Source organism: Lysobacter sp. TAB13, from assembly GCF_052113885.1.
Taxonomy (GTDB): domain Bacteria; phylum Pseudomonadota; class Gammaproteobacteria; order Xanthomonadales; family Xanthomonadaceae; genus Lysobacter; species Lysobacter gummosus.
Genome location: NZ_JBFRDR010000008.1, coordinates 115,344 through 171,484, shown reverse-complemented (window position 1 = coordinate 171,484; position 56,141 = coordinate 115,344). Strand labels below are relative to the sequence as shown.

Sequence of the window (56,141 nt, the reverse complement as noted above, 5' to 3'; positions counted from 1 at the left end):
AGCCGGCCAGCGATGGCGCCAAGACCCTCGCCACCGTGCGCGTTCACGGCCGCTCCGAACCTTCGCGCGCGGTGGAAACGTTGCAGCAGGCGCGTACGCGTCTGGACCAACGCGCCGGCGCGACCGGACTGATCGATGCCGAGGCCTATCGCGACCGCCGCGTCGGCACGCTCACCGATGCGCTGGGTTATGCGGCCGGCGTGTTCGTGCAGCCGCGCTTCGGCGCGGAGGAAGCGCGATTGGCGATTCGCGGTTCCGGATTGCAACGCACCTTCCACGGCCGCGGCCTGGAGTTGCTGCAGGACGGCAGCCCGCTCAACCTCGCCGACGGCGGTTTCGATTTCCAGGCGGTCGAACCTTTGTCGGCGCGTTACATCGAGGTGTATCGCGGCGCCAATGCATTGGAATTCGGCGCGGCCACGCTCGGCGGCGCGATCAACTTCGTCTCGCCCACCGGTTACGACGCCGCGCCGCTGACCTTGCGCGCGGAAGCCGGCGACTTCGGCTACCGGCGCGGCCAGATCGCCGTGGCCGGCGTGTCCGGGCAGGCCGACGGCTACCTCAGTCTCAGCGGCTTGCGCCAGGACGGCTATCGCGATCACGCCGAGCAGGAGAACTATCGCCTGTTCGCCAACGCCGGCTATCGCTTCAGCGACAGCCTCGACGGGCGCGTCTATCTCACCCATGTCGATACGCGCTCGGCCCTGCCAGGCAATCTGACCCTGGCCGAATCGCGCCGCGATCCGCGCCTGGCGGCGCCGGGCAATATCGCCTTGAATCAGCGCCGCGATTACCGCCTCGATCGCGTCGCGGGCAAACTCGCCTGGTCGCCGTCGCCGGGCGACACGCTGACGCTGTCGGCGTATTACGCGGACAAGTCGCTGGATCACCCGATCTTTCAGGTGCTGCGCCAGGACAGCCGCGACTACGGCATCGACCTGCGCTGGCGCGGCGAATCGCAGTGGCTGGGCCTGCGCAATGTGCTGATCGTGGGCGCCGCGTTCGCCCAGGGCGATACCGACGACGATCGCTATTTCAATATCGCCGGCCGCGCCGGCGCGCCCAGCAACCGCTTCGATCAGCGCGCGCGCAACAGCAAGCTGTACGCCGAGAACCAGACTTGGCTGAACCCGCAGTGGGTCGTATCCGTGGGCGCGCAAGCGCTGCGCTCGCAACGGCGTTCGCGCGATCTGTTGATCGCCGGCGGCCGCGACGAAAGCTTCGATGCGGATTATTCCGGCATCAGCCCCAAGCTCGGTGTGCGCTATGTAATCGATGAGCACGCGCAGCTGTACGCCAACCTCAGCCGCAGCCTGGAACCGCCGAGCTTCGGCGAACTCAGCGGCGGGCCGGGCATCACTCCGGTGGACAAGCAGCGCGCCGACAGCGGCGAGATCGGTCTTCGCCTGAATGGCGATGCCTTGTCGCTGGATGTCGCCTTGTATCGCGCCCGGGTCAAGGGCGAGCTGCTTTCCCTCAGCGACGGCAACGGCAATCCGCTGGGCACCATCAACGCCGGGCGCACCTTGCATCAGGGCATCGAACTGGGGCTGGGCTGGAAATTCGTCGACGATTTCACTTTGTCCGCGAACTACCTGTACAACGATTTCCGCTTCGACGGCGACCGGGTCTATGGCGACAACGACCTGGCCGGCGTCCCGCCCCAGCAACTGCGCGCGGAGCTGCGCTGGCAGCCCGACCCGCGGTTGTATATCGCGCCCAGCGTGGAATGGACGCCGCAGGATTACTACATCGATCACGCCAACAGCTTCAAGGCGCCGGGCTACACCATCGCGGGGTTGCGCGTGGGCGGCAGGATCGCCTCGCAGTGGAGCTGGTTCGCCGATGCACGCAATCTCGCCGACAAGAAGTGGATCGCCAGCACCAATGTGATCGCCGATGCACGCGGGGTGGATGGGCGTAATTTTCTGCCGGGCGATGGGCGGGCTGTTTATTTTGGGGTGGAGTGGCGGAAGGATTGAGCCGCGGCGGCGCTGCCTGCATGGCCGGGCGAAGTTTGAGCGGTGCTTCCGGTTTGCGTCGCTTCTGAAAAGAGGGCATCGGGGCTGAAGCCCCTCCTACAAAAGACCTCGCGGCGATGAAATCTTTTGTGGGAGGGGCTTCAGCCCCGATGCTTTGCGTTCAGATCGCGACATCAAATCTCGAACCGATACGACAACTTCACCAGCAACTGCTCGCTGTCGCGCAGATCGAAGGCATCGCTGAATTGCCGTCCCACATTGTGTTCCTGCATGCCCTCCTCGAACATCTCGCCGCCGCGCACATAGGCGACATACAGATACGACAGCGGCGCCAGTTCATAACGATAACGAACCTGGAACCCGAGATTGCGCAGGCTGAAATCCGGAACCTCTTCCGCGACCGCCAGTGCGCGGCCGTCGCTGCCGACCCGATACGCCTGCCGCTTCCGCGCATCCACGCCGATGGTTTCCAGGCGCACGCGCAGCTCCTGCTTGTCGTCGATGAACCACTGCAGGCCGGCATTGAGACTGAGCAGATCGGAACGGAAGGTGGCGACGCGATTGTCGCCGCGCCACAGCAGCCAGTCGGGGTTGTGGCTGTACTCGATGCCGGCGAACAGCAGCAGGCGGTCGTTGTACTGATAATTCGGCTCCAGATACAGACGCAGCTTGCCTTCGTCGATGCCGCCCAGGCCATCGGCGCTGTAGCCGGCTTCGGTGGACAGCGACCACGGGCTCTCGTCTTTGCGCGGGCGCAGGCGCTCGTAGGTCAGGAACATCTTCTCCGGCACCCGCAGCACGCCGTGGCCGCGCGTGACCAGATCGTCGTGGCCGCGACTCCACACCGCCGCTTCGATGAACTCGCGGCCGCCGTCGCGGGTGTCGCTGCGGCGGTTGACCGCGAAGGCGTCGGCGATATGCACGCCGTCGTCGCTGTAGCGGCGCGATACCGCGTAATGCCAGTCGTGCCCGGCGTAGGCCGAATCGGCCGGCAGATCGGTGACGCGCCGGCCCAGGTCGTAGCGCAGGTAGTTGAAGTTGTTGCGTTCCAGATAGCCGAAGTCGTTGAGCATCAGATCGCGGCCCAGATGCAGGCCGTACAGTTGCTGACGCCAGCCGCGGCCCATGTCGTAGTCGACGCGGATCTGCCCGCCGCTGTCGCGGAAGCTGCGGCCGGCCTGCTGCACGTCGGAGGCGACCACGGCGCTGCGGATCGACCACTGCGCGTTCGGGGTCCAGCGTTGATCGAATTCGTATACGTTGGCGTCGCGGTCCAGCCATGGCCGCTCCACCCGCGTGACCATCGCACCCAGTCCCAGTTGCGCGAAGTCACGGGTCACCCGGGCGGCGTAGAAGTCGCGGCCGGCTTCGTCGCCCTCGCTCGCCGCGAACACGCCGTAGTTGAGTCCGCCGGCGCTGCCGTTGAGCTTGACCGCGGCGGTGACATCGCCCGAGCCGTCGCCGTCGTCGGCCGGTCCGCCGACGCGGCGGGTGTAGATCAACCGGCTGTAGTTGTTGTACGAGCCGAACTGCACGTCGAAAAAGCTTTGGTTCTCGGTGAAGAACGGCCGCTTGTCGCTGTTGAAGGTTTCCGTGGCGCTGAAGTTGACGGTGAGTTCGTCGCTTTCGACCTGACCGAAATCCGGATTCAAGGTCGCGCTGAGCTGGAACTTGCCGCTGGGCTTCCAGAACAGGTCCACGCCGCCGTCGAAGTCGCTGTCGTGACGCACCGCGTCCTGCACGCCGACCACGTAGGGCGTGATCGCCAGCAGCGATTGTTTGTAGGCCGGCACTTCGATGCGGTTGAACGCCGACAGATAGCGCGCTTCGGTGTAATGCACCGCCGGCCACGAGGTGCGCTCGCCGGTGGAGGCGATCACCCGGTCCAGCTGGATGCCGAGCGTGCGCATGCCTTCGCGCTGGCGCATCGGCGCGATATGCCAGGGAATCAACATCTCGGCCGACCAGCCTTCGTCGTCTTCGCTGGTGGCGTGGCGCCAGTCGCCGTCCCAATCGTTGCCGAACAGGTTTTCGCTGGTGATGGTGGCGTCGGTAATGCTGTTGGCCAGGGTCACGGTGAAGTTGTAGCCGGCGCGGCCGTCGCCGTCGAAGTCGACGTACAGATTGACCCGGTCCACGGTGCCGTCGCCGTCGCGCTGGGTGTGCTGGCGCAGGCGCGGCACGCCGGCGGGCTGGTGATTGCGGAACGCGACCGCCAGGCCTTGCGGCGTGGCCATCAGCCAGGCTTCGGTCGGCTGCGAGGCCGGCTCGCGCGACAGCGGCTGGGTCAGGCGGAACTCCTGGATGTGCTGGGCCTGGCTCCATTCCTGCGGATCGATGCGGCCGTCGATGTCCAGCGCATGCGCGCAAGGCGCGGCGAACGCGGCGCAAACCGCGGACATACAAATGATCAGATTGCTGCGCATGGTGCGGCCCCGTGCTGCGGATGAGTCGCACCGGCGGCGCATCCCCTGCGCGGCCGGTCACGAGTCGCGGCATACGGCACCGCGACGACGCGCAGACTAGCGGCGTGACGGTCGTTGGCTAAATGGCGTTAGTCATGGCAACCCTTGGCGGCCGGCGCGCATCGCAGCCTTAGGGACCGAGGGTTCAGGCCGCCGCATGGTTGCGGGATGACAAAGGTCAGCTGAATTGCTGAGCGCAGGCGCTGTCGGCGCTGCTTGGCGAAAAGCGTCGGGGCTGAAGCCCCTCCCACAAAAGACCTCGTGGTTTTGAAGTCTCTTGTGGGAGGGGCTTCAGCCCCGATGCTGTCCGATCAAATCGCCGAGAAACCGCTCAAGGCGCGGTGGCATCGTGCGCAACGAACGCCGACTCGCCATGCGGCAACTGCAACCACTCCGGATGCGCCAAGGCCCGGGCGATGTCGCTCTGCCCCGACAGCCAATGCTCGCGCATCGCCACGCGCCCGAACTGGTAGTCCTTGAAGTGGCCGATCTTGGCGCGGTCGCGATAGATCAGATGGATCACGCTGTAACGCCGGTCGCAGGCCAGTTCGGCCGCGTGCTGGGCCCAGGGGTTGTGCTTGCGCACGTCTTCGGGGATTTCCTCCAGCAACTCGCGCAACAGCCGGCGGTAGTGCTGGAATACGCGCTGAGTATCGGTGATCAGACGGGTGCGGCTGGAATACTGGATTTCCTTTTGCCGCTCGGCGACGTCGAGCAGGTTCTGCGGCAACTCGCCGCGCGCGTTCCACAGATCGACCTGGAACACCAGGGTGTCGCGCCGCGGCGACGCGGTCAGCACTTGCGACAGCGGCGTGTTCGACACCAGGCCGCCGTCCCAGTAGAACTCGCCGTCGATCTCGATCGCCGGAAACGCCGGCGGCAACGCACCCGAGGCGAGGATGTGGCGCGCATCCAATCGCATCTGGGTGTTGTCGAAATATTCCAGGTTGCCGGTGCGCACGTTGACCGCGCCGACGCTGACGCGGATGCCGTCGTCGTTGAGGCGATCGAAATCGACCAGGCGCTCGAGCGTGGCGATCATCGGCGAGGTGTCGTAGAAACTCGCCGCGGCCGGGCCCGGCGGCGCGAACGGGTCCTGCCCCAGCCACATGCGCGGCTGATAAAACCCGCGCTGGCCTTCGACGATGGCGCGCCAGGCTTCCCAGGTATCGAGCCAGGCACGGGTGTCGGCGTCGAGGCCGGCGAAATGCGCTTCCTGGCCGAAGGTGGTGGCGGGAAACACGTTGGGTCGCGAGATCGTGTCCCAGAACTCGCGCAAGGCGTCCATGCGCTTTTCCGGCGGGTTGCCGGCGATGATCGCGGTGTTGAAGGCGCCGATGGAAATGCCGGCGATCCAGTTCGGAGCGACGCCGGCATCGAACAGCCCTTGGTAGACGCCGGCCTGATAGGCGCCGAGCGCGCCGCCGCCCTGCAACACCAGGGCGATGTTTTCCGGCAACACCGGCGCTGTGGCGCGGATGCGCGCGCCGGCGGTCTTCGCCGCTTGCGAGGCGGCTTGTTTGCTGGGAGCGCGTGATGCGGCGGTGGTCGAACCGGACGCGGATTTCTTCTTGCCGACAGTGGCCGGCGCGGCGGTCTCGGCAGCCGGATCGATGAATACGGCCGGCGCGCCCTTGCGCTTGACCGGCGAGGGCTTGGCAGCGGATTTAAGTGGCGCTGCCTTGACGGGCGCGGCTTTGGCCGGCGCTCGTTTGGCGGGCGCCGACGATGCCTTGGCGGGTTTTACGCTGCGCTTGCTATCGGCGGATCGGGTCTTGCTTCGTGTGTTCGCCATTGTTGCGCCTCACTACTGACCGGGCTCGTCGCGATTCGCTCTTGCTCGTCATCCCCGCGAAGGCGGGGATCCAGAGACTTCGCAGCTGTGTCGCGATAACGCCCTGGATCCCCGCCTTCGCGGGGATGACCAGCCCCAACGCCATGCGCGGCATGGCGCCGGCGACTTACTGCATATACCAACCATGGCTGACCACGAAACTCTGCCCGGTCAGCGCCGCGCTCGGGAACTCGGCCAAAAAGCGCACCGTCTGCGCCACGTCCTCGACCGTGGTGAACACGCCATCGACGGTGTTGCCGAGCATGACCTTCTTGATCACCTCGTCCTCGCTGATGCCCAGTTCCTTCGCCTGCTCGGGAATCTGCTTGTCCACCAGCGGCGTGCGCACGAATCCGGGGCAGACCACGTGGCTGCGCACGTTGTGCTTGGCGCCTTCCTTCGCGAGCACGCGCGACAGGCCCAGCAGGCCGTGCTTGGCGGTGACGTAGGCCGACTTCAGCGGCGAGGCTTCGTGCGAATGCACCGAACCCATGTAGATCACGGTGCCGCCCTTGTCGCCTTTGTACATGTGCGGCAGCGCGGCCTTGGTGGTCAGGAAGGCGCCGTCGAGATGGATCGCGAGCATCTTCTTCCAATCGGCGAAGGCGTAGTTCTCGATCGGGTTGACGATCTGGATGCCGGCGTTGGAAATCAGGATGTCGATGCCGCCCAGTTCGGCGACCACGCGCTCGATGCCGGCGTTGACCGCGGCCTCGTCGGTGACGTCCATCGCCACGCCGATGGCGCGGCCGCCGAGGCCGACGATTTCGTCCGCCACCGCCTGCGCGCCGGCCTGATTGAGGTCGGCGATGGCGATCGCGGCGCCGGCGCGGGCCAGTTCGTGCGCGATTTCCTTGCCGATGCCGCTGGCGGCTCCGGTGACGACGGCGACTTTGCCTTGGATCGAGCTCATGGACGACTGCTCCTGGATGCGAGGGGAGGAAATTTGCGCCGAAGTCGGCGAACCGGCGGCCATTGTCGCCGCGGCGTGTTATCGCGGCGTGGCGGCGGATGCATCGCAGTGTCCCGGTGAGGGAGCTTGGGGAGCTATCGGACTTTCGTCCGCGGGCAAAGGTTGACCGCTTGGCTTTAACCGCGTTGCCGCGCAGCGGGTGAGCGGACGGGGTTTGCGGGCCGTTGGCCCGCGCGTCCGCTATTGCCCAAACGCGACGCGTTTGGGCGGGAGTGAGGTTGAAGCGAGGGCTCCCGCCGATCGCGTGCCCTCATCCGGCCCTTCGGGCCACCTTCTCCCGCAAAGCGGGAGAAGGGAAGTAGAGCGGCCGGCTCGGCCTCCAGCGGCGTCCTCAAACGCCGGGAAACAGCCGGCCGAACCCTCAATCCTTCTTCTTGCCCTTCTTGTCCTTCTTCTTTTTCTTGTCCTTCTTCTTGTCTTTCTTCTTGGACTTCTTGTCTTTCTTGGGCTGCAGCATGGTGCCGGTGCAATCCGGCGAGCCGCAGCGGCATTCCCAGATCTGCTTCAGTTCCTTGGTGTGCTTCTCTTCCAAGGTGATGCCGTAGTTGTACGACAGCTCCTCGCCCGGGGCGATCTCGCGGATCGCCTCGATGAACACCTTGTCCTGGCGGCGGTCGTCGCCGTCGTCCTCTTCCAGCACCGCCTCGCAGTTGGGCGAGCAGCTGTGATTGATCCAGCGCGCGGTATTGCCTTCGTAGTTGGCGTCGATCACGTACTCGTCGTTGAGCGTGAACAGGAAGGTATGGCCCGAGTCGGCGTCGCCGGTATCGCCGGCGTCGGCTTCTTCGTGGCTGCGGCGGCGGCCTTTGTATTCGATGACGCGTTCGCCCTTGGCGATCGGGGCGACGGCGAATACACCGTTGCCGTGGATGGCTGAACGACGGGCGGCGATCTTGCGCGGCATGGCGATTCCCAAAATGACGAACGATCATTCTGACCTGAGCAGGGGTTGCGCCGCTATCGTCGGCGATCTCCTTTCCGTGACGCGCCGCCGCGGCCCCGGGGCTCGAACCCGGAATCGGCCCCGCCCCGCCCGGCAATCCGGGCCAGATCGGGCGCCGCCCGGGCTCCCCGCCGCGGCCCGATGAATCGTGCAAAACCGCCCGCTGGCCTCGGCCCGGATAAAACCGTACAATTTCGGTACGAATTACCCCCCGCCGTCTTCAGCGCCCCACGCCGATGCTCCGCGTCACCAAGCTCACCGATTACGCCACGGTCGTCCTGACCGTCCTGGCGGCCCAGCACGACCGCGTCCTCAGCGCGGCCGAGATGGCCGAGCGCGCCGGCCTGGAAGCGCCGACCGTCAGCAAGGTGCTCAAGCCGCTGGCCCAGGCCGGCCTGGTCGAGGGTTTCCGCGGCGCCAACGGCGGCTATCGGCTGGCGCGGGCGCCGGAGCAAATCGGCTTGATCGAGATCGTCGAAGCGATGGAAGGCCCGCTCGGCATGACCGAATGCAGCGTCCACGAAGGCAACTGCGGCCTGGAGCAACAGTGCGGCGTGCGCGCCAACTGGCGCCGGATCAACGACGTCGTGGTCGAAGCGCTCAGCAACGTCACCCTCGCGCAGATGCTCGCCCCCACCTTTTCACCCGAACCCGCCTCCGCCAAGCGCATCGACCTGCGCCTGGCCGGCGCTTAGACAGTAGGCAGCCAACATGGCCACCGACATCAGCAAGACGCCCGCCGCCGCGGGCGACATCGCCAATCGTGAGATCCACGAGCAGCTCGGCCGTCGCTACGAAGCCGGTTTCATCACCGACATCGAATCCGACAGCCTGCCGCCGGGACTGGACGAGGACGTCATCCGCGCGCTCTCGGCCAAGAAGAACGAGCCCGAGTGGATGACCGACTGGCGCCTTGAGGCCTATCGCCACTGGCTGACCATGCCGATGCCGCATTGGGCCAAGCTCAACATCGCGCCGATCGATTTCCAGGCGCTGAGCTACTACAGCGCCCCCAAGGCCAAGTACGCCTCGCTCGACGAAGTGCCGCAGGAGCTGCTGGACACCTACGACAAGCTCGGCGTGCCGCTGCACGAACGCGCGCGCCTGGCCGGCGTGGCGGTGGACGCGGTGTTCGACTCGGTCTCCGTCGGCACCACCTTCCGCAAGGAGCTGGCCGAGAAGGGCGTGATCTTCTGCTCGATGTCCGAGGCGATCCGCGAGCAGCCCGAGTTGGTCAAGAAATATCTGGGCAGCGTCGTGCCGACCGGCGACAACTTCTTCGCCGCGCTGAACTCGGCGGTGTTCTCCGACGGCAGCTTCGTCTTCATTCCCAAGGGCGTGCGTTGCCCGATGGAGCTGAGCACCTATTTCCGCATCAACGCCGGCCACACCGGCCAGTTCGAGCGCACCCTCATCATTTGCGAAGACAAGGCCTACGTCTCGTACCTGGAAGGCTGCACCGCGCCGATGCGCGACGAAAACCAGCTGCACGCGGCGGTGGTCGAGTTGGTCGCGCTGGAAGACGCCGAGATCAAGTACTCGACGGTGCAGAACTGGTACCCGGGCGACGAAAACGGCAAGGGCGGCATCTACAACTTCGTGACCAAGCGCGGCGAATGCCGTGGCGCGCGCAGCAAGATCAGCTGGACCCAGGTCGAGACCGGCTCGGCGATCACCTGGAAATACCCCAGCTGCGTGCTGCTGGGCGACGATTCCACCGGCGAGTTCTATTCCGTCGCGCTGACCCACCATCGTCAGCAGGCCGACACCGGCACCAAGATGATCCACGTCGGCAAGCGCACCAAGTCGAAGATCATCAGCAAGGGCATCAGCGCCGGCCGCGGCCAGAACACCTATCGCGGCCTGGTCAAGGTCGAGAAGAACGCCGCCGGCGCGCGCAACCACACCCAATGCGACAGCCTGCTGATCGGCAAGAAGTGCGGCGCGCACACGTTCCCGTACATCGAGGTCAAGCACCCCGACGCGACGGTCGAACACGAAGCGACCACCTCCAAGATCAGCGACGACCAGCTGTTCTACTGCCGCAGCCGCGGCATCGGCACCGAGGACGCGGTGTCGATGATCGTCGATGGCTTCTGCAAGAGCGTGTTCCGCGAATTGCCGATGGAGTTCGCGGTCGAGGCCAAGAAGCTGCTGGAAGTGAGTCTGGAAGGTTCGGTCGGATGACTACGCGCATCGCCCGTACCATGCGCTTCGTCGCGCCGGACGAACAAAACGCCCAGAGCGTGCGCTATTGGCGTTCGCGCCCACCGGAAGAACGTTTGCAGGAGACCTTGAACCTGCACCGGGAAGGAAATGAGTTGTTCAAGAACGGAAACCCGCCTTTCGCTTACGTGATCGAGTTGCGCGATGTCCCAGCTCCCTGACGACTGGCGCGACTTTCTCGCTGCGTTGGGCGCCCATCGCGTCGATTACATGCTGGTCGGCGGCATTGCGCTTGGCGTGCATGGACACGTGCGTTATACCCGGGACATGGACGTCTGGTTCCGTGGTACCGAAGAAAACGCGCAACGCCTGATCGCCGCATTACGCGATTTCGGTTTCACGGACATCAAGGCCAATCCCGCCGATTTCTGCAAACCGCGCGCGATGCTGGTGCTTGGCGCGGAACCGAACAAGATCGAACTCATCAACTTCGCCGATGGCGTTGACTTCGACCAGTGCTTCCCGAACCGGATCGTTGTTCCGCTCGCCGGAGCGGAGGTCTCGGTCATCGGTATCGACGACCTGCGCAAGAACAAGAAAGCCGTCGGCCGCCTGCAAGACCTGGCGGACCTTGAACGCCTCGAAGATTGAACTAACCAAGATGCCCACCATGCTCAAGATCGAAAACCTCCACGTCCAAGTCGCTGGCAAGGACATCCTCAAGGGCCTGAGCCTTGACCTGCAGCCGGGCCAGGTGCACGCCATCATGGGACCCAACGGCGCGGGCAAGTCCACGCTGGGCAACGTGCTCGCCGGTCGCGAAGGCTATGAAGTCACCCAGGGTTCGGTCGAATTCGAAGGCCGCGATCTGCTCGCGCTGGAGCCGGAAGAACGCGCCGCCGCCGGCGTGTTCCTGGCGTTCCAGTACCCGGTCGAAATCCCGGGCGTGAACAACACCTACTTCCTGCGCGCCGCGCTCAACGCCCAGCGCAAGGCGCGCGGCGAGGCGGAACTCGACTCCATGCAGTTCCTCAAGCTGGTGCGCGAGAAACTGGCCGTGCTGCACCTGAAGGACGAGCTGCTGCATCGCGGCGTCAACGAAGGCTTCAGCGGCGGCGAGAAGAAGCGCAACGAGATCTTCCAACTGGCGCTGCTGGAACCCAAGCTGGCGATCCTGGACGAAACCGACTCGGGCCTGGACATCGACGCGCTCAAGGCCGTCGCCCACGGCGTCAACACACTGCGCTCGGCCGATCGCGCCTTCCTGGTGATCACCCACTACCAGCGCCTGCTCGACTACATCAAGCCCGACGTGGTGCACGTGCTGGCCGACGGCCGCATCGTCGAAACCGGCGGGCCGGAACTGGCGCTGGAACTGGAAGCGCACGGCTACGAATGGCTCAAGGACCGCGTCGCTCCGGAGAACGCGGCGTGATCAACGCGAACCCAGCCACGGAGCGCGCCCGATGAGCGCCCTGCTCGACGCCTTCGCCGCGTCCTTCGAGGCCCTGCCCGCGCGCGAAGCCGCCGGCCTGGGCGCCACCCGCCGCGCCGCGCTCGACGCCGCGCTGCGCGACGGCCTGCCCGGCCCGCGCACCGAAGCCTGGAAATACACGCCGCTGCGCGCGCTGGAACGGCGCGCCTTCGCTTCGGCTGAGGCGGTGCCGGCCAGCTTCGACAGCGCGGCCATCGCCGGCATTCCGGCGCCGCGCATCGTCTTCCACAACGGCCGCTTCGACGCCGCGCGTTCGGACCTGTCCGGCCTGCCCGCGGGCGTGTCGCTGCTGCCGCTGTCGCAGGTGCTGGCCACCGACGACGCGCGCGAAGCCAACTTCCTCGCCCGCCGCTTCGAGCGCGCGGACGAAATCTTCGCCCGCCTCAACGCCGCGCTGGCCGACGAAGGCGCGGTGCTGCGCGTGGACGCCGGCGTGCAGGCGCCGGGCACGGTGCATCTGGTGTTCGTCGGCAGTCCCAACGCCGGCGATCTGGCCTGGCATCTGCGCCATCTGATCGAACTGCGCGAAGGCGCCTCGCTCAGCGTGGTCGAGCATCAGATCGCCACCGACATCCACAATCACCTGTCCAACAGCCTGACCCACGTCCACCTGGCGCCCAACGCCACGCTGTCGCATGCGCGGGTGCAGGACGAAGCGCTCGGCGCGACCGTGTTCGCGCGCACCGACGCGGTGCTGGCGCGCGGCGCGCGCTATCGCCGCATCGACCTGGAACTCGGCGCCGCGCTGGCGCGTCACGAACTCAACGCCGCGCTGCATGGCGAAGGCGCGCAGGTCCTGGCCAACGGCGTGCTGCTGGCGAGCGGCCGCCGCCATCTCGACACCCGCCTGGGCATCGATCACGTCGGCCGCGACACCCAGTGCGAACTGGTCTGGCGCGGTCTCGGCGCCGGCCGTTCGCGCGCCGCGTTCCACGGCGGCATCCTGATCCGCGAAGGCGCCGACGGCAGCAACGCGTCGCTGTCGAACAAGAATCTGCTGCTCAGCGAAGGCGCGGAAATCGACACCCAGCCGGTGCTGGAAATCCATGCCGACGAAGTCCAGGCCGCGCACGGCGCTACCGTCGGCCAGCTCGACGCCAACGCCCTGTTCTACCTGCGATCGCGCGGCTTGCCCGTGGAAACCGCGCGCGCGCTGCTGACCACCGCGTTCTGCCGCGAGACCCTGACGGTGATCGAGGACGACAGCGCGCGGGCGATGCTGGAAGTGCGCTTGAGCCTGGCCCTGGAACGGCTGCAGCTGGCTTGAAAGCAGGAGCAGGCGCGAAACAGTGAACAAAGCGTTCCCTCTGGGAACCGAAGTCTTTATTCACTGCTCCGCGCTCATCCCCCCGACCCCAGGCGACTACGAGGCCACCACTTGATGAACGCCGCCCACCCCGCTTCCGCCGCCATCGATTGGGCCGCCGTGCGCGCCGATTTCCCGGTGCTCACGCGCGAAGTCCACGGCAAGCCGCTGATCTATTTCGACTCGGCCAACACCGGGCAGAAACCCAACGCGGTGATCGATGCGGTGGACGATTTCTATCGCCACCACAACGCCAACGTCAGCCGCGCCGTGCATACGCTGGGCACCGAGGCGACCGAGACCTACGAAGGCGCGCGCAGCAAGCTCGCGCGTTTCCTCAACGTGCGCGTGGACGAGTTGGTGCTGTGCAGCGGCACGACCTTCGCCATCAACCTGGTCGCCTATTCGTGGGCGCTGCCGCGATTGAAGGCCGGCGATGCGATCGTGCTCACGCGCATGGAGCACCACGCCAACATCGTGCCCTGGCAACTGGTCGCGCAGCGCACGGGCGCTACGATCAAGGTCGCGGAGATCGACGAACGCGGCGCTTTGAATCTGGATCAGCTGTACTCGCTCCTCACTCCCGAAGTGAAGCTGCTGGCCTTGACCCACGTCTCGAACGTGCTCGGCACCGTCAACCCGGTGCGCGAGATCTGCCGCGAAACGCGCAAGCGCGGCATCGCCACGTTGATCGACGGCTCGCAGGCCGCGCCGCACCGGCCGCTGGACATCGCCGCGATCGGCTGCGATTTCTACGCGATCACCGGCCACAAGATGAGCGGCCCGACCGGTACCGGCGCGCTGTGGGCGCGACGCGAACACCTCGAAGCGATGCCGCCGTTCATCGGCGGCGGCGAGATGATCAAGGAAGTGCGGTTCGAAGGCACGGTGTTCGCCGACGGCCCGCGCCGGTTCGAGGCCGGCACACCGAACATCGCCGGTTTCGCCGGGCTCGGCGCGGCGGTGGATTATCTGTCGGCGCTGGGCATGGCCAATATCGACGCGCGCGAACAAGCTCTGCTGTCGCGTTTCACCCAGGCGCTGCGCGAGGTTCCCGGACTGCGCATTTTCGGCGAGGCACCGGAAAAGGCCGCGGTGGTCAGCTTTTTGATCGAAGGCGCGCATGCGCACGATCTGGCCACCCTGCTCGATCTGGAAGGCGTGGCGATCCGTTCCGGCCATCACTGCGCGCATCCGCTGATGCAACACTTCGGCGTGCCGGCGACCTGCCGCGCATCGCTGGCTTACTACAACACGTTCGAAGAAATCGACGCCTTCGTGGCGGCGCTGAACAAGGTCCGCAAGCTGCTCGCATGAACCAAGACGCCCTGACTTTCCGCGCCGCCGCCGCGGCCGATATCGATGCGATCGTCGCCCTGGCCGAGTCGGCCTACCGCGGCGACTCCGGCCGCCGCGGCTGGACCACCGAATCCGATCTGCTCGGCGGCCGCCGCACCGGGCCGGACGAAATCGAAGACTTCCTGAGCAAGCCGCGCAGCATGGTCCTGCTCGGCGAACTCGGCGATCCGCCCGCCTTGGCCGCCTGCGCCCACATCGCGGCGCACGACGAGGTCGGCTATCTCGGCCTGTTCACGGTCGATCCGACCCTGCAGGGCGCCGGCATCGGCAAGCGCGTATTGGAGGAGGCCGAACGCATCGTGCGCGACGACTGGCGCTTGTCCACCATCGAGATGACGGTGATCAACGTGCGCGAGGAACTGATCCAGTACTACCTGCGCCGCGGCTTCAGGCGCACCGGCAAGTTCCTGCCGTTCCCGTACGGCGATGCCCGCTTCGGCCTGCCCAAGCGCGACGATCTGAGCTTCGAAGTGCTGGAAAAGACCCTCTGAGCCGCTGACGCGGGCCGCCGCCGGGCCACTGCGGATTGCGCGACGCGACCGGCGCCGCTGTTACCGCCGCCGCCGAGCTTTTAAACTAGCGCCATCGCACCGCCAGCCACGGGAACAGCACGTCATGGGCGATTGGATTTTCGTCTGCGCCACCTCGCAATTGTTGCCGGGCGAGTCCACCGTCGCCTGGGACGGCGACACCGCGATCTTCGTCTGCAATTACGACGGCGATTACTACGCGCTGGAAGATCGCTGCTCGCACGAGGATTTCGAACTGTCCTCGGGCACCTTCGACGGCGAACAGGCCAGTATCGAATGCGTGCTGCACGGCGCGCGCTTCGATGTCCGCGACGGCCGGCCGCTGTGTCCGCCGGCGTATGAGCCGGTGGCGAAGTTTCCGGTCAAGGTCGAGGACGGCGGGGTGTGGACCCGCGACGATCGCGAGTAAGCGCGGCTGGCGGCACCAGTTCGAGGCTGCGCGAAGCTTCGGAATTTCTTGTAGGAGGGGCGTCAGCCCCGATGCTTTTTTCTCAGATCGCTGCATCGCTTCGATCTGCCTGGAAAGCACTCCCACCGCGCGGCGATCCGAGAGAAAGGCATCGGGGCTGAAGCCCCTCTACAAAAGACCTCTCTTTTCGTGGGCCTGCCCCTTCGCAGCCCAAAAACGCGACCGGCCGCCCACTCAGCGGCCCGTTTACGCACATCCATGCGACGAAAACGGTTACAGCCGGCGCTCCGCGTTCACTTTTCGTTGCAAATGAGAATTCATCTCATTAAGATCGCGGCCTGACGCCGCCTTGCGGCCGCCTATTCCCCGCACTCCCAGAGATTCTCATGCCGACCACGAAGTTCGTCGTGTCGCCGCTTGCCGGCGCGCTCGCTCTAGCCATCAGCCTGCCCGTGTTCGCCGCGCCCGCGCCCGAGCCGCAGGCCAAGGACGTCGAAGGCGTCGCCGTGCATGGCCATCGCGTGCAGAAGGCCAGCAGCGGCAAGTACACCGCGAACCTGCGCGACACGCCGCAGACGATCACCGTGATCGACCGCAACACCATCGACGGCCAGAACCTGCTGTCGCTGACCGACATCCTCAGCACCCTGCCCGGCATCACCTTCGGCGCCGGCGAAGGCGGCGGCGGTTTCGGCGACAAGATCAACCTGCGCGGCTTCAACGCCGACAGCGACATCACCGTCGACGGCGTGCGCGACAGCGGTCTGTACAGCCGCACCGATCCGTTCAACCTGGAATCGGTGGAAGTCATCAACGGCGCGAACTCGGTCTACTCCGGCGCCGGCTCGGTCGGCGGCACCATCAATCTGGTGACCAAGAGCGCCGGCCTCAACGAGTTCCACAAGGCCTCCATCGCCGCCGGCACCGACAGCTACGCGCGCATGACCACCGACAGCAACTTCGTGCTCGGCGAAAGCACCGCGCTGCGCCTGAACACGATGGCGCACCAGAACGACGTGCCGGGCCGCGATGTCGAAAGCAATGAGCGCTGGGGCGTGGCCGCCTCGCTGGCCTTCGGCCTGGGCGGCGACACCACCTGGACCTTGAACTACCTGCACCAGGAAGACGACAACACCCCGCAATACGGCCTGCCGTTCTTCAACGGCGACGGCCTGCCGGGCGTGGATCGCGGCAACTACTACGGCTACAGCAACATCGACAAGCAGGACATCGATCTGAACTCGCTGACCTCGACCATCGAGCATTCCTTCAACGATGGCTTCAAGGTCCGCAACCTGACGCGTTGGCAGCAGGTCGATCAGTTCTCGCTGGTCGATGCCGTGCAGGGCACCTGGTGCCTGGCCAACAACCTCACTCCGACCGGCACCACCTGCGGCACGACGCGCCCGGGTAACTACACCCCGAGCGGCCCGCGCGGTTACGGCCGCGACACGCGCAACACCACGATCTACAACCAGACCGATCTGACCGCCACCTTCAACACCGGCGCGATCGAACACAATCTGGTCGCGGGCTTCTCGATCCTGCACGAGAAGTTCGACCTCGACGTCACCAGCGATTTCCGCAATCCCAACGGCACCAACCCGTACATCAACGGGCTGCCGCAGACGAGCATCGCCAATCCGGACCACATCTATCGCGGCCCGCTCAACCGCACCCTCACCGGCCGCACCGAGGGCGAACTGGACAACCGCGCGCTGTACGTGTTCGACACGCTGAAGTTCAACGAGCAATGGCAGTTGAGCCTGGGCGCGCGCTACGAGCGCAACGAAGGCAAGACCAACAACGCCGTCGTCGTGCTGGCCCCGACCACGGTCGGCGGCGCGCTGCCGCCGCAGCCGATCGGCACCGTCACCGGTTATGGCGTGCCGTTCAAGAGCAACGACGACCTGTTCTCTTACCGCGCCGGTCTGGTGTTCAAGCCGGTCGAGAACGGCAGCATCTACATCGCCTACGGCAACTCGAAGACGCCGTCGAAGGCCTCGGTCAACGGCTCGTGCACCGCGCAGACCTGCTCGGTCGATCCGGAAACCGCGGTCAACTACGAAATCGGCACCAAGTGGGACTTCCTCGACGGCCGCCTGGCGCTGACCGGTTCGGTGTTCCGCAACGATCGCAAGAACTACAAGGTCGCCGACCTCGACAACCCGGCCAACCTGTCCGGCCTGCAGCAGCTCGACGGCCAGGCGCGCGTGGACGGCGTGATGCTGGGCTTGTCCGGCCTGATCACCGACCAGTGGGCGGTCTACGCCAATTACGCCTTCCTCGACAGCGAAGTGCTGCAGGGCGTGTCCGACCGTCAGGCCGGCCTGGGCCTGGACTACACCAAGGGCGATCGCCTGACCTCGGTGCCGGAGCATTCCTTCAGCCTGTGGACCACCTACGACCTCAGCCCGAAGTGGCAGATCGGTTATGGCGCGACCTACCAGGGCAAGATCTGGCTGACCCAGCACAGCGCGACCAACGTCAACGGCCCGCTGACCACCTACGGCAGCTACTGGACCCACCGCGCGATGGTCGCCTACAAGATCAACCGCTCGGCGCAGTTGCAGCTCAACGTCAACAACCTGACCGACGAGGATTATTTCACCCGTATCCGCAACAACGGTTGGGCGACGCCGGGCGACGGCCGCCAGGTGGTGCTGAGCGCCAATTTCGCGTTCTAAGCAGTGCCGGGCGCGACGGGCAGCTGGCACGCCGCGCCGACTTCACGTTCTAATCGGACTTCCATAGTCCGCGCGCGCCGCCCGGGTCCGTCCCGGGCGGCCGCATCGAGGAAACCCATGCTGCTGCACGTCCCCAAGGTACTCACCGCCGAACAGCTCGCCCATTGCCGGGCGCGTCTGGATCAGGCCGGCTGGGCCGATGGACGCATCACCGCCGGCCATCAGTCGGCCAAGGCCAAGGACAACGCGCAACTGCCGGAGAACGATCCGGTCGCGCGCGAGCTGGGCCCGCTGATTCTCGAGGCGCTGTCGAAGAATCCGACCTTCTTCTCCGCGGCGCTGCCGCAGCGCGTGTATCCGCCGCTGTTCAATCGCTACGCCGGCGGCCAGTCGTTCGGCTTTCACGTCGATAACGCGATCCGCTACGACCGCAGCCGCGGCGGCATGGACGCGGTGCGCACCGATCTGTCGGCGACCTTGTTCCTGAGCGCGCCGGAGGAATACGACGGCGGCGAACTGATCATCGAAGACACCTACGGCACCCACAGCGTCAAGCTCGCCGCCGGCGATCTGGTTCTGTATCCGGGCACCAGCCTGCACCGGGTCACGCCGGTCACCCGCGGCGCGCGCATCGCCTCGTTCTTCTGGATCCAGAGCCTGGTCAGCGAAGACGCGCAGCGCCGGCTGATGTTCGAACTGGATGTGTCGATCCGCCGCCTGACCGCCGACGTGCCCGATCATCCTTCGCTGGTGCAGCTCACCGGCGTCTATCACAACCTGCTGCGGCGCTGGAGCCAGCCGTGAATGCGGCCAGTGGCGATCGCGCGATCGACGCCGGCTCGGTTAAAGCCGGACCGGTTAAGGCCACTTCGGGGACGGTCGATGCTAATCGTCGTTCCTTTTGGCTCAAGACCCTGCACCGCTGGCACTGGATCAGCGCCGCGGTCAGCCTGATCGCGCTGCTGCTGTTCTCGATCACCGGCATCACCTTGAACCACGCCGCGCAGATCGAATCCGAGCCGCGCGTGGTCAACCTCAAGGAAACCCTGCCCGCCAGCCTGTTGCGCGGCCTCAAGGGCGAACACCCCGCCGACGCGCCGCTGCCGGGCGCTGTCAACGATTGGCTCAACGATGCGTTGGATGTACGCGCCGCCGGTCGCAAGGGCGAATGGTCCGACAGCGACGTCTACGTTTCGCTGCCGCGTCCGGGCGGCGACGCCTGGATCAGCATCGACCGCGAGAGCGGCGCGATCGAGTACGAACGCACCGACCGCGGCTGGATCGCCTGGCTCAACGATCTGCACAAGGGCCGCAATACCGGCGCGGCGTGGCGCTGGTTCATCGATCTGTTCGCCATCGCCTGCCTGCTGTTCGCCTTCACCGGCCTGTGGCTGCTGCAACTGCACGCGCGCCAGCGCGGCAAGACCTGGCCGCTGGTCGCGCTGGGCCTGGCGGTGCCGCTGCTGGTCATCATCGTCTTCATGCATTGAACAAACGTCTTTAGCCCTCCAGGAGCGATCCATGAAATTGTCGTCGTTCAAGGTTCTGATCCCCGCGCTGGCGCTGCCGCTGCCCGCGTTCGCGGCCGATCTGGAACTCAATATCGAGATTCCGCGGATCAACGCCGCCGAGTACCACCGCCCCTATGTCGCCGCGTGGATCGAAAAATCCGACAACACCGTCGCCAGCGATCTGGCGGTCTGGTACGACCTGGACAAGAAGAACGGCGAAGGCACCAAGTGGCTCAAGGACATGCGCCAGTGGTGGCGCCGCAGCGGCCGCACGTTGAGCATGCCGGTCGATGGCGTCAGCGGCGCGACCCGTCCGGTCGGCGCGCACGCCTTGTCGTTCAAGGGCAACAGCAAGCAGCTCAGCAGTCTGGCGCCGGGCAACTACACCTTGGTGGTGGAAGCCGCGCGCGAAGTCGGCGGCCGCGAGATGCTGACGATTCCGTTCGAGTGGTCCGGCAAGGCGCAGAACCTTTCCGCTCAGGGCAAGACCGAGCTGGGGAAGGTCAAGGTGGTGGTGAAGCCTTGAGGGCCGGGAATCGGGAATGGGGAATCGGGAATCGCAAAAAGCGATGTTTCCGATCTCATCCATTCACCGACGCCCACATGCCTTTGCTCTAACGATTCCCGATTCCCTATTCCCCATTCCCGGACCCATCGCCATGAATCTCAAACTTCTAGTCGCCGCAACAATCGCCACATTCGCTCTCGCCGGCACCGCGCAAGCGCACAAGGCCTGGCTGCAGCCGTCGCAGACCGTGTTCTCCGACAAGGGCTCGTGGATGACGGTCGATGCGGCCGTGTCCAACGACCTGTTCTACTTCAATCACGTGCCGCTGCCGCTGGAACGCCTGCAAGTCACCGCGCCCGACGGCAGCAAGGTCGAGCCGCAGAACGGCGCCACCGGCAAGCTGCGCACCGTGTTCGATCTGCAACTGCAGCAGGAAGGCACCTACAAGATCGCGATGAACAACGAAGGCATGTTCGCCAGCTACAAGCTCGGCGGCGAAGCCAAGCGCTGGCGCGGCAAGGTCAGCGAGTTCAAGACCGCGATTCCGGCCGGCGCCACCGAGATCAGCGCCTCGGAAAGCCTGGGCCGGGTGGAAACCTTCGCCACCGTCGGCAAGCCCAGCACCGGCGTGTTCAAGACCAGCGGCAAGGGCATCGAGCTGGTTCCGGTGACCCATCCCAACGATTTGTTCGCCGGTGAAGCGGCGACCTTCCAGTTGCTGCTCGACGGCAAGCCGGCTTCGGGCCTGAAGATCGAGATCGTGCCGGGCGCGACCCGCTACCGCGATCAGCAGAGCGAGATCCACGCCACCACCGGCGCCGACGGCAAGTTCGAAGTGAAGTGGCCGCAAGCCGGCATGTACTGGCTGGAAACCACCAGCGAAGACAACAAGACCAGCCTGCCGGACGCGAAGCAGCGCCGTCTGAGCTATGTCGCCGTGGTCGAAGTGCTGCCGCAGTAAGCGATGACCCAGCGCGTACCGCCAGCGATGGGGTCGTGGACGGGCGCGCCGAGCGCGCCCGCCGCCTGGTCGCGGCCGGACAGCATCGCTACGGCTGCACCGGACTTGCACACGCTGCGCGGCCTGACGATGGGCACCAGCTGGTCGGTCAAGCTGATCGCCGCCGCTTCGCAGCTGCAACGGCTCGAACGCGGTATCCAGGCGCGTCTGGATGAAGTCGTCGCGCAGATGAGTACCTGGCAGGCCGACTCCGACATCAGCCGTTACAACCGCGCGCCAGCCGGCAGCGTGCATGCGTTGCCGGTCGAATTCGCCGACGTGCTGGCCGCGGCGCTCGCGCTCGCGGCCGATACCGACGGCGCCTACGATCCGAGCATCGGGCCGTTGACCGATCTATGGGGCTTCGGCCCGGCTGGCGCTTGCGCGCACACGCCGGCGGCGCAAACGCAAACGCTTGCGCAGGCGCGCGAGCGGGTCGACTGGCGGCGCCTTCGCTTCGACGCCGCGCAGCGGACTTTGCTGCAACCCGGCGGCGCGTATCTCGACTTGTCCTCGATCGCGAAGGGCTACGGCGTCGATCGCGTCGCCGATTGGTTGCTGGCGCAGGATGTCGCCGATTGCCTGATCGAAGTCGGCGGCGAACTGCGCGCACACGGGCGCAAACCCGATGGCTCGCAGTGGCGGGTCGCGGTCGAGCAACCCGGTGGCGGCGATGACGAAGCCGCGGCGGTGATCGCGCTCGACGGCTTGGCGATCGCGACCTCGGGCGATTACCGCCGCTATTTCGACGCAGGCGAACGCCGCTATTCGCATACGCTCGACCCGCGCAGCGGCGCACCGATCGACAACGCCGTCGCGTCGGTGACGGTGTTGCACCGGCACTGCATGCAGGCCGACGCGCTGGCGACCGCGCTGACCGTGCTCGGCGCGCACGCCGGCATCGCCTACGCCAACCGCCACAACCTCGCCGCGCTGTTCGTGTTGCGCGAAGGCGACGGCTTCGTCACCCGCACCACGCCGGGCTTCGTCGCCTGTCAGCGCGCCGTATGAATTCACTGCCCACTTCCGAGCCGCCCGCACCGAAGGCGTCCGCATCCCGGTCGCGCGGTTTCGACTTGTCAGCGATCGGCCATGCCGTGATCCTCACCGCGCTGGCGGCGTTGGCGATCGCCCTGTCGCAGTGGCAGGCCGAGCCCTGGAACTGGATCGCACCCGGACGCGGGCGCCTGTGGGCCGCGGCGGCGCTGCTCGCCGCTTACGCCGGCTTCGTGATCAACGTGGCGGTGTCGCGTGCGCGCAGCGCGCGCACGCAGGCCTTGCCGCAACTCGCGCAGGATCAGCGCGGCGATTGGTTGGTCGCGTTCGCCAGCCAGACCGGTTTCGCGGAACAACTGGCGCGGCGCAGTTGCGACGCGCTGCGGGACGCCGGATTGCGCGCCGATCTGGCCGTGCTCGGCAATCTCGACGCGCGCCAGCTCGGCCACTACTCGCGCGTGCTGTTCGTGGTCAGCACCACCGGCGAGGGCGATGCGCCCGACAGCGCCGCGGCTTTCGTGCGCCGGGTGATGGGCAACGGCGCGTCGCTGACCGGGCTGGGCTACGGCGTGCTCGCGCTGGGCGATCGCGACTACAACGAATACTGCGCGTTCGGCCATCGCCTCGATCATTGGCTGCGCCACGCCGGCGCGCAGCCGCTGTTCGATCTGGTCGAAGTCGATAACGGCGAAGCCGGCGCGCTGCGCCATTGGCAACATCACCTGGGCCTGCTCGCCGGACGCACCGACCTGCCCGACTGGAGCGCGCCCGCGTACGCGCCGTGGCGTTTGCGCGAGCGGCGCGTGTCCAATCCGGGCAGCGCCGGCGCGCCGGCGTTCCATATCGAACTGGTGCCGGCCGATGCCGCGCTGTTGCAATGGGACGCGGGCGATATCGCCGAGATCGGGCCGCGCAATGGCGCCGATGATATTGCGCTGTGGCTGGCGGCCGCGGCGGTGGACGGCTCGACGCATGTGCGTCGCGACGACGTCGATCTCACTCTGGCCGAGCTGCTGTCGCGTTCGCACCTGCCCGATCCGGCTACGCTGCGCGGGCAAAGCGCGCAGGCGATCGCCGCCACGCTGGCGCCGTTGCCGCATCGCGAATATTCGATCGCCTCGATCGCCGCGGAAGGTTCGCTGCGGCTATTGGTCCGACAGATGCGCCGCGACGACGGCAGCCTGGGCGTGGGCAGCGGCTGGCTGAGCGAGTACGCGCCGCTGGATTCGTCGATCGACCTTCGCATCCGCAGCAATGCCTCCTTCCACGCGCCGGACGATGCGCGGCCGATGATCCTGATCGGCAACGGCACCGGCCTGGCGGGCCTGCGCGCCTTGCTCAAGACGCGCATCGCCGCGGGCCGTCATCGCAACTGGCTGTTGTTCGGCGAACGCAACGCCGCCTGCGATCTGCACTATCGCGATGAACTCGAAGCCTGGCTGGCGCAGGGTTCGATCGAGCGCGCCGACTATGCGTTCTCGCGCGACGGACGCTCGCGCGTCTATGTTCAACAGTTGCTGCGCGAGCAGGTCGATGAGGTGCGCGCGTGGATCGGCGCGGGTGCGTCGGTTTATGTCTGCGGCAGTCTGGAAGGGATGGCGCCGGGGGTGGAGGCGGCGCTGGTGGAGGCCGTGGGCGTGGACGCCTTGGAAACGATGGCGGCTGAGGGCCGTTATCGGCGCGATGTTTATTGAGGTTGGGGTGCGGGGTTGCGGCGAGCGGATCGGAAAGCATCGGGGCTGAAGCCCCTCCCACAAAAGACTTCGTAGGCTCGAAGCATGTTGTGGGAGGGGCTTCAGCCCCGATGCTTTCGGTTCAGTGCCGATGATCTTGCGGCACAAAGAACAAGACGCGATCCCAGCGCCTGGTTAACTCACTCGACAGCAGCCACGCGCACCAGCAGCACTTCGCCGCCGCCTTCGAGCACATGCCGCAGCCGCTCGCTGCCGGCGGCGAGGATCGCGGTGTCGCCGGCGTGCAGCGGCGGCAGACCCGAGTCGTCGGTAAATCGCGCCTGCCCGGCGAGCAGATGCACGGCCCAGCTGTGGCGCGGTTCGGCGAAGATCACCATCGGCCCCACCAACGGCCGGTGCCACAGTTCGGCGCGGACGCGGTCGCGGCGCCACATCAGGTTGAAGTCGTGGGTCGGGCCGTCGAGCAGTTCGCCGAGCACTTCGCGCTCGCCGGGAAAGCGCAGCTTGTCGTGCGGCGGCAGCAGTTCGTGGGCTTCGCCGTCGTTGAAGCGCAGGCGCAGGCCGTTGCCGCTGAGCAGCACCAGTTCGCGATCGATGCCGGGGAAGGCCGAAAACGGCGCGTCGCGCTCGATTTCGGCGATCGACAGGCGCCAGTCCCAATCCTCGCCTTCGGCCGGGCGATCGGCGCCGCCGGGCTGGCGGCGCATGCGCACGATCTCGCGGGTCCAACCGAACTGATTGCGCCAGCGTTCGCGGCGGTACTCGTTGGCGGGGATGGACCAGGACAGGCTGTCGGACATGGCGGTGGGAGGCTGCGGGCTAACGCGCAGTCTAGGGGCTGGATGGGGTCTGGCCCAGGTGGGGTTGGAGGAGCAAGAGCAAATCCCCCCCTGCCCCCCTTTTTCAAAGGGGGGAAACTTCGGGGTGGTTCTCGGAGGGATGGGGGGATTGCGGCTTCGGCCGCCGGGGCCGTCGATTCCCGATTCCCGATTCCCGAATCCCGAATCCCAAATCCCAAAAAAGGATGTGCCCCACCGCGGATCCTTCCGCGGCGGGGCGACGTACTTCCGTGTCCAGGGACCTCCCCCCGAATCCTTCGGGCATCCTTGCCCGATTAACTACCGACTCCGCATCCGTACGGTGCCGGCAGGTTGTTTCAGCGCTTGCTGGCGGCGCGCGGTGCTGCGATCGCGCCGGCGGTGTTGGTCGGCCGGCCTTGCGGCGCGCCACCCACCACGATTCGGTCCCGGTTCTTTTCGACCGTCTTCAGACCGATTCCCTTGACCAAGGCCAGCTGTTCGACGCTGCGGAAGGCTCCGTTGGCCTTGCGGTAAGCGACGATGGCTTCAGCCTTGGACGCTCCGACGTTAAGCAGCACGCGATCCAGCGTGGCAGCGTCGGCGCTGTTGATATTGACCTGCTCCGAGGCGTAGGCGCTGCCAGCCAGCAGCAACGACAGAACCAGCGACTTGGCGATGAGGGCAAACGATTTCATGACTTTAGCTCCTGAGATTGGATTCCTTTCCGATCCGGCGGACGTACATCCCTGAGTCCTTGTGTCCGCCGGTGGAGACAGTGTCCATGTCTCGATGGGCACAGGTTATCGCCAGGCAGGCCTGCGCGAAGTCGGGCGGAGCCGCAGCGCAGGGTAGGAAAAGTCCTACACGCTCCCGGAGGGGTAAACTGGCGTCTTTCCCAGCTTCGAAGGCCCCGATGATGGACGCCAGCAAGGTCGATCGTTACGTAAGCGACAAGTGGGACGACGAAATCGTCCCGCAATTGGTCGAATACATCCGCATTCCCAACAAGTCGCCGATGTTCGACGCCGACTGGGTCCAGCACGGCTACATGGACGATGCGGTCAAGCTGATGGAGTCCTGGGCCAGGTCCCAGTCGATCCCCGGCATGCAGGTCGAGGTGGTGCGCCTGGAAGGCCGCACGCCGTTGATCTTCCTCGACATTCCGGCCGCTCACGGCGGCAGTAACGAAGATTGCGTGCTGCTCTACGGCCACCTGGACAAGCAGCCGGAGATGACCGGCTGGGACGACGACCTGGGCCCATGGAAGCCGGTGATCAAGGGCGACAAGCTCTACGGCCGCGGCGGCGCCGACGACGGCTACGCGATCTTCGGCTCGCTGGCCGCGATCCTGGCCCTGCAGGAACAGCAGATCCCGCACTCGCGCTGCGTGATCCTGATCGAGGCCTGCGAGGAATCGGGCAGCTACGACCTGCCGGCCTATGTCGATCACCTCGCCGAGCGGATCGGCCAGCCCTCGCTGGTGGTGTGCCTGGATTCGGGCTGCGGCAATTACGAGCAGCTGTGGTGCACGACCTCGCTGCGCGGCCTGGCCGGTGGCAATTTCACCGTCAAAGTGCTCAGCGAAGGCGTGCACTCGGGCGACGCGTCGGGCATCGTGCCGTCGAGTTTCCGCCTGCTGCGCCAGTTGCTCTCGCGCCTTGAGGACGAAACCAGCGGCAAGATCCTGATCGAAGGCCTGTACGTGGACGTGCCGGAAGAACGCCTGGAGCAAGCGCGCCAAGCCGCCAAGGTGCTGGGCACGGCGATCTACGACAAGTTCCCGTTCCTGCCCGGCATGAAGCCGATGGCCGAGGATCTGTCGGAACTGGTGCTCAACCGCACCTGGCGTCCAGCGCTGTCGGTCACCGGCGTGGACGGCATGCCGTCGCTGGCTTCGGCCGGCAACGTGTTGCGCCCGCACACCTCGGTGAAGCTGTCGCTGCGCCTGCCGCCGACCCTGGACGGCAAGCGCGCCGGCGAACTGCTCAAGGAAGTGCTGCTGCGCGATCCGCCCAACGGCGCGCAGGTCACGCTGGAACTGGAGAAGTCCTCCAGCGGTTGGAACGCGCCGGCGATGTCGTCGTGGCTATCCAAGGCCATCGACACCTCCAGCCGCGATTTCTTCGGCCAGCCGGCGATGTACATGGGCGAAGGCGGCTCGATTCCGTTCATGGGCATGCTCGGCGAGAAATTCCCCGGCGCGCAGTTCATGATCACCGGCGTGCTGGGTCCGCATTCCAACGCGCACGGCCCGAACGAGTTCCTGCACATCCCGATGGGCAAGCGCGTGACCGCGTGCGTGGCGCGCGTGGTCGCCGAGCATCACGAAGCCAGCCAGCGCGGCGAGACCACCGGCGTCGCGGTCGCGGCCGACAGCGGCGATCGTCACGGCGATCACGGCTGCTGCTGAGCCGCTGATCTTCGCTGCGGCAAAAAGGCGGGCCCTCATTGGGTTCGCCTTTTTTATTTCGCGATGCCGTTGCGCGCTCAGGGCCGCGGATTGCCCTAGTGCGATCCGACGCACGCCGCGCGCGCGGCCGCCGGAACCGATACGTCGCCGCCACCGGCACGCGAGCGACTTCGAAGCGCCTTTCGCACCGCGGCGAACTGGCTTAACCGCGGGACAACCCAAACCGCCGCCCTCACACGGCAGCGACGGCGCCGGTCACATGATCCTGCCGCATTCCCACCTATCCTCCTGAGGAGGCAAGCCATGTTCGGCGGCATTATTTCCACGATCATCATCGGCGCAGTCATCGGCATCCTCGCGCGCTTCTTCAAGCCCGGCGCGGACCCGATGGGCTGGATCCTGACCATCCTGCTCGGCATCGCCGGCGCCTATGTCGGCAGCCTGTTCTATGCCGGCGGCGGCTTCATCGGCATCATCATCTCGGTGGTGTGCGCGGTGGTGCTGTTGTTCCTGTACGAGATGATTCGCAGCAAGACCGCGAAGGGCTGACGCCCGAGCGCAGCGCTGCGAACGAAAACGCCCCGGTTTCGGCCGGGGCGTTTTTTTTGCGCGGTCGGTCGATGCTGGGCGAAGCCGTCAGTCCCGCAGGTAATCCACCACCCGCTGCGCCAGCGCCTGCGCATCTTCTTCCAGGGTGTCGAGCCGCAGCTCCGGCGACTCGGGCGCCTCGTATGGCGAATCGATGCCGGTGAAGTTCGGAATCTTGCCGGCGCGCGCCTTCGCGTACAGGCCTTTGACGTCGCGCCGCTCGGCTTCGCCCAAGGGCGTGTCGACAAATACTTCCACGAACTCGCTCTCGCCGAACAACTCGCGCGCCAGCCGGCGCTCGGCGCGGAACGGCGAAATGAAGCTGACCAGTACGATCAGGCCGGCGTCGGTCATCAACTTGGCGACTTCGGCGACACGGCGGATATTCTCGACCCGATCGGCGTCGGTGAAACCCAAATCCTTGTTGAGCCCATGGCGCACGTTGTCGCCGTCGAGAATGAAGGTGTGGTGGCCCAGCGCGTGCAATTGCTTATCGACCAGGTTGGCGATGGTCGATTTGCCCGAACCCGACAGACCGGTGAACCACACGCAGCGCGGCGTCTGCCGCTTGCTGCGCGAGCGCGCGGCCTTGTCGACATCGACCGGCTGCCAGTGGATGTTCTCCGCGCGGCGCAGGGCGAAGTCGAGCGTACCGGCGGCGACGGTGGCGTTGGTCTGGCGATCGATCAGCACGAAACCGCCGAGGCCGCGATTATCGCGATAGGCCTCAAACGCGATCGGCTGATCCAGGCTGAGATTGCAGTAGGCGACTTCGTTGAGCTCCAACTGCCGCGCCGCCAGCTGCGCCTGGGTGTTGACGTCGATCTTGTGCTTGATCTCGGTGATGCTGACCGCGACCGTGCGGGTGCCGATCTTCAGCCAGTACGAACGGCTCGGCAGCAGCGGCTTGGCGTCCATCCACAGCAGATGCGCGGCGAACTGATCGGCCACCTGCGCCGGCTGCGCCGCGCTGGCGATCACGTCGCCGCGGCTGATATCGAGCTCATCCGCCAGCGTCAGCGTGACCGCCTGCCCGGCGAAGGCCTGGGCCAGATCGCCGTCGGCGGTGACGATGCGCTGCACGCGCGAGCGGCGCCCCGACGGCAACGCGACGATTTCGTCGCCCGGCCGCACGGAACCGGCGGTGATGGTGCCGGCGAAGCCGCGGAAATCCTGATGCGGACGGTTGACCCATTGCACCGGCAGGCGCAGGCCGATCTCGGCCGCGCGGTGCGAGACATCGACCGTTTCCAGGTGTTCGAGCACGCTCGGCCCGGTGTACCAGGGCGTGGACGCGGACGCGGTGGTGAGGTTGTCGCCGTTGAGCGCCGACAGCGGCACCGCGTGTACGTTCTCGATGCCGAGCTTGGCCGCGAGTTCGCGGTATTCGCCGACGATGCGGTCGAACACCTCCTGATCGAAATCGACCAGATCCATCTTGTTCACAGCCAGCAGCACGTGGCGGATGCCCAGCAGCGAGACGATATAGCTGTGGCGGCGCGTCTGCGTCAGCAGGCCCTTGCGCGCATCGACCAGCACCACCGCCAGATCGGCGGTGGACGCGCCGGTGGCCATGTTGCGGGTGTACTGCTCATGGCCCGGGCAGTCGGCGACGATGAACTTGCGCTGGTCGGTGCCGAAATAACGGTAGGCGACATCGATGGTGATGCCCTGCTCGCGTTCGGCGGCCAGGCCATCGACCAGCAAGGCGTAATCGACCTCGCCGTTGCGAGTGCCGTGACGGCGGCTGTCGGCGTCGAGCGCGGCCAACTGGTCTTCGAACAGGCGCTGGGTGTCGTGCAGCAGGCGGCCGATCAGCGTGCTCTTGCCGTCGTCCACGCTGCCGCAGGTGATGAAGCGCAGCAGGCTCTTGCGTTCGTGCTGTTGCAGGTAGGCGGCGATGGCGTCCCCAGTGGAATTGGGGATTCGCGATTCGGGATTGGCGAACGCCAACACGCTCGCCTCCGCCTTGTCCGTCGAACCCTCGGCCGCCACGCCGCGCGCTTGCGCGAATTCCGAATCGCGAATTTCCAGTCCCGGCTTCATCAGAAATAGCCCTCCTGCTTCTTGCGCTCCATCGAGGCGGACGGATCGTGATCGATCATCCGGCCCTGGCGTTCGGAGGTGGTGGCGATCAGCATCTCGGCGATGATTTTTTCCAGCGTGTCGGCTTCGGACTCGATCGCGCCGGTCAGCGGATAGCAGCCCAGGGTGCGGAAACGCACCTTGCGCGTCTGCGGCGTTTCGCCGTCGCGCAGCGGCAGGCGCTCGTCATCGACCAGGATCAGGCTGCCCTCGCGCTCCACCACTGGGCGCGGCGCGGCGAAGTACAGCGACGGCACCGGGATGCGTTCGCGGTAGATGTACAGCCACACGTCCAGCTCGGTCCAGTTGGAGATGGGAAACACGCGCACGCTTTCGCCGCTGTGGATGCGGGTGTTGTACAGATTCCACAGCTCCGGGCGCTGATTCTTCGGGTCCCAGCGATGCTGCGGATTGCGGAACGAGAAGATGCGCTCCTTGGCCCGCGATTTTTCTTCGTCGCGGCGGGCGCCGCCGATGGCGGCATCGAACTTGTTCCAGTCCAGCGCCTGCTTGAGGCCCTGGGTCTTCATCACGTCGGTATGCACCGCCGCGCCGTGGCTGACCGGGCCGATGCCCTGGGCCAGACCGTCGGGATTGATATGCACGCGCAGGTCCACGCCGGTTTCGCGCGCGCGCTGGTCGCGGAAGGAAATCATTTCGCCGAACTTCCAGCCGGTGTCCACGTGCAGCAGCGGAATCGGCGGACGCGCCGGATAAAAGGCCTTGAGCAGCAGATGCAGCAGCACCGAACTGTCCTTGCCGACCGAGTACAGCATCACCGGATTGCGGAACTCGGCGGCGACCTCGCGCAGGATGTGGATGCTCTCGGCTTCCAGCTTGTCCAGATGACTCAGCGCATGCGGCGCCAGCTGCGCTCCGCCATGCGCTGGCGCCTGCACGGCGGCGGAGGGGTCGAACAGGACACTCAGATCGGGTGACGCACTCATCTCAGGCGGACTCGCAAGCAAAGCCGCGTTCCAGGATCGGCCGGGCGACGCGGCGGCGCCTGGCCTGTAGCGGTGATTCCGGTTCCCGGGACGTCGTCGGGGATTGCCCGCCGCGCCCATCGAACCAACCGAAGTAACAAAACACAAGGTCAATGCCGCCCCCGAAGCCCGGCCCCACCACCCACCGGCCCCACCCGAACCGCGCACCCGACCCGTCTGCAGCCGCTCCGAACCCGGGCCCAAACCCGGTCTCAGCGACCGCTTCGACAGGGCCCATTAGAAATCCCCCCGGATTCGGGGAGAAATGAGCGCAGGTCATGAACGCATAACCGAGCATCCTTTCCGGACGGGGGTTTCAGGCTCGTAGCCTGCAGTCTCCCAAGCCAGACGCCGACCGCCGTGCCCGCCGCCGCCACCACGATCGCCCCCGCTGTGCTCGCCACTCCGCTGCCCGCGGACCGGCTCGATTCGCTCGCCCGTCTCACCGACGGCCTGGACAGCAACAGTCTGTGGTGGCTGTCCGGCTACGCCGCCGGGCTGGCCCGCTCCGGCGCCGGCACGCTCGCCACCGTGGTCGCGGCGGCCCTGCCGGAAGCCAGGAGCAGCGAGCGCCTGACCATCGTTTACGGCAGCCAGACCGGCAATGCCAAGCGATTGGCCGAGCAGCTCGCAGGTCAAGCCGAAGCCGCCGGACTGGGCGTGCGTCTGATCCGCGCCGACGCCTACCCGACCCGCGAACTCAAGAACGAACGCCTGCTCTACATCGTCATCAGCACCCAGGGCGACGGCGATCCGCCGGACGACGCGCGCGGTCTGGTCGAATTCGTAGCCGGCAAGCGCGCGCCCGAGCTCAAGAACCTCAGCTACGCCGTGCTGGGCCTGGGCGATTCCAGCTACCCGCAGTTCTGCGCGATCGGCAGCAAGCTCGACACGCGCCTGGCCGAACTGGGCGCCACGCGCCTGTTCGCGCGCGGCGAAGCCGATCTGGATTTCGAAACCGTCTCCACGCCGTGGCTGCAGCAGGCGCTGACCCAGGCGAAGGAAACCCTGAAGCCGGCGGCCGCGCACCTAGCCACGGTGACGCCGCTGCGTCCGCTGCCGGCGGCGCCGGCGTTCCATCGCGACGCGCCGTTCGCGGCCGAGCTGATCGCCAACCGCCATCTGATCGCGCGCGGCACCAGCGCGCGCGGCGCGTACAGCGCCGACAAGGACATCCGCCATATCGAGCTGTCGCTGGAAGGCTCCGGCCTGCACTACCAGCCCGGCGACGCGCTCGGCCTGTGGCCGCGCAATCCGCCCGAGCTGGTGCAGGCGGTGCTGGAAACGCTGGAACTCGATGGCGACGCCTCGGTCAGCCACGGCGGCCACAACCTGCCGCTGCGGCAGTGGCTGGGCGAAAAGCGCGAACTCACCAAGCTGGCGCGGCCGTTCATCGCCAGCCACGCCGCGCACGCGCGCAGCGACGAACTCAACCGTCTGCTCGCGCCCGACAACGCCGCGCAATTGGCCGATCTGCTGTCGCGCACGCAGGTGATCGACCTGCTGCAACGCTACGACGGCCAGTGGTCGGCCGAGGAACTGGTCGCCGCGCTGCGTCCGCTGACGCCGCGGCTATATTCGATCGCTTCCAGCCAGAAGGCGGTCGGCGAAGAAGCGCACTTGACCGTCGCCCATCTGCAATACGAAAGCGAGCACGGCCCGCGCTGGGGCGCGGCCTCGCATCTGCTGGCGGTAGCCGAGGAAGGCGAGCGCCTGCCGGTGTTCATCGAACACAACGAGCGTTTCCGCCTGCCTGCCGACGGCAATCGCGACATCGTCATGATCGGCCCGGGCACCGGCGTCGCGCCGTTCCGCGGCTTCGTCCAGGACCGCGCCGCCGACGGCGCCGGCGGCCGCAACTGGCTGCTGTTCGGCAACCCGCATTTCCGCACCGATTTCCTCTACCAGACCGAATGGCAGGCGGCGCTGAAGTCGGGCCAGTTGCATCGGCTCGATCTGGCCTTCTCGCGCGATCAGGCGCGCAAGGTCTACGTGCAGCACCGCCTGCGCGAACACGGCCGCGACCTGTACGACTGGTTGCAGGGCGGCGCGCACCTGTACGTGTGCGGCGACGCCACGCGCATGGCCCGCGACGTGCACGCCGCGTTGCTGGCCGTCATCGCCGAGCACGGCGGCAAGAGCGCGGACGCCGCCGAAGAGTATCTGAACGAGTTGCAGCAACAGGGCCGTTACGCCCGGGACGTTTATTGATGTACGCGCAGCGCCTGTATTTCCTCGAACGCCATTTCATCGAATCGGGCCGCGCGTCGCAGGTCGCCGCGCCGCCGTTGATGTCTACTGACCATCACGCAGTGCAAGTTGCCCCGGCAGTCCGGATGGAACGCGGACAAGTTTCCGCCGCCGCGAGCGAGCGCGTCGCCAAGAGCGCGCCGCCGCGAGCGGGCCGCGTTCTGTTCGGGCTGCATCCGCTGCGCTCGCGCGCCGGAGCTGCGGCATGAGCGCGCATTCGGTCGAGGACATCAAACAGTCCAGCGCGCGTCTGCGCGGCACCTTGCTGGAAAGTCTGGCCAACCCGGTCACCGGCGCGCTGAACGACGACGACCAGACCCTGATCAAATACCACGGCAGCTATCAGCAGGACGATCGCGACGTGCGCGAGGAGCGCCGCCAGGCGCTGCTGGAGCCGGCCTACAGCTTCATGATCCGTACCCGCACGCCCGGCGGCGTGGTTTCGCCCGAGCAGTGGCTCAAGCTCGACGGCATCGCCACCCGCTACGCCGAGCGCGGCCTGCGCGTCACCACCCGCCAGGCCTTCCAGTTCCACGGCGTGATCAAGACCGAGCTCAAGCCGACCATGCAGGCGATCAACGCCACGCTGATCGACACCCTGGCCGCCTGCGGCGACGTCAACCGCAATGTCGCGGTCGCCGCCAATCCGCAGCTGTCGGCCTCGCACGCGGCGGTGTTCGCCCAGGCCGCGGCGTTGTCGGAACATCTGCTGCCCAACACCCGCGCCTACTACGAAATCTGGCTGGACGAAGAACGCATCGCCGGCAGCGGCAGCGAGGACGAGCCGATCTACGGCAAGGCCTACCTGCCGCGCAAGTTCAAGATCGGCTTCGCGATTCCGCCGTACAACGATGTCGATGTGTTCGCGCAGGACCTGGGCTACATCGCGATCATCGAAGACGGGGAGCTGCTCGGCTACAACGTCACCGTCGGCGGCGGCATGGGCGCGACCCATGGCGACGCCGAAACCTACCCGCGCGTGGCCGACGTGATCGGTTTCGTCGCGCCGGATCAGGTCATCGCGGTGGGCGAAGCGGTGGTGACCGCGCAGCGCGATTTCGGCAATCGCGAAGTGCGCAAGCGCGCGCGCCTGAAGTACACCATCGACGATCGCGGGCTGGACTGGTTCAAATCGGAAGTCGAACGCCGCGCCGGATTCTCTCTCCAGCCGGCACGGCCGTTCGCCTTCCGCCATAACGGTGACCGCTTCGGCTGGGTCGAAGGCGACGACGGCCGCGCGCATCTGACCTTGCGCATTCCGGCCGGGCGTATCGTCGACGGCGCGCTCGACGGCCTGGGCGCGGCGGTCACGCATCTGAGCGGCCTGCGCGAGATCGCGCAACTGCTCAGCGGCCGCGACGGTGCCGAATTCCGCATGACACCGAATCAGAATCTGGTGATCGCTGGCGTGCCCGCGGACTTGCGCACGCAAGTCGATGCGCTGGTCGCCCGGCACGGCCTGGATGGCTATGTCCAGGCCAGCCCGGTGCGCCGCAATGCCCTGGCCTGCGTCGCGCTGCCGACCTGCAGCCTGGCGATGGCCGAGGCCGAACGTTATCTGCCCGATTTCGTCGGTGAAGTCGAAAAGCTGCTGGCGCGCCATGCGATTCCCGATGCCGCGATCAATCTGCGCATCAGCGGCTGCCCCAACGGTTGCTCGCGCCCGTACCTGGGCGAGATCGCCCTGGTCGGCAAGGCGCCCGGCCGCTACAACCTGATGCTGGGCGCCGATCATCGCGGCCAGCGCTTGAACACGCTGTACCGCGAGAACATCGCCGAACCCGACATCCTCGCCGCGCTCGATCCCTTGTTCGCCGGTTATGCGAGCGCGCGCATCGACGACGAAGGCTTCGGCGATTACCTGGTCCGCAGTGAAGTCGTATCCGTCCCCTATCCCACTCCCACCGGCATTCCGGTCGTTCTGGTTACCGAGGCCCACGCATGAGCGCACCCACCGACCCTGTCACCGCCGCCGAATCCCCGCGCGCGCTGGCCGAACTCAACGCCTGGCTGGGCACCCAGTCGGCGCAGCAGCGCGTCGCCTGGGCGCTGGAAAACACCGCGGGCGAACACGCACTGTCGTCGAGCTTCGGCGCGCAGTCGGCGGTGTCGCTGCACATGGTGACCGCGCAGGCGCCGAAGATTCCCGTGATCGTGGTCGATACCGGTTATCTGTTTCCGGAGACCTATCGCTTCATCGATGAGCTCGGCGAGCGCCTCGACCTCAATCTGAAGGTGTATCGCCCGCAGATGGGCGTGGCGTGGATGGAAGCGCGGTTCGGCCGTTTGTGGGAACAGGGCGTGGAAGGCATCGAGCGCTACAATCGCCTGCGCAAGGTCGAGCCGATGCAGCGCGCCTTGAACGAACTGGGCGTGCGCACCTGGATCGCCGGCCTGCGCCGCAGCCAGTCGGGCAGCCGCGCCAACATCGATTTCGTGCAGTTGAAGGACGGCCGCTGGAAGCTGCATCCGCTGGCGGATTGGACCGATCGCGATATCTGGCAGTACCTGCAGACTCACGATCTGCCTTACCACCCGCTGTGGCACGACGGTTATGTGTCGATCGGCGACATCCACACCACGCGGCGGTTGGAGCCGGGTATGCGCGAGGAGGACACGCGCTTCTTCGGGCTTAAGCGCGAATGCGGGCTGCACTTCGATAGTGAGCCGGTGGCGGAAGATAAGGCTGCTTGATCTTTTGCTGGGGTGTCGTTGCTGGACATAAGAGCAAATCCCCCTCAATCCCCCTTTTTCAAAGGGGGAAGTTCGGTAGGCGGGATCGTGGTCACGGGCAGATGCCGGGTCACCGAACGCCGAAGCGATACTCGACCAGCCCCACCCCATCCCACCCGAAGAATTCCCCCCTTTGAAAAAGGGGGGCCAGGGGGGATTTGCTTTTGCTTTTACCGCACCGCCAACCTCAAGAACTAATCGGCTGAGTCAACTCAACCCAAGTAGGCGCCTTAGGCCACTGCGGTTCCAGATTGCCTTCCAGCACCCGCCGCAGATCGCGACGGTCGATCTGCGGCGCCAGACCGTGCAGCAGCTCCAGCGCGTAATCGCGCAACACCCGCGCCCGCGGGATCACCGCCCAGGTGATGCACTCGGGAAATGCATCCGGCGCGACCAGCGCCTTGAGATCCTCATCGCGCGAGGTCACCGCCATCTCCGCCAACACGCCCACGCCGAGACCGGCGCGCACATAGGTCTTGATCAAGTCCGCATCGCGCGCGGTCATCGCCAGCTGCGGCTCGTGGCCGCCGGCGCTGAAGGCGCGGCGCAACGAGGATTCCGGCCGCGTCGATGATTCGTAACTGATCAAAGGATGCGCCGCCAGTTCGGCCAGCGTCGGCGCGCGATCGAGCTTGGCCAGCGCATGCGCGCGCGGCACCAGCACCACCCGGCGCCAGCGGAACAGCGGCACCGCCAACCCGCCTTCGGGCGGCGCGCCGGCGGTGCTGATCACCGCCAGATCGGCGTTGCCGTGCGACAGATGCGACAACACCTCGCCGTCGGCCGCCGCCTGCAGATGCACGCTGACCTGCGGGAAGTCGCGCTTGACCTGGGCGATGATCGGCGGCAACACGTAGCGCGCCTGAGTGTGCGTGGTGGATAGCACCAGGCGTCCGGCGTGCTGGCCGCGCTCGTTGGCGGCGTAGGCGCGGATGTTGCCGGCTTCTTCGAGAATGCGGCGCGCGTGTTCGAGCACGCGCTCGCCGGCCGGCGCGATCGCTTCCAGGCTGCGGCCCTTGCGCACGAACAGCAAGAAGCCCAATTCGTCCTCCAGCTGCTTGAGCTGCTTGGACAAACCGGGCTGGGTAGCGTGAACGCGTTCGGCGGCGAGGGTGATATTGAGGCCGGAATCGGCGATGGCGACCAGATAGCGCAGCTGGGTCAGGGTCATGGCGAAGCGATCCAGAATAAGAGTCGGGGTGGAACGGAACCGGGCACGGCGAGTCGGGGCGAGCGACAACAGCCTGCGGCCGCGGGTTTGCGGTCGTTACGGCGGTCAAATCGCATCCCGGACATTCGCTGGCACTCCGCGTCCACTTATTTATCGCTCTATTCGGATAAAGGGATTTATAGGCTAGCCGGCGTATGGCGGCCTTGTCCAGTATCCGTGCCGCAACGCTGCGGCTCATTACGTGACGGCATGTGCAAAGGCTGCCCCGTCATTTCCGGTCGCCGACCGGCGGCCTTAGGGTCGCTTCATCGTCCCCGGATCGCCCCCTCGCCGCCATGACCAGCCCCCTGTTTCCGCTGTTTGCCGACCTGCGCGGACGCACCGTGCTCGTGGTCGGCGGCGGAGCGGTGGCGCTGCGCAAGGCCGCGGCGCTGCTCGAAGCCGGCGCCCGGGTGCGCTTAGGCGCGCCGCAACTGGCGCCGGCGCTGGCCGAATGGGCGGCGCAGGGACGTATCGAACACCTGCCCGGACACTTCCAGCCCGAGTGGCTGGATCAGGCCTGGCTGGCGATCGCCGCCACCGACGATCGCGCGGTCAACCGCGCCGTCGCCGAGGCCGGCGAAGCGCGCCGGGTCTGGGTCAACGTCGTGGACGATCTGGAGGCCTCCAGCTTTCACGTCCCGGCGCGGGTAGAACGCGGCCCGGTGCAGATCGCCATCTCCAGCGGCGGCGGCGCGCCGATGCTGGCGCGGCATCTGCGCGAAACCCTGGAAACCCAGTTCGACGAATCGCTCGGTGAACTCGCGCGCCTGCTCAGTCGCGAACGCGCGCGCATCCGCCGGCACTATCCGGACATGGCCGTGCGCCGGCGTTTCTTCGATCGCGTCTTGTCCGGGCCGATTCCCTCGCTGTTGCGCGAAGGCCGCCTGGACGAAGCGCAGCGCGCGTTCGGCGTGGCCTTGATCGACGACAAGCCCGATGCGCCGCCGGCCGGTTCGGTCGCGCTGGTCGGCGCCGGCCCGGGCGATGCGGGGTTGATGACCTTGCGTGGTCTGCGCGTGTTGAACGAAGCCGATGTGATTCTGCATGACCGCTTGGTCAGCGCCGATGTGCTGCGCCTGGCGCGCCGCGACGCCGAGCTGATCGAAGTCGGCAAGCAGGCCGGCAACCATCACACCACGCAGGACCGCATCCACGAGTTGATGCTCGAACACGCCCGCGCCGGCAAGCGCGTGGTGCGGCTCAAGGGCGGCGATCCGTTCGTGTTCGGCCGCGGCGGAGAAGAACTGGAAGTGCTGGCCGAGGCCGGTATCGCCTTCGAAGTCGTGCCCGGCATCACCGCCGCCTTGGCGTGTGCTGCATACGCCGGCGTGCCACTGACGCATCGCGATCATGCTCAATCGCTGCGCTTGGTCACCGCGCATCTGAAGGATTCCACCGACACCCTCGATTGGCAGGCGCTGGCGCAGGAAAAGCAGACGCTGGCGGTCTACATGGGCGTGTCCGGGCTGGACCTGCTGCGAGACAAACTCATTCAACACGGCCGCGCGGCGTCCACGCCGTTCGCGCTGATCGAAAACGGTTCGCGCCGCGAGCAGCGCGTGGTCACCGGCACGCTGGCCGATCTGGCCGAACGCGCGCGCGGGCACCGGGTGCAATCGCCGGCCTTGCTGATCGTCGGCGAAGTCGCGGCGCTGGCGCAGCGCCTGCACTGGTTCGGCGACGCGCCGCTGACCGATTTCGCCGAACACGATCTTTCCAGCGACACCGCGTTCGCCGCGGCCGCCTGACCCCTCACACCCACGCCACGGGAGAACTTCCATGCCTTTGTACGACAGCATCCTCGACACCATCGGCAATACGCCGATCGTCAAACTGCATCGCCTCGCGCCCAAGCATGTGTCGCTGTACGCGAAGGTCGAATCCTTCAATCCCGGCGGTTCGGTCAAGGACCGTCTGGCCTTGGCGATCGTGCTCGACGCCGAGCGCAGCGGCGCGCTCAAGCCCGGCCAGACCATCGTGGAAGCGACTTCGGGCAATACCGGCATCGCCCTGGCGCTGGTCGCGGCCGCGCGCGGTTATCCCTTCGTCGCGGTGATGACCGAAACCTTCTCGATCGAACGGCGCAAGCTGATGCGCGCCTATGGCGCGAAAGTGATCCTGACCCCGGCCGCCGAACGCGGCTCCGGCATGGTGCGCAAGGCGGCGGAACTGGCGGAAAAACACGGTTGGTTCCTGGCTCAGCAGTTCGAGAACCCGGCCAATCCGGCTTATCACCGCAGCACCACGGGCCCGGAAATCCTGCGCGATTTCGCCGGCAAGCGCCTGGATTTCTTCGTCACCGGCTGGGGCACGGGCGGCACGCTCACCGGCGCCGGACAAGTGCTCAAGCTGGCGCGGCCGGATCTGAAGATCATCACTTCCGAGCCGGCCGGCGCGTCCTTGCTCAGCGGCGCGGCCTGGCAGCCGCACAAGATTCAGGGCTGGACGCCGGACTTCGTGCCAGGCGTGCTCGATCGCGGCGTCGCCGACGAAATCCGTCCGGTCGATGACGTGACCGCGCGCGACACCGCGCGCCGGCTCGCCGCCGAGGAAGGCCTGTTCGTCGGCATCTCCGCCGGCGCGACCGTGGCCGCGGCGCTGCAGGTCGCGCAGACCGCGCCGGAAGGCTCGGTGCTGCTGGCGATGTTGCCCGACACCGGCGAGCGCTATCTGTCCACGTTCTTGTTCGAAGGCGTGTCGGAAGGTTCCGACGACGAATGGCTGGCCTCGCTGGATCAGAAGGAATCCGTCGCGGCCTGATGAGCAACAGGCGGAGCGGAGCCGTGCGCGCCGGGTTTCGCAGCGCACGTGCCGCCGCATCGAAGCAGGCGTAGCGCGCCGGCTCCGCTCCGCGCTTTACCGAGTTTCGCAGTAGTACCCGGGCACCCGTAGGGCGGGGTCCGCGGCGCAGGGAATCCGGAAGCGGCGGTGGCGACTGCTTTCGGGGGATCTGCGGCGTGGGCTTCGCCCTACTTTTTCGATGCTGGTCGCGCGCTGCGCCGGTGGTTCGCGCGCCCTCACCCCGGCCCTCTCCCGCAAGCGGGAGAGGGAGCGGCGCGTCCTTCTCCCCACTTGCGGGAGAAGGGTGGACGTCGGCGACATTCACCCACGCCCTCCACCCGTTTACCCTGTGCACCTGCGGCCCGTCCGGCCGCCGGAGCCCGCATGACCCAGCCACACCCCACCGACCGCGACGCCGACCGCCTGAACTGGGCCCGCGCCGCGACCGGCGACGACCGCCTCGAACTCACCCGAGCCTCCTTCGACGCCGGTTTCCGCAGCTATTGGCGCGGCCACACCGGCGCCGGCAGCGTCATCGTCATGGACTCCCCGCCCGACCTGGAAGACGCGCGCCCATGGCTGCGCATCCGCGAGATGCTGCTCGCCGGCGGCGTGCGCGTGCCGCAAGTGCGCGCGCAGGACCTGGAACGCGGCTTCCTGCTGCTGGAAGACCTCGGCCAGCAGACCTTCCTGCAAGCCTTCGAAGCCGGCCACGCCGACGCCGACGCGCTGTTCGACGCGGCCTTCGGCGAACTGCTGAAAATCCAGGCGCTGCCCTGCCCCGACGATCTGGCGCCCTATGACGAAGCCTTCCTGAGTCGCGAGCTGCGTCTGTTCGACGAATGGTTCCTGGGCCGGCATCTGGGCCTGACTCTGGATTGCGGCGACCTGGAACGGCTCGATCTGGCTTATCGCCGCATTCTCGACAACATCCTCGCCCAGCCGCAGGTGTTCGTGCATCGCGACTACATGCCGCGCAATCTGATGCCGGTGGACGGCGGCGTGGCGGTGATCGATTTCCAGGGCGCGCTGAAAGGCCCGATCGCCTACGACCCGATCAGCCTGTTCCGCGACGCCTTCATCAGCTGGCCGGAAGAGCGCGTGGGCGCCTGGCTCGCGCGCTACCACGCGCGCGCCATCGCCGCCGGCATCCCCCTGCCCGAGTTCGCGCGCTTCCGCCGCGACGCCGATTTCGCCGGCCTGCAGCGCCACATCAAGATCCTCGGCCTGTTCGCGCGGCTCAACCATCGCGACGGCAAGCCCAAGTACCTGGCCGATGCGCCGCGTTTCCTGCGCTATCTCGACATCGTCCTGCCGCGCTATCCCGAGCTGGCGCCGCTGGCCGAGGTCGTCGAACGCTACGTGCGTCCCGCGCTGGCGCCTTCGACCGGCGTGCCGGCATGAAAGCGCTGATCTTCGCCGCCGGCCTGGGCGAGCGCATGCGGCCGTTGTCGCTGCACACGCCCAAGCCCTTGCTCGCGGTCGGTGGCAAGCGCCTGATCGAATGGCATCTGGAAAAGCTCGCCGGCATCGGCGTGCGCGAAGTCGTGATCAATACCTCGTGGTTGGCCGAACAGTTTCCGATCGCGCTCGGCGACGGCGCGCGCTGGGGCCTGCGCCTGCGTTTTTCCTACGAGGGCGACACGCCGCTGGAAACCGGCGGCGGCATGCTGCACGCGCAGGAGCTGCTGCACGAAGGCGCCGATCCGCACGCGCCGTTCATCGTCGCCAACGGCGATATCTGGACCGACTACGATTTCGCCGCGTTGCCGCGCGAGTTCGACGGCGACGCGCATCTGCTGCTGGTGGACAATCCGGTGCAGCGGCCGCTGGGCGATTTTCAGCTGGAAAACGGCCGCATCGGCAACGAAGGCGAATCGCGGCTGACCTACTCCGGCATCGGCCTGTATCGCGCCTCGCTGTTCGACGATTGGCGCGCGGTCTTGAACGCCGCCCTGGGCGACACCGCCGACGCACACCGCACGCCGCCGCGCTTCAGCACCGTGCCACTGTTGCGCGCCAGCGCCGCGCGCGGCCGCATCGGCGGCGAACACCATCGCGGCCGCTGGACCGATGTCGGCACGCCGGAGCGCCTGCAGCAGCTCGACGCGGCGCTGACCGCGGAACAACACGCCTGACCCTCAGCGCCAAACATTCGGCCCACACCGCGGCCCGGAGCCGCGGACACCACAACGACGAGCGCGGCGCGATATCGCAGGCCGCGCCGCCCCTCACGACATCGGACACCCCATGACCGCCGTAAGCCTCACCAAAACCAGCAAATTCCTCAGCCTCGTGCTGCGCCACGAACCCGAAGCGATCGGACTGACCCTCGATGCCAACGGCTGGGCCGACATCGAGGAACTCATCGACCTGGCCAACGCCAGCGGCAAGCCGGTCACCCGCGCGTTGATCGACGAAGTGGTGCGCGACAACGACAAGCAGCGTTTCGCGATCAGCGAAGACGGCCTGCGCATCCGCGCCAACCAGGGCCATTCGATCGAGGTCGATCTGGCCCTGACCGCGCTGGAACCGCCGGCCACGCTGTACCACGGCACCGCGACCCGCTTCGCCAAGTCGATCCGCAACCTGGGTCTGGTCAAGCAAAGCCGCCAGCACGTGCATCTGTCGTCCGATCAAGCCACCGCGACCAAGGTCGGCAGCCGTCACGGCAAGCCGCTGGTGCTGAAGATCCGTTCCGGCGAGATGCATGCGCGCGGGCTGGCGTTCTTCCGTTCGGAAAACGGCGTATGGCTGACCGACGCGGTCGCGGCCGAATTCATCGACTGGCCGGAACAAGCCTGAGCCGATGCAGCTGAGCGCGATCCAGGGCGACATCACCACCTTGGCGGTCGATGTGATCGTCAACGCGGCCAATTCGTCCTTGCTCGGCGGCGGCGGCGTGGACGGCGCGATCCACCGCGCCGCCGGCCCGGACCTGGTCGCCGAATGCGGGCTGCTCGGCGGCTGCAAGACCGGCGAGGCCAAGCTCACCGGCGGTTATCGGTTGCCGGCGAAGTACATCGTTCACACCGTCGGCCCGGTGTGGCGTGGCGGCGATGAGGGCGAGCCGGCGCTGCTGGCTTCGTGCTACCGGCGTTCGCTCGAACTGGCGGCGAGTCGCAGCGTTGTCAGCATTGCGTTTCCGTGCATCAGCACGGGCATTTTCGGTTATCCGCTGCGGGCGGCTGCGCAGATCGCGATCGACACTGCGCGGGCACATGCGGCTGATCCGGGATCGATCGAGCAGGTTGTCTTCTGCTGTTTCTCTGCCGCCGACTTGGCGGTTTATCGCGAGCTGTTGGGTTAGAGCCCGGCGGTTCTTCGCCTTGTTCGCATCGACATAATCGCTGCGGCGAGGGTACGCCGCGCTTCTTCGCGACAACGTGTTCTTGCCGTTGCCGTTGCCGTTGCCGTTGCCGTTGCCGTTGCCGTTGCCGTTGCCGTTGCCGTTGCCGAGATTTTGCTTTGCCTCGGTTCCGCTTTGCTGTGCTTCGGTTTCGACTTCGGTTTTGCTGTTGCTGTTGCCTTTGCTGGGCGCGGCTTGTAACTCGCGAGACCAGGGACACCCGGAGGGCGGCGCACATGGACGTGCGCCGGGTCCCGCCTTGGGCAGGATGCCCACTGCGGGACCTGCCCGCGCAAGCTACGCACTCGTGGCTTTTGACTCGAAACAGCCAAAGCGTTTTCTTTGGTTACTTTCTTTGTCGCTTTGGACAAAGAAAGTGACCCGCCGCTTCATGGCGGAAGCTTTAGGCGTTTGACCTTGCTCTCGCTCTTGCTCTTGCTCTCGCTCTTGCTTGAGACTTCTTTTGCTCGTCATTCCCGCGAAGGCGGGAATCCAGCGACTTCAAGCGTTCTCGCACGAAAGTCACTGGATTCCCGCCTTCGCGGGAATGACGGTAGGAGGGAGTGCGCAGGCCTGGTTGTTTCGACCAGGGGCTTTCAGGTTCCTTAGAAGCTTTAAGTAAGATCAAACTCTTCAAGCAGATCAAACGCTACAAGCAAGATCAAACGCTAAACGCTTCCGCCATGGAGCGGCGGGTCACTTTCTTTGTCCAAAGCCACAAAGAAAGTAACCAAAGAAAAGGCTTTGGGCTGTTTCGAGTCAAAAGCCACGAGTGCGATGCCTGCGCAGGCAGGTCCCACATTGGGCATCCTGCCCAAGGTGGGACCCGGCGCACGTCCATGTGCGCCGCCCTCCGGGTGTCCCTGGTCTCGCGAGTTACAGGCCGCGCCCAGCAACAACAAAGGCAAAGCCGGGGCGAAGCAAAATCCCGGCAACGGCAACGGCAACGGCAACAGCAAAGCCGAAGCCGAAGCCGAAGCCGAAGCGGAAGCGGAAGCGGAAGCGGAAGCGGATGCAAAATCTTGGCAGTGACCGCAGCAAAAAAATCGGCTCTCGCCGAAATGACGAATGCATCGGTCGCGCTCACGCAATGCAATCACAACGGCCCGGCTCGGCAACAACACAAGCACACAAAAGCCGCGATCGGCGACAACCGCCTATCGAACCTCCAGATCCCCCGACACCGCCCTACTCCGCCCCGAGCGTCTGCCTCAAGAACGGCACCGTGATCCGCCGCTGCGCAGCCAGCGAAGCGCGATCGAGCTTGTCGAGCAAAGCAGTCAGCCCGCCCAGATCGCGATCGACCCGCTTGAGCAGCCAATCCAGCGCAGCTTCTTCCAGCGCCAGCCCGCGCCGCTGCGCACGCTGCCGCAACACCTCACCGCGGCCCGCGTCGTCCAGCGGCGACAGCACGATGCGCGTGCACTGCGACAAGCGCGAACGCAAGTCCGGCAAGCTCAACGGCAACTCATCGGGATTTTCGCGCGCCGCGTAGATCAAGGCGATGCCGGCCTGACGCGCGCGATTGTGCGTGTCGAACAAAGCGACCTCATCGTCGCGATCGCCGGCGATCGCCTCGATGCCGTCCAGCGCCAGCAGATCGTTGCCTTCCAGCGCGAACAAGGCATCGCGAAGACGGCCGCTGGCGGCGCTCAGGGGCAGATAGGCGGCGCGGCGGCCGGCGGCTTCCGCGGCCGCGCATGCGCCGAGCAAAAGATGGGTCTTGCCCACGCCGGCCGGGCCGGCGAGGTAGACCCAGTCGGCGCCGGTCGGGTCCAGGTAACCGGCCGTCTCGTGGGTCTGCGTGGCCAGCGCGCGCAACTGCGCGATCGCGCCGTCGGGTGCATCGACATACGTGTCCAAACGCTGGTCCGGCGGATAGCGCAGGGCCAGCGGCAACTGCGGAACGCTCACTGAGTTTCGCGCTCCGCGCCGGCGGCGCCGTTGCCGTTGTCGCCGGCCGGCGTGGCCGCGTCCGCCTTCGGCGCGATCGGCGTGGTCGCCGGATCGAGCAGGATGGACGGATGATCGCCCGCGTACAGACGGCTGTGGGTGTAGCGCTCCTGCGCATAGCGCAACAGCACGTTGGCCACCGCCGCGATCGGCAACGCCAGCAGCATGCCGAGGAAACCGAACAAGGTGCCGCCGGCGAGCACGGCGAAGATCACCGCGACCGGATGCAGGCCGATGCGATCGCCGACCAGCTTCGGGGTGAGCCAATAGCTTTCGATGACCTGGCCGACGCCGAACACCGCCAGCACGCCGGCCACGTATTTCCAGTCGCCGTACTGCACCAATGCCGCGATCACGCCCAGGATGATGCCGCTGGCCGGGCCCAGGTACGGCACGAAGGTCAGCAGGCCGGCGATGATGCCGATCAGGATGCCCAGGTCCAGGCCCACGCCCCACAGGCCGATGCCGTACATCACGCCCAGGGTGACCATCACCAGGAACTGGCCGCGCAGGAACGCGCCGAGCACGTCACTGGAGGCCTTGGCCAGACGGCTGGCGGTGGCCAGATGATCGCGCGGGATCAGCGAGGCGACCCGATCGACCAGCACGTCCCAGTCGCGCAGGAAGAAGAACGTCAGTACCGGCAGCAGGGCGATGTTGGCGATCATCGCCATCACCGCGAAGCCCGAACGCGACAGATAGCCCAGCAGCGTGGTGGCGACGCCGCCGGCGCGCTCCCAGTTGCTGCGCACCAGTTCGATCAGATGATTCAGATCGAGCCAGTCGCTGATCTCAAGGCGCGTGCGCTGCTCCAGCCACGGAATCGCGATGCCGGTGAACCAGTCGCGGTAGCGCGGCAGCGACACGATCAGGGTGCTGATCTGGCGCTCGATCAACGGCACCAGCAGCACCAGGATCAGCAGCACCAGCAAGGCCATCGAGGTGAACACCAGGATCACCGAGGTGTTGCGCGAGCGGCCGGTGCGTTCGAGCCGATCGACCAGCGGATCGCCGAGCCAGCCCAGCATCGCGGCGACCACGAACGGGGTCAGCACCGGCGCCAGAACCCACAGCAGCCAGCACGCGCCCACGCCGAGCGCCGTCCATTGCAGGCGGCGCAGGAACTGGGCGATGTCTTCCAGAGGAGTGCGTTCCATGCGTCAGTGCAACTGATACACGGGGGGCTGGCCTTCCAGGCCATCGAGCGCCACCAGGGTGCTGCCGGCATCGACCATGCGCTTGAGGCCGGGCAGGCCCGACAGCAGCTCCAGGTCGAACTCCAGGCTTTCCGGGGTGGTGCGCACCGGGGTGATCTTGCGGATCACCGCCAGGCCCTGCAGGTAGCCGGCCAGGCGGATGTAGTCGTCGGCGCTGCGCACGCCGGTGAACACCACGCGGTAGGTGCCCGGAGGACCGGCCATGCTGCGCTTGGCGTAGCGCTTCATCAGCGCATCGGCAGCGCCGTCGGCGCCGCCGGACATGACCTTGCGCGCGTCCGGATCGGTGGCGGTCCAGCTGTTGAGCACCTTGCCGCCGTCCACGAAGCTCCACTCGCCCTTCCAGCCGCCGGTCTTGACCCGGTACAGCTTGCCGATCAGCTGCATCGGCGGGCTATAGCGCGCCGAGGCGCGGGCCACCGCGGCGGCGTCGCCGCGCCAGATGGCGCCGACGCTGGCCTGTTCGGCCGCGCTGCCGGTCGGCAGGCCGAGCTTGTAGCCGCGTTCGATCGCGCGATTGAGCGCCGCGCGCGCGGCGTTGGCCTGCGCCAGACCGACCAGGCGCGGGCCGCTGCCGTCGTCGATCGCCATCCACAGCACCGGCTTGGGCCGCGGCTGCGGCCAGATCGGCAGGCCCAGGGTCGAGGCGAGGTTATCGACCTTCTCCTGGTCGAAATTGACGATCAAGGTGGTCTGGAAGGTCGGCGCGCCGGTGGATTGCGACACGCCCTCGTCCTGGCGGTAGTCGTAGCCCAGGGCGTAGTCCTTGGCCCGGCGCAGCTCCTGGCCGACGCCCGGGCGGCTGGCCGCGGTGCGGTCGCCGGACATCTTGCTGAGCACCTGGGCCAGCGCGCGCGCCATCGCGCCGTTGCGCTCGTTCTCGCTCTGGCCGCCCACCGGCACCTCGGCCGAGTACGCGCCTTCGGCCTGGGCGCGGTCGCCTTCCACGCGCTGCGCGCTCGCGGCGAAGCTCGCCAGCAGCAGCATCGCCGCCGTCCAGCCCCGAATTGCCTTACCCATCGACAAGCCCATCGCTATCCCTATCCGTATGAGGAGCGGGCATCCGGCCCGCATGGCGAGCCGCTGACCCGGCTCGAAGGCCGTTCGCGGCCGTCGGGCCGGTGCGGGCGTTCAAGGTCGGAAATGTTGCCGTAGTGGAGCCGGATCGTCCATTCGGGAGCTGAACGGCCTGGGTGGAGGAACGAGTTCAGAGGAGTGAGGAACGAGTAAAAGCGCCGCGGAGCCTGCCTTTACTCGTTCCTCACTCCTGCGAACTCACTTCTAGCCACCCCCTGCCTGCTAAAATCCCGCGTTTCCTTCCGCGACCGCCGGGGCCGCCGTGACCGCATCTCCTTCCGACACCTCCCCCAAGCCGCTGACTTACCGCGACGCGGGCGTCGATATCGACGCCGGCAACGAGGTCGTCGAACGCATCAAGCCGCTGGTCAAGCGCAGCTTCCGTCCCGAAGTCATGGGCGGGCTGGGCGGCTTCGGCGCGCTGTTCGACCTGTCGGGCAAGTACCGCGAACCGGTGCTGGTCTCCGGCACCGACGGCGTCGGCACCAAGCTCAAGCTCGCGCAGGAACTCAACCGCCACGAGACCATCGGCATCGACCTGGTCGGCATGTGCGTCAACGACGTGCTGGTGCAGGGCGCCGAGCCTTTGTTCTTCCTGGATTACTTCGCCACCGGCAAGCTCGACGTGGACACCACGGTCGCCGTGGTCGGCGGCATCGCGCGCGGCTGCGAACTGGCCGGCTGCGCGCTGATCGGCGGGGAAACCGCGGAAATGCCCGACATGTATCCGCCGGGTGAATACGATCTGGCCGGCTTCACCGTCGGCGCGGTGGAGAAGTCGCAGATCCTCGACGGTTCGCGCGTGGCCAAGGGCGACGTACTGATCGGCATCGCCTCCAGCGGCCCGCATTCCAACGGCTATTCGCTGATCCGCCGCATCTTCGACCGCGCCGGCCGTCCGGGCGACATCGCCGTCGGCGGCGTGCGCCTGATCGACGCGCTGATGGAGCCGACCGCGCTGTACGTCAAGCCGATCCTGGAACTGCTGCGCGCCAACGGCGGCCAGCACTCCATCCACGCCATGGCCCACATCACCGGCGGCGGCCTGACCGAAAACATCATCCGCGTGATTCCCGACGGCCTCGGCCTGGACATCCGCACCGCCACCTGGAACCTGCCGCCGGTGTTCGACTGGCTGCAGCGCGAAGGCGCGGTGCAGCGCGAGGAAATGTGGCGCACTTTCAACTGCGGCATCGGCTTCGTGCTGGTGGTGCCCGACGATGCGGTCGCCGCGACCGAGGCCGATCTCAAGCGCCTGGGCCTGAGCCACTGGCGCATCGGCGAAGTGGTCGGACATAGCGAAGGCGAGCGCGTCCACATCGGATGAGCCACGCATCGCAGGGACGCATGAGCGCGATCAAGAAGATCGCATTGGGTCTGGTGCTGGCGGTGTTCGCCATCACCTGGATTTCGCCGAAAAGCCCGTTCGAACAAGGCATGCACAGCGTGCTGACCGTCGTCGGGCTGTTCTGGCTGTGGCGCCACGATCGCCGCTGGGGCATGCGCGATGGCCATTTCGTCGCGATCTGCATATTCATGACCGCGCATTGCATCGCCGCGCGATGGCTGTACTCATACGTGCCTTACGACCAGTGGATCCAGTGGCTCACCGGCGGCTGGTCGCTGAACCAGGCCTTCGGCTTCGAGCGCAATCACTTCGACCGTTTGATCCACTTCCTGTACGGCGTGTGCTTCGCCCCGGCCGTGCGCGAATACTTCCGCCAACGCTGGCCAGCGCTGTCGCCGCGGCAGGCGTTCGTGCTCGCGGTCGCGGCGATCATGTGCACCAGCCTGATCTACGAATGGATCGAATGGGCGATCGCGCTGACCATGTCGCCGGAAGACGCGGAGTCCTACAACGGCCAGCAGGGCGATGTCTGGGACGCGCACACCGATATGTTTCTTGCGACACTGGGCGCGCTGGCGGCCTGGCCGCGAGCGCGCGAGCCCGCGCCGCGGGCCGGCCGCGCCTCTTGATCGCCGGCCGCGGCCGGCATCGCGCCGATCGACATCGTTCCGAAGGAGAGCCCGCGTCATGAACACGCCCGATCCTTCCACCTCCGACTCCGGCAGCCTGGACACGCGGCCGCTGGCCGACACGCCCGTCGCGGCTCCGCCGGCCCATCACCTCGATACGCTCGGCATCCTCTACTACGTGCTCGCCGGGGTGACCGGGCTGTTCTCGCTGATTCCGATCCTCCATGTGGTAATGGGCCTGGCGATGATCGGCGGCCGCTTCGAACACGGCTCCAATCCGCCGCCGCCGATGGTCGGCTGGATATTCCTGATCATGGGCGCGACGTTCATCGTCGGCGGACTGACCTGCGCGGCCCTGTTCGCCATGACCGGACAGCGGCTGCGCCAGCGCCGCGGCTACACCTTCTGCCTGGTGGTCGGCGCGATCAGCTGCACCTTGATGCCGTTCGGCACGATCCTGGGCGTATTCGCCCTGATCGAGCTGACCAAGCCGCACGTCAAAGCCTTGTTCGCTCCCGCGCGTTGAACATCACGCCGCCTGCGCGATCGAGGACCGCCGACATGGCCTGGAAGCATTCGCCCGCCAGCCGCGACCCGGCCGCTTCGCTGCGCCGGCTGAGCCTTTGGTTCTATGCGCTGGCCGGACTGGACGTGGCCGCGGCGGTGATGTTCGGCCAATTCGTGCGCTCGATACGCGACAGCTACGCGGCGGCGGCATTGGCGACCGAACCTGGGCAATTGGGCAACCTGGCGATCGCGCTGTGCACGATGATGCTCGTGGTCAACGCGGTGTTCGCGCTGCTGCATCTGGCGACCGCGCTGAGCCTGCGCCGGCCGCGCTCGCGCGCGCTGTGCATCGCGGTGTCGGCGCTGAGTTGCCTGCTGTTTCCGTTCGGCACCATCACCGGCGCATACGCCCTGACCCTCTTGCGCGCAACGCCGATCAAGGCGTTGTTCGCTTCCGCGCGTTGAGCGCGCCTTCGACAGGAGACACCGGAATGTCCCAGACCGACCCGCGTCCGACGGCCAACGCCGAAGACGCTTCGCATCTGCAGATCCTCAGCATCGTCTATTACGTGTTCGTCGCGCTCGACCTGTTGTCGATCGGCTTCATCGCACTGTACGGGGTGATGATGTCGAGCATGTTCAGCATGGACCAGTCCCCGAACGCGAGTTCGGCGCCGCCGCAGGCGTTCATCAACATGATCGTCGGCTTCAGCGCGTTCGTCGCGCTGTTGTCGCTGCTGTTCGCGGCGCTGCATTTCGCCACGGCGCGGCGCCTGCGCGACCGTCGCGGCCTGGGCTTTTGCCAGGTCGTCGCCGGCCTGACCTGCCTGTCGTTTCCGCTGGGCACGACGCTGGGCGTATTCACTTTCATCGTGTTGGGACGGCCTTCGGTGAAGGCTTTGTTCCAGGCACGATCCTGAGCGCATCGGCTCGCCGCGACCGCGGCGGCCGATCGCCGACTCATCAACACTATTTCATTGGCAGTAAGGAGCGAGACATGGGCGCGTGGGGTTTTGGCAGTTTCGAGAACGACGACGCCGCCGATTGGCTGGACGAGTTGGGCGACCATCAGAGTCTGGCGCTGGTGCGCGAAACCATCGCCGCGGTACTGGAGGCGGAGGAGCAATTGGAAGCGCCCGAAGCCTGCGCGGGGATCGCCGCGGGCGAGCTGATCGCCGCCGCCATCGGCCGGCCCTCGGGCGCGGCGCGCAAGCAGGAAGAACTGATGATCTGGATTTCGAAGATGCGCCCGTCGCCGGACGCGGCCCTGATCGCCGACGCGGTCAGCGCGATCGATCGCATCCTCGGCCCGGAATCGGAACTGCGCGAGCTGTGGGCGGAAACCGACGACTTCGCCGCGTGGCAGGCGGATGTGGCGCAGTTGCGCTCGCGTTTGGCGTTCTGAGCGGCGCGACGAAACACCTGCACCGCCCCGGGAGCTAGCCGCGCGAGCCGCCTGCACCCGGACGGGCCTGCACCCGGCCGGACCCCGCCGGGACAGCCGTGCAACCCTGAACGCGAACCGGACCGACTAGACAGGTCCACCCGGTTGTCCCCGCCCTGTCATCACCGGGTTGCGCTCGCCGCCCATGCTGGACGCCTGTTCCTCAGCGCTTCCGGCCGTCATGACCTACCGTCTCGCCCTGTTCGATATCGCCGGCACCACCGTGTCGGATCCGGGCTTCGTCGCCCAGGCTTTCGTCGGCGCGATGACCGCCGCCGGCCATCCGATCGACCACGAGGCCTGCCGGCCGCTGATGGGCTATCCCAAGCCGCTGGCGATCGCGCGGTTGCTCGGCGATCGGGCCAGCGACGCGGCGGTCAAGGCGATCCACGAAGATTTCGTCCAGCGCATGCTGGTGTGCTATCGCGAATGGCCGGGGATCGAACCGCTGCCGGGCGCGGAATCGATCTTCGCCCTGCTGCGCGCCAACGGCATCAAGGTCGCGCTCAACACCGGTTTTTCGCGCGATATCGCCGACGCCATCATCGAGCGCCTGCACTGGGCCGATCGCATCGACGCGCTGATCGCCAGCGACGAAGTCGCGCAAGGCCGGCCCGCACCGGACATGGCGCAGGCCTTGATGCAGCGCTTCGCCATCGACGATCCGGCGCAACTGGTCAAGGTCGGCGACACCGAGGTCGATATCGGCGAAGGCCGCAACGCCAAGGCAGGCCTTGTGGTGTCGATCACCACCGGCGCCTTCACCCGCGCCGAACTGGAGCCGTACCGGCCCGACCGCATCATCGATTCGCTGTTCGAACTGCCGGCGCTGCTCGGCCTCGCCGACGGCGCGCGCAACGCCGCGGCATGAAACGCGCGCGCGCTCACACCGGCGAAGGCATGCGCCAGTGGCAGGTGACCCTGCTCGCCGGCGGCGCGGCGCTGGTCACTTATGCGTGCATGTACGCGTTCCGCAAACCGTTCGCGGCCGCGTCGTTCCACGGCCAGCAATGGTTCGACGTGGATTACAAAGTGTGGCTGGTGGTCGCGCAGATCCTGGGCTACATGTGCAGCAAGTTCATCGGCATCGGTGTGATCGGCGGCCTGCGCCGCGAACGCCGCGCGCGCCTGCTGCTGATGTTGATCGGCGTGGCCTGGCTGGCTTTGCTCGGCTTCGCCCTGGTGCCGGCGCCGTGGAATATTCCGTTCCTGTTCCTTAACGGCCTGCCGCTGGGCATGGTCTGGGGCCTGGTCTTCAGTTATCTGGAAGGCCGCCGCACCACCGAGGCGATGGGCGCGATCCTGGCGTCGAGTTTCATCATGGCATCGGGCATCGTCAAAAGCGTCGGCAAGTGGCTGCTGCTGGCGGGCGTGAGCGAATTCTGGATGCCGTTCCTGACCGGGCTGTTGTTCCTGCCGCCGCTGGTGATCGCGCTGCACTTCCTCGAACGCATCCCCGAGCCCGACGCAGACGACCGCCGCGAACGCAGTGAACGCCTGCCGATGAACCGCAGCGAGCGGCGCGCCTTCGTGCGCCAGTTCCTGCCGGGATTGGCGCTGATGATCCTGTGCTACGTGGCGCTGACCGTGGTGCGCGATTTTCGCGATAACTTCGAGGCCGAGTTGTTCAACGATCTGGGCTATGGCGGCAATGCGGGAGTGTTCGCGTTGATCGAGACGCCTATCGCCTTGGCGGTGCTCGCATTGACCGCGGGGCTGACGTGGTTCCGCGACAACCTGCGCGGGCTGATGGCGCTGCACGGGCTGATGTTCGCCGGCCTCGCCGTCGCCGGCCTCAGCACGCTGGCGTTCCAGTCCGGCGCACTGCCGCCGCTGTGGTGGCTGGCGCTGGTCGGGTTCGGCCTGTACCTGGCCTATGTGCCGTTCAACTGCGTGTTCTACGAACGCTTGATCGCGACCTTCCGCGTCGCCGGCAACGTCGGTTTCCTGATGTACCTGTCGGACGCCTTCGGTTATCTGGGCAGCGTCGCGGTGTTGCTGACCAAGGAATTCTCCGGCCTGCAGCTGTCGTGGACGCAATTCTTCGCCCAGACCGTGCTGGCCCTGGCCGCGCTCGGCGGCGCCTGCCTGCTGTTGTCGGCGGTGTATTTCCATCATCGCGCGACGCGCCGCTCCGGCGCGCCGACGCTCGCGCCCATCTGAACTTTCGCGAACGCATCGTCCATGAAATCCGAATCCGCTCTCGTCATCGGCGCCGGCATCGTCGGCCTGTCCATCGCCCGCGCGCTCGCCGTGCGCGGCCACCGCGTCACCGTCCTGGAACGCTACGACCGCGCGGTCGGCGCTTCGGTGCGCAACTTCGGCATGATCTGGCCGATCGGCGTGACCAACGGCGCCGCCTACGAGCGCGCCCTGCGTTCGCGCGCGATCTGGCAGGAAGTGATCGACGGCGCCAAGCTCTGGCACGACCCCTGCGGCTCGCTGCACATGGCCTACGAGCAAGACGAATGGGAGGTGCTGGAACAATACGCGGCCGCCAACCGTTCGCTGCGGCCGTGCTCGCTGCTCGATCGCGACGCCGCGCTGGCGATCTCGCCGGCGCTGGTCGGCGACAACCTGCGCGGCGCGCTGTTCAATCGCGACGAGATGATCGTCGATCCGCGTCAGGCCCTGGCCGCGTTGCCGGGTTATCTGCACGAACGCTACGGCGTGGAATTCCATTGGCGCACGCCGGTGACCGCGGTGGAAAGCGGACGCGCGCATTCGGGCACGCGCCGCTTCGAGGCCGACCGGGTGTTCGTGTGCAGCGGCCCGGACTTCGAACAACTGTATCCGCAGGTCTATGCCGCGGCGCCGCTGACCCGCTGCAAGCTGCAGATGATGCGGCTGGCCGCGCAGCCGGACGGGTTCCGCCTGGGCTCGGCGCTGTGCGGCGGCTTGTCGCTGGTGCATTACGCCGGCTTCCAGCAGGCCGCCGACGTGGCGCCGCTGCGCGCGCGCTATCAGGAACAGTTCGGCGAGCTGATCGAACTGGGCATCCACGTGATGGCGGCGCAGAACGGCCGCGGCGAAGTCACCATCGGCGACTCGCACGCCTACGGACACACGCACGATCCGTTCGATGAGCAAAGCATCAACGCCAAAGTGCTGGATTACCTGGGCCGGTTCCTGCGCTTGCCCGATCCGCGCGTGATCCAGACCTGGCACGGCATCTACCCCAAGCTCACCGACGGCAGCAGCGAATTCGTCGCCGAGCCGGCGCCGGGCGTGACCATCGTCAACGCCATCGGCGGCGGCGGGCTGGGCATGACCTTGAGCTTCGGGCTGGCGGAAGAAATCGTCGATGGCCGCTACGGCGCGGTGCGGCGGGCGGCGGCCTGAAAGACTCGCGGCCGCAACGACACAACGCAAAAAGTCTCCGCGCCGACCAGTCCTGTCGGCGCGGAGAGGTTGCACGACTACCGGCTCATGACCGGGCCGATGTCCGCATCATGCGGACCGATGCATCGATCAATTGCCCCACAGCTCTTCCACGCCGCCCGAGCACGCGGCCGACGCGGCACCGGCCGCGACCGCGCCGCCCGGGATCGCGCTCACGCCGACCGCGCAACCCACGTCGGCGCCGACCACGGTGATGACCTGCAGCACGACCTGCCACCACTTACGCTTGGCGTGCTGGACCTGGCCGGCGCCGGCTTCGACTTCATAACGCTTGTTCCAGAACTCCAGCGAATGGCGCGCGGTGCTCAGGCCGGCGAGCACGGCCTGGCCGCCCTGGCTCTTCGGGTCGAGCTGGACGATCGCTTCGTTTTCGATCTTGGCCAGCTGTGCGTCGATCTCGGCGGCCGACTGCGCGTCGGCGGACAAGGCGCGATCGATGCGGTCCAGGAATGCGGCTTCGCGCGCATCGAAATACTTGCGGAACGGCGCGACGCGTTCGCCGAAGCGCAGGTCGCGCTGGGTCGGCTGGTACGGAGCGTACTGGGCGATGAATTCCTCGCGCGAACCCTCCGGGCGATAGCCGCACAGGTCCACCACGTCTTCCAGCAAGGTGCCCTTGCGCGCGCCGTTGTCGCTCTGCGCGATCAGGCAGCCCAGATACGCGTTGTGTTCCGCGCCGACCGTGTCCATCGGGTTGCCGGCCAGCGCGGGCGCGCAGGCTCCGGCCAACAGCGCCACGCCGATCCAGCGGCCCATGCGCGTTCCATGCTTGGCGATCGAATGCTTGATATCCATTGCGTTGCGATTCCTTGGAGTGAATGGAGTGAAAGGACTCGAACCTGAGTCGTGTATGGTCCGCGGCGCTTTCGGGCGACTTCGGCGACATGCGCCCAGGGCGATGTGCGAAGCGTCGATGCGATGAAGAGCGCCGCCGACGTCGATCATTTACCGACGCGGCGCGGCGATTTACGAGGAAGGAGTCGGGATCGAATCGGGCCTCGACGGGCCTGCGCGGGTCGCGGCGGGTACATTCGCGGCGCGCGCGAAGCCGATCGCGAACTGCGTCACAGGTGCGATGCGTGCGTTGAGAACGCGGCGGACACGCGCCGATGCGCTGCGTGCATCACGCTGCGAAAAGTATTGAGTGAGCGCAGTCGCAATTCGAAGCGGCCCGGGATTCGCCTACGCGATCGCGCGCGACGGCCTTGCGCCGTCGTCCATCCCAAGCATGCGGTGCGACACGCGTCGCCAATCCAATCGCGGGCTATGGCGTCCTGATACGCCATAGCCCGCGGCGTCCAGTCCGCTGGCTCCCCCGTCGGACTGACCGCACCCGCCAACGCCGCGCTGCAAGCGCCGCGTTACCGACCGCAGCGGCATCCATGCCGATACGGGGCGGGTTGCATATCCCTATGCCCAACCGGTCCGGCGCATTCGCGCGGTCCGCCCGTGAGGCTCGCGATGGAGCCGCGGACGACGCGATCGCGCGCCGAACCCGATGGTTTCGCATC

General features: G+C 66.8%; 52 protein-coding genes and 1 pseudogene (1 of these 53 only partly in view). 40 read left to right on the top strand and 13 right to left on the bottom strand.

Annotated features, from left to right (window positions below; genetic code table 11):
• On the top strand, window positions 1-1,982 hold the 3' portion of the coding sequence (locus AB4Y92_RS12075) for a TonB-dependent receptor family protein (protein ID WP_441819856.1). The gene continues 82 nt to the left of window position 1, outside the view; the window shows 1,982 of its 2,064 coding nt (coding positions 83-2,064); its start codon lies off the left edge, out of view; the stop codon is at window positions 1,980-1,982.
• Window positions 1,983-2,155: 173 nt separating this feature from the next.
• Here the strand turns inward: AB4Y92_RS12075 and AB4Y92_RS12070 are convergent, their stop codons facing one another.
• From AB4Y92_RS12070 to AB4Y92_RS12055, 4 genes and pseudogenes are all read right to left on the bottom strand, one after another.
• Window positions 2,156-4,384 (bottom strand): DUF5916 domain-containing protein, encoded by a 2,229-nt coding sequence (locus AB4Y92_RS12070; RefSeq protein WP_441819855.1) that lies wholly within the window; start codon window positions 4,382-4,384, stop codon window positions 2,156-2,158.
• A gap of 394 nt (window positions 4,385-4,778) precedes the next feature.
• Window positions 4,779-6,242, bottom strand: coding sequence for a DUF3734 domain-containing protein (locus AB4Y92_RS12065; RefSeq protein ID WP_441819854.1), 1,464 nt, complete (start codon window positions 6,240-6,242; stop codon window positions 4,779-4,781).
• Window positions 6,243-6,408: 166 nt separating this feature from the next.
• On the bottom strand, window positions 6,409-7,194 hold the full coding sequence (locus AB4Y92_RS12060; protein ID WP_441819853.1) for a 3-hydroxybutyrate dehydrogenase: 786 nt from the start codon (window positions 7,192-7,194) through the stop codon (window positions 6,409-6,411).
• 499 nt (window positions 7,195-7,693) lie between these two features.
• Window positions 7,694-8,158 (bottom strand): annotated as a pseudogene (locus AB4Y92_RS12055) (SET domain-containing protein); the annotation flags it as partial.
• A gap of 275 nt (window positions 8,159-8,433) precedes the next feature.
• Here AB4Y92_RS12055 and AB4Y92_RS12050 point away from each other — a divergent pair.
• From AB4Y92_RS12050 to AB4Y92_RS11970, 17 genes are all read left to right on the top strand, one after another.
• Window positions 8,434-8,892, top strand: a complete 459-nt coding sequence (locus AB4Y92_RS12050) for an SUF system Fe-S cluster assembly regulator (RefSeq protein WP_441819852.1) — start codon at window positions 8,434-8,436, stop codon at window positions 8,890-8,892.
• Between the two features lie 16 nt (window positions 8,893-8,908).
• Window positions 8,909-10,384, top strand: a complete 1,476-nt coding sequence (sufB, locus tag AB4Y92_RS12045) for a Fe-S cluster assembly protein SufB (RefSeq protein WP_215058299.1) — start codon at window positions 8,909-8,911, stop codon at window positions 10,382-10,384.
• Complete coding sequence (locus AB4Y92_RS12040; protein ID WP_441819851.1) at window positions 10,381-10,584, top strand: hypothetical protein; 204 nt, start codon at window positions 10,381-10,383, stop codon at window positions 10,582-10,584. Before sufB ends, AB4Y92_RS12040 begins: the two co-directional genes overlap by 4 nt.
• A complete protein-coding gene (locus tag AB4Y92_RS12035) occupies window positions 10,568-11,014 on the top strand; it encodes a hypothetical protein (RefSeq protein WP_441819850.1) in 447 nt (148 codons plus the stop codon). Before AB4Y92_RS12040 ends, AB4Y92_RS12035 begins: the two co-directional genes overlap by 17 nt.
• A 19-nt stretch (window positions 11,015-11,033) precedes the next feature.
• Window positions 11,034-11,798, top strand: coding sequence for a Fe-S cluster assembly ATPase SufC (gene sufC / locus AB4Y92_RS12030; protein WP_057945310.1), 765 nt, complete (start codon window positions 11,034-11,036; stop codon window positions 11,796-11,798).
• Between the two features lie 31 nt (window positions 11,799-11,829).
• Window positions 11,830-13,125, top strand: a complete 1,296-nt coding sequence (gene sufD / locus AB4Y92_RS12025; RefSeq protein ID WP_441819849.1) for a Fe-S cluster assembly protein SufD — start codon at window positions 11,830-11,832, stop codon at window positions 13,123-13,125.
• Between the two features lie 114 nt (window positions 13,126-13,239).
• Window positions 13,240-14,481 (top strand): cysteine desulfurase, encoded by a 1,242-nt coding sequence (locus tag AB4Y92_RS12020; RefSeq protein ID WP_441819848.1) that lies wholly within the window; start codon window positions 13,240-13,242, stop codon window positions 14,479-14,481.
• Window positions 14,478-15,014 carry a GNAT family N-acetyltransferase gene (locus AB4Y92_RS12015; RefSeq protein ID WP_441819847.1) on the top strand — a complete coding sequence of 179 codons (537 nt, stop codon included), beginning with the start codon at window positions 14,478-14,480 and terminating at the stop codon, window positions 15,012-15,014. Before AB4Y92_RS12020 ends, AB4Y92_RS12015 begins: the two co-directional genes overlap by 4 nt.
• A 124-nt stretch (window positions 15,015-15,138) precedes the next feature.
• A complete protein-coding gene (locus AB4Y92_RS12010; RefSeq protein ID WP_057942004.1) occupies window positions 15,139-15,462 on the top strand; it encodes a Rieske (2Fe-2S) protein in 324 nt (107 codons plus the stop codon).
• Between the two features lie 386 nt (window positions 15,463-15,848).
• Complete coding sequence (locus AB4Y92_RS12005; protein ID WP_441819846.1) at window positions 15,849-18,149, top strand: TonB-dependent receptor; 2,301 nt, start codon at window positions 15,849-15,851, stop codon at window positions 18,147-18,149.
• Between the two features lie 117 nt (window positions 18,150-18,266).
• A complete protein-coding gene (locus AB4Y92_RS12000) occupies window positions 18,267-18,953 on the top strand; it encodes a Fe2+-dependent dioxygenase (RefSeq protein WP_057942002.1) in 687 nt (228 codons plus the stop codon).
• Between the two features lie 23 nt (window positions 18,954-18,976).
• Window positions 18,977-19,639, top strand: a complete 663-nt coding sequence (locus AB4Y92_RS11995; RefSeq protein WP_441819900.1) for a PepSY-associated TM helix domain-containing protein — start codon at window positions 18,977-18,979, stop codon at window positions 19,637-19,639.
• A 31-nt stretch (window positions 19,640-19,670) separates the two neighbouring features.
• Window positions 19,671-20,186, top strand: coding sequence for a DUF2271 domain-containing protein (locus tag AB4Y92_RS11990; protein ID WP_441819845.1), 516 nt, complete (start codon window positions 19,671-19,673; stop codon window positions 20,184-20,186).
• Window positions 20,187-20,319: 133 nt separating this feature from the next.
• Complete coding sequence (locus AB4Y92_RS11985; protein ID WP_441819844.1) at window positions 20,320-21,129, top strand: DUF4198 domain-containing protein; 810 nt, start codon at window positions 20,320-20,322, stop codon at window positions 21,127-21,129.
• 3 nt (window positions 21,130-21,132) lie between these two features.
• Window positions 21,133-22,179 (top strand): FAD:protein FMN transferase, encoded by a 1,047-nt coding sequence (locus tag AB4Y92_RS11980; protein ID WP_441819843.1) that lies wholly within the window; start codon window positions 21,133-21,135, stop codon window positions 22,177-22,179.
• Window positions 22,180-22,244: 65 nt separating this feature from the next.
• The gene (locus tag AB4Y92_RS11975) at window positions 22,245-23,858 is read left to right on the top strand and encodes a sulfite reductase subunit alpha (protein WP_441819842.1); all 1,614 of its coding nucleotides are present in this window, start codon (window positions 22,245-22,247) and stop codon (window positions 23,856-23,858) included.
• Entirely contained in the window at window positions 23,855-23,992 is a 138-nt protein-coding gene (locus AB4Y92_RS11970) for a DUF6053 domain-containing protein (protein ID WP_441819841.1), read from the top strand. Before AB4Y92_RS11975 ends, AB4Y92_RS11970 begins: the two co-directional genes overlap by 4 nt.
• Window positions 23,993-24,037: 45 nt before the next feature.
• On the opposite strand, the gene AB4Y92_RS11965 is transcribed toward AB4Y92_RS11970, so the two are convergent.
• Entirely contained in the window at window positions 24,038-24,658 is a 621-nt protein-coding gene (locus tag AB4Y92_RS11965) for a HutD/Ves family protein (RefSeq protein WP_441819840.1), read from the bottom strand.
• Between the two features lie 356 nt (window positions 24,659-25,014).
• Entirely contained in the window at window positions 25,015-25,353 is a 339-nt protein-coding gene (locus AB4Y92_RS11960; RefSeq protein WP_057941997.1) for a ComEA family DNA-binding protein, read from the bottom strand.
• 221 nt (window positions 25,354-25,574) lie between these two features.
• Between AB4Y92_RS11960 and AB4Y92_RS11955 the strand changes: the two genes are divergently transcribed.
• Window positions 25,575-27,068 (top strand): M20 family metallopeptidase, encoded by a 1,494-nt coding sequence (locus AB4Y92_RS11955; RefSeq protein ID WP_441819899.1) that lies wholly within the window; start codon window positions 25,575-25,577, stop codon window positions 27,066-27,068.
• Window positions 27,069-27,371: 303 nt separating this feature from the next.
• On the top strand, window positions 27,372-27,617 hold the full coding sequence (locus AB4Y92_RS11950; protein ID WP_215058313.1) for a GlsB/YeaQ/YmgE family stress response membrane protein: 246 nt from the start codon (window positions 27,372-27,374) through the stop codon (window positions 27,615-27,617).
• Between the two features lie 87 nt (window positions 27,618-27,704).
• Here the strand turns inward: AB4Y92_RS11950 and cysN are convergent, their stop codons facing one another.
• Together cysN and cysD are read right to left on the bottom strand one after the other, a co-directional pair.
• The gene (gene cysN, locus AB4Y92_RS11945; protein WP_441819839.1) at window positions 27,705-29,702 is read right to left on the bottom strand and encodes a sulfate adenylyltransferase subunit CysN; all 1,998 of its coding nucleotides are present in this window, start codon (window positions 29,700-29,702) and stop codon (window positions 27,705-27,707) included.
• On the bottom strand, window positions 29,702-30,688 hold the full coding sequence (gene cysD / locus AB4Y92_RS11940) for a sulfate adenylyltransferase subunit CysD (RefSeq protein ID WP_441819838.1): 987 nt from the start codon (window positions 30,686-30,688) through the stop codon (window positions 29,702-29,704). Before cysD ends, cysN begins: the two co-directional genes overlap by 1 nt.
• A 399-nt stretch (window positions 30,689-31,087) precedes the next feature.
• Between cysD and AB4Y92_RS11935 the strand changes: the two genes are divergently transcribed.
• Genes AB4Y92_RS11935 through AB4Y92_RS11920 form a run of 4 tightly spaced genes read left to right on the top strand, consistent with a single transcriptional unit; the run spans window position 31,088 to window position 35,671 of the window.
• A complete protein-coding gene (locus tag AB4Y92_RS11935; RefSeq protein WP_441819837.1) occupies window positions 31,088-32,938 on the top strand; it encodes an assimilatory sulfite reductase (NADPH) flavoprotein subunit in 1,851 nt (616 codons plus the stop codon).
• Window positions 32,938-33,186: a hypothetical protein gene (locus AB4Y92_RS11930; RefSeq protein WP_441819836.1), complete on the top strand. Its 249-nt coding sequence runs from the start codon at window positions 32,938-32,940 to the stop codon at window positions 33,184-33,186. The genes AB4Y92_RS11935 and AB4Y92_RS11930 overlap by 1 nt, the downstream gene beginning before the upstream one ends.
• Entirely contained in the window at window positions 33,183-34,922 is a 1,740-nt protein-coding gene (gene cysI, locus AB4Y92_RS11925; RefSeq protein ID WP_441819835.1) for an assimilatory sulfite reductase (NADPH) hemoprotein subunit, read from the top strand. Before AB4Y92_RS11930 ends, cysI begins: the two co-directional genes overlap by 4 nt.
• Window positions 34,919-35,671 carry a phosphoadenylyl-sulfate reductase gene (locus AB4Y92_RS11920; RefSeq protein ID WP_441819834.1) on the top strand — a complete coding sequence of 251 codons (753 nt, stop codon included), beginning with the start codon at window positions 34,919-34,921 and terminating at the stop codon, window positions 35,669-35,671. Before cysI ends, AB4Y92_RS11920 begins: the two co-directional genes overlap by 4 nt.
• 226 nt (window positions 35,672-35,897) lie before the next feature.
• Here AB4Y92_RS11920 and AB4Y92_RS11915 read toward each other — a convergent pair whose 3' ends face one another.
• Complete coding sequence (locus AB4Y92_RS11915) at window positions 35,898-36,881, bottom strand: LysR family transcriptional regulator (RefSeq protein ID WP_057941990.1); 984 nt, start codon at window positions 36,879-36,881, stop codon at window positions 35,898-35,900.
• 335 nt (window positions 36,882-37,216) lie between these two features.
• On the opposite strand from AB4Y92_RS11915, the gene cysG reads away from it, so the two are divergent.
• The 7 genes from cysG to AB4Y92_RS11880 all read left to right on the top strand — a co-directional run bounded on the left by cysG (window position 37,217) and on the right by AB4Y92_RS11880 (window position 44,085).
• Window positions 37,217-38,671 (top strand): siroheme synthase CysG, encoded by a 1,455-nt coding sequence (cysG, locus tag AB4Y92_RS11910; RefSeq protein ID WP_441819833.1) that lies wholly within the window; start codon window positions 37,217-37,219, stop codon window positions 38,669-38,671.
• Window positions 38,672-38,702: 31 nt separating this feature from the next.
• Window positions 38,703-39,683, top strand: coding sequence for a cysteine synthase A (gene cysK, locus AB4Y92_RS11905; RefSeq protein ID WP_441819832.1), 981 nt, complete (start codon window positions 38,703-38,705; stop codon window positions 39,681-39,683).
• A 405-nt stretch (window positions 39,684-40,088) separates the two neighbouring features.
• Complete coding sequence (locus AB4Y92_RS11900) at window positions 40,089-41,108, top strand: aminoglycoside phosphotransferase family protein (protein ID WP_441819831.1); 1,020 nt, start codon at window positions 40,089-40,091, stop codon at window positions 41,106-41,108.
• Window positions 41,105-41,842, top strand: a complete 738-nt coding sequence (locus tag AB4Y92_RS11895; protein ID WP_441819830.1) for a nucleotidyltransferase family protein — start codon at window positions 41,105-41,107, stop codon at window positions 41,840-41,842. The genes AB4Y92_RS11900 and AB4Y92_RS11895 overlap by 4 nt, the downstream gene beginning before the upstream one ends.
• Before the next feature lie 112 nt (window positions 41,843-41,954).
• The gene (locus AB4Y92_RS11890) at window positions 41,955-42,509 is read left to right on the top strand and encodes an RNA 2'-phosphotransferase (RefSeq protein WP_441819829.1); all 555 of its coding nucleotides are present in this window, start codon (window positions 41,955-41,957) and stop codon (window positions 42,507-42,509) included.
• Window positions 42,510-42,513: 4 nt separating this feature from the next.
• The gene (locus AB4Y92_RS11885; RefSeq protein ID WP_441819828.1) at window positions 42,514-43,014 is read left to right on the top strand and encodes an O-acetyl-ADP-ribose deacetylase; all 501 of its coding nucleotides are present in this window, start codon (window positions 42,514-42,516) and stop codon (window positions 43,012-43,014) included.
• 744 nt (window positions 43,015-43,758) lie between these two features.
• Entirely contained in the window at window positions 43,759-44,085 is a 327-nt protein-coding gene (locus AB4Y92_RS11880; RefSeq protein ID WP_441819827.1) for a hypothetical protein, read from the top strand.
• A 156-nt stretch (window positions 44,086-44,241) separates the two neighbouring features.
• On the opposite strand, the gene hda is transcribed toward AB4Y92_RS11880, so the two are convergent.
• The 3 genes from hda to AB4Y92_RS11865 are packed head-to-tail and all read right to left on the bottom strand — an operon-like array spanning window position 44,242 to window position 47,243.
• Window positions 44,242-44,967, bottom strand: coding sequence for a DnaA regulatory inactivator Hda (gene hda / locus AB4Y92_RS11875; protein ID WP_215057960.1), 726 nt, complete (start codon window positions 44,965-44,967; stop codon window positions 44,242-44,244).
• The gene (locus AB4Y92_RS11870; RefSeq protein WP_441819826.1) at window positions 44,964-46,163 is read right to left on the bottom strand and encodes an AI-2E family transporter; all 1,200 of its coding nucleotides are present in this window, start codon (window positions 46,161-46,163) and stop codon (window positions 44,964-44,966) included. The genes hda and AB4Y92_RS11870 overlap by 4 nt, the downstream gene beginning before the upstream one ends.
• A gap of 3 nt (window positions 46,164-46,166) precedes the next feature.
• Window positions 46,167-47,243, bottom strand: a complete 1,077-nt coding sequence (locus AB4Y92_RS11865) for a DUF2066 domain-containing protein (protein WP_441819825.1) — start codon at window positions 47,241-47,243, stop codon at window positions 46,167-46,169.
• A gap of 319 nt (window positions 47,244-47,562) precedes the next feature.
• Between AB4Y92_RS11865 and purM the strand changes: the two genes are divergently transcribed.
• From purM to AB4Y92_RS11820, 9 genes are all read left to right on the top strand, one after another.
• Window positions 47,563-48,627: a phosphoribosylformylglycinamidine cyclo-ligase gene (gene purM / locus AB4Y92_RS11860; protein ID WP_441819824.1), complete on the top strand. Its 1,065-nt coding sequence runs from the start codon at window positions 47,563-47,565 to the stop codon at window positions 48,625-48,627.
• Between the two features lie 20 nt (window positions 48,628-48,647).
• Window positions 48,648-49,277 (top strand): DUF2238 domain-containing protein, encoded by a 630-nt coding sequence (locus AB4Y92_RS11855; RefSeq protein ID WP_441819823.1) that lies wholly within the window; start codon window positions 48,648-48,650, stop codon window positions 49,275-49,277.
• Between the two features lie 97 nt (window positions 49,278-49,374).
• Complete coding sequence (locus AB4Y92_RS11850; protein ID WP_441819898.1) at window positions 49,375-49,803, top strand: hypothetical protein; 429 nt, start codon at window positions 49,375-49,377, stop codon at window positions 49,801-49,803.
• Between the two features lie 35 nt (window positions 49,804-49,838).
• On the top strand, window positions 49,839-50,249 hold the full coding sequence (locus tag AB4Y92_RS11845; protein ID WP_441819822.1) for a hypothetical protein: 411 nt from the start codon (window positions 49,839-49,841) through the stop codon (window positions 50,247-50,249).
• Window positions 50,250-50,275: 26 nt separating this feature from the next.
• Window positions 50,276-50,704, top strand: coding sequence for a hypothetical protein (locus AB4Y92_RS11840; RefSeq protein WP_441819821.1), 429 nt, complete (start codon window positions 50,276-50,278; stop codon window positions 50,702-50,704).
• Window positions 50,705-50,781: 77 nt separating this feature from the next.
• Entirely contained in the window at window positions 50,782-51,189 is a 408-nt protein-coding gene (locus AB4Y92_RS11835) for a DUF4259 domain-containing protein (RefSeq protein ID WP_057941976.1), read from the top strand.
• A gap of 220 nt (window positions 51,190-51,409) precedes the next feature.
• On the top strand, window positions 51,410-52,099 hold the full coding sequence (locus AB4Y92_RS11830; RefSeq protein WP_441819820.1) for an HAD family hydrolase: 690 nt from the start codon (window positions 51,410-51,412) through the stop codon (window positions 52,097-52,099).
• A complete protein-coding gene (locus tag AB4Y92_RS11825; RefSeq protein WP_441819819.1) occupies window positions 52,096-53,391 on the top strand; it encodes a DUF5690 family protein in 1,296 nt (431 codons plus the stop codon). Before AB4Y92_RS11830 ends, AB4Y92_RS11825 begins: the two co-directional genes overlap by 4 nt.
• Window positions 53,392-53,412: 21 nt before the next feature.
• On the top strand, window positions 53,413-54,570 hold the full coding sequence (locus AB4Y92_RS11820) for a TIGR03364 family FAD-dependent oxidoreductase (RefSeq protein ID WP_441819818.1): 1,158 nt from the start codon (window positions 53,413-53,415) through the stop codon (window positions 54,568-54,570).
• A gap of 129 nt (window positions 54,571-54,699) precedes the next feature.
• Here AB4Y92_RS11820 and AB4Y92_RS11815 read toward each other — a convergent pair whose 3' ends face one another.
• Window positions 54,700-55,425 carry a hypothetical protein gene (locus AB4Y92_RS11815; protein ID WP_441819817.1) on the bottom strand — a complete coding sequence of 242 codons (726 nt, stop codon included), beginning with the start codon at window positions 55,423-55,425 and terminating at the stop codon, window positions 54,700-54,702.
• Window positions 55,426-56,141 lie beyond the last annotated feature (716 nt).

What these genes read in the sequence shown, in the direction of transcription:
- AB4Y92_RS11820 (WP_441819818.1), top strand. Translation starts at nt 53,413, where the DNA reads ATGAAATCCGAATCCGCTCTCGTCATCGGCGCCGGCATCGTCGGCCTG.
- AB4Y92_RS12040 (WP_441819851.1), top strand. Translation starts at nt 10,381, where the DNA reads ATGACTACGCGCATCGCCCGTACCATGCGCTTCGTCGCGCCGGACGAA.
- AB4Y92_RS11920 (WP_441819834.1), top strand. Translation starts at nt 34,919, where the DNA reads ATGAGCGCACCCACCGACCCTGTCACCGCCGCCGAATCCCCGCGCGCG.
- AB4Y92_RS12020 (WP_441819848.1), top strand. Translation starts at nt 13,240, where the DNA reads ATGAACGCCGCCCACCCCGCTTCCGCCGCCATCGATTGGGCCGCCGTG.
- AB4Y92_RS11990 (WP_441819845.1), top strand. Translation starts at nt 19,671, where the DNA reads ATGAAATTGTCGTCGTTCAAGGTTCTGATCCCCGCGCTGGCGCTGCCG.
- cysG (WP_441819833.1), top strand. Translation starts at nt 37,217, where the DNA reads ATGACCAGCCCCCTGTTTCCGCTGTTTGCCGACCTGCGCGGACGCACC.
- AB4Y92_RS12010 (WP_057942004.1), top strand. Translation starts at nt 15,139, where the DNA reads ATGGGCGATTGGATTTTCGTCTGCGCCACCTCGCAATTGTTGCCGGGC.
- AB4Y92_RS12070 (WP_441819855.1), bottom strand. Translation starts at nt 4,384, where the DNA reads ATGTCCGCGGTTTGCGCCGCGTTCGCCGCGCCTTGCGCGCATGCGCTG.
- AB4Y92_RS11915 (WP_057941990.1), bottom strand. Translation starts at nt 36,881, where the DNA reads ATGACCCTGACCCAGCTGCGCTATCTGGTCGCCATCGCCGATTCCGGC.
- sufB (WP_215058299.1), top strand. Translation starts at nt 8,909, where the DNA reads ATGGCCACCGACATCAGCAAGACGCCCGCCGCCGCGGGCGACATCGCC.
- AB4Y92_RS11900 (WP_441819831.1), top strand. Translation starts at nt 40,089, where the DNA reads ATGACCCAGCCACACCCCACCGACCGCGACGCCGACCGCCTGAACTGG.
- AB4Y92_RS12035 (WP_441819850.1), top strand. Translation starts at nt 10,568, where the DNA reads ATGTCCCAGCTCCCTGACGACTGGCGCGACTTTCTCGCTGCGTTGGGC.
- AB4Y92_RS11845 (WP_441819822.1), top strand. Translation starts at nt 49,839, where the DNA reads ATGGCCTGGAAGCATTCGCCCGCCAGCCGCGACCCGGCCGCTTCGCTG.
- AB4Y92_RS11825 (WP_441819819.1), top strand. Translation starts at nt 52,096, where the DNA reads ATGAAACGCGCGCGCGCTCACACCGGCGAAGGCATGCGCCAGTGGCAG.
- AB4Y92_RS11980 (WP_441819843.1), top strand. Translation starts at nt 21,133, where the DNA reads ATGACCCAGCGCGTACCGCCAGCGATGGGGTCGTGGACGGGCGCGCCG.
- cysN (WP_441819839.1), bottom strand. Translation starts at nt 29,702, where the DNA reads ATGAAGCCGGGACTGGAAATTCGCGATTCGGAATTCGCGCAAGCGCGC.
- cysD (WP_441819838.1), bottom strand. Translation starts at nt 30,688, where the DNA reads ATGAGTGCGTCACCCGATCTGAGTGTCCTGTTCGACCCCTCCGCCGCC.
- AB4Y92_RS11830 (WP_441819820.1), top strand. Translation starts at nt 51,410, where the DNA reads ATGACCTACCGTCTCGCCCTGTTCGATATCGCCGGCACCACCGTGTCG.
- sufC (WP_057945310.1), top strand. Translation starts at nt 11,034, where the DNA reads ATGCTCAAGATCGAAAACCTCCACGTCCAAGTCGCTGGCAAGGACATC.
- AB4Y92_RS11985 (WP_441819844.1), top strand. Translation starts at nt 20,320, where the DNA reads ATGAATCTCAAACTTCTAGTCGCCGCAACAATCGCCACATTCGCTCTC.
- cysK (WP_441819832.1), top strand. Translation starts at nt 38,703, where the DNA reads ATGCCTTTGTACGACAGCATCCTCGACACCATCGGCAATACGCCGATC.
- AB4Y92_RS11885 (WP_441819828.1), top strand. Translation starts at nt 42,514, where the DNA reads ATGCAGCTGAGCGCGATCCAGGGCGACATCACCACCTTGGCGGTCGAT.
- cysI (WP_441819835.1), top strand. Translation starts at nt 33,183, where the DNA reads ATGAGCGCGCATTCGGTCGAGGACATCAAACAGTCCAGCGCGCGTCTG.
- AB4Y92_RS11840 (WP_441819821.1), top strand. Translation starts at nt 50,276, where the DNA reads ATGTCCCAGACCGACCCGCGTCCGACGGCCAACGCCGAAGACGCTTCG.
- AB4Y92_RS11815 (WP_441819817.1), bottom strand. Translation starts at nt 55,425, where the DNA reads ATGGATATCAAGCATTCGATCGCCAAGCATGGAACGCGCATGGGCCGC.
- AB4Y92_RS11950 (WP_215058313.1), top strand. Translation starts at nt 27,372, where the DNA reads ATGTTCGGCGGCATTATTTCCACGATCATCATCGGCGCAGTCATCGGC.
- AB4Y92_RS12060 (WP_441819853.1), bottom strand. Translation starts at nt 7,194, where the DNA reads ATGAGCTCGATCCAAGGCAAAGTCGCCGTCGTCACCGGAGCCGCCAGC.
- AB4Y92_RS11930 (WP_441819836.1), top strand. Translation starts at nt 32,938, where the DNA reads ATGTACGCGCAGCGCCTGTATTTCCTCGAACGCCATTTCATCGAATCG.
- AB4Y92_RS12005 (WP_441819846.1), top strand. Translation starts at nt 15,849, where the DNA reads ATGCCGACCACGAAGTTCGTCGTGTCGCCGCTTGCCGGCGCGCTCGCT.
- sufD (WP_441819849.1), top strand. Translation starts at nt 11,830, where the DNA reads ATGAGCGCCCTGCTCGACGCCTTCGCCGCGTCCTTCGAGGCCCTGCCC.
- AB4Y92_RS11895 (WP_441819830.1), top strand. Translation starts at nt 41,105, where the DNA reads ATGAAAGCGCTGATCTTCGCCGCCGGCCTGGGCGAGCGCATGCGGCCG.
- AB4Y92_RS11835 (WP_057941976.1), top strand. Translation starts at nt 50,782, where the DNA reads ATGGGCGCGTGGGGTTTTGGCAGTTTCGAGAACGACGACGCCGCCGAT.
- AB4Y92_RS11955 (WP_441819899.1), top strand. Translation starts at nt 25,575, where the DNA reads ATGGACGCCAGCAAGGTCGATCGTTACGTAAGCGACAAGTGGGACGAC.
- AB4Y92_RS11890 (WP_441819829.1), top strand. Translation starts at nt 41,955, where the DNA reads ATGACCGCCGTAAGCCTCACCAAAACCAGCAAATTCCTCAGCCTCGTG.
- AB4Y92_RS11855 (WP_441819823.1), top strand. Translation starts at nt 48,648, where the DNA reads ATGAGCGCGATCAAGAAGATCGCATTGGGTCTGGTGCTGGCGGTGTTC.
- AB4Y92_RS12050 (WP_441819852.1), top strand. Translation starts at nt 8,434, where the DNA reads ATGCTCCGCGTCACCAAGCTCACCGATTACGCCACGGTCGTCCTGACC.
- AB4Y92_RS11965 (WP_441819840.1), bottom strand. Translation starts at nt 24,658, where the DNA reads ATGTCCGACAGCCTGTCCTGGTCCATCCCCGCCAACGAGTACCGCCGC.
- AB4Y92_RS12065 (WP_441819854.1), bottom strand. Translation starts at nt 6,242, where the DNA reads ATGGCGAACACACGAAGCAAGACCCGATCCGCCGATAGCAAGCGCAGC.
- AB4Y92_RS12015 (WP_441819847.1), top strand. Translation starts at nt 14,478, where the DNA reads ATGAACCAAGACGCCCTGACTTTCCGCGCCGCCGCCGCGGCCGATATC.
- AB4Y92_RS11865 (WP_441819825.1), bottom strand. Translation starts at nt 47,243, where the DNA reads ATGGGTAAGGCAATTCGGGGCTGGACGGCGGCGATGCTGCTGCTGGCG.
- AB4Y92_RS12000 (WP_057942002.1), top strand. Translation starts at nt 18,267, where the DNA reads ATGCTGCTGCACGTCCCCAAGGTACTCACCGCCGAACAGCTCGCCCAT.
- AB4Y92_RS11960 (WP_057941997.1), bottom strand. Translation starts at nt 25,353, where the DNA reads ATGAAATCGTTTGCCCTCATCGCCAAGTCGCTGGTTCTGTCGTTGCTG.
- AB4Y92_RS11870 (WP_441819826.1), bottom strand. Translation starts at nt 46,163, where the DNA reads ATGGAACGCACTCCTCTGGAAGACATCGCCCAGTTCCTGCGCCGCCTG.